General features: G+C 67.1%; 53 protein-coding genes, 1 tRNA gene and 1 pseudogene (1 of these 55 cut by a window edge). 38 read left to right on the top strand and 17 right to left on the bottom strand.

Translation table 11 applies throughout. The annotated features are described in order from the left end of the window. The 3 genes from sdhA to sdhC all read right to left on the bottom strand — a co-directional run. Positions 1–330: the start of a succinate dehydrogenase flavoprotein subunit gene (sdhA, locus tag M2428_RS19405; protein ID WP_277527593.1), read on the bottom strand. It extends 1,470 nt beyond the left edge of the window; 330 of the gene's 1,800 nt are visible here — the first part of the coding sequence; it begins with the start codon at positions 328–330; its stop codon lies beyond the left edge, outside the window. 178 nt (positions 331–508) lie between these two features. Further along, on the bottom strand, positions 509–973 hold the full coding sequence (locus M2428_RS19400) for a succinate dehydrogenase hydrophobic membrane anchor subunit (RefSeq protein WP_277527592.1): 465 nt from the start codon (positions 971–973) through the stop codon (positions 509–511). Positions 974–976: 3 nt separating this feature from the next. Next, complete coding sequence (sdhC, locus tag M2428_RS19395) at positions 977–1,357, bottom strand: succinate dehydrogenase, cytochrome b556 subunit (protein ID WP_091557009.1); 381 nt, start codon at positions 1,355–1,357, stop codon at positions 977–979. A 267-nt stretch (positions 1,358–1,624) separates the two neighbouring features. Between sdhC and M2428_RS19390 the strand changes: the two genes are divergently transcribed. The 24 genes from M2428_RS19390 to M2428_RS19275 all read left to right on the top strand — a co-directional run bounded on the left by M2428_RS19390 (position 1,625) and on the right by M2428_RS19275 (position 27,413). Continuing rightward, positions 1,625–2,758 carry a sugar phosphate nucleotidyltransferase gene (locus tag M2428_RS19390; protein ID WP_277527591.1) on the top strand — a complete coding sequence of 378 codons (1,134 nt, stop codon included), beginning with the start codon at positions 1,625–1,627 and terminating at the stop codon, positions 2,756–2,758. A gap of 97 nt (positions 2,759–2,855) precedes the next feature. Beyond that, positions 2,856–4,055, top strand: coding sequence for an amidohydrolase (locus M2428_RS19385; protein WP_277527590.1), 1,200 nt, complete (start codon positions 2,856–2,858; stop codon positions 4,053–4,055). Positions 4,056–4,277: 222 nt separating this feature from the next. After that, positions 4,278–4,742, top strand: a complete 465-nt coding sequence (locus tag M2428_RS19380) for a MarR family transcriptional regulator (protein WP_277527589.1) — start codon at positions 4,278–4,280, stop codon at positions 4,740–4,742. A gap of 93 nt (positions 4,743–4,835) precedes the next feature. After that, on the top strand, positions 4,836–5,267 hold the full coding sequence (locus M2428_RS19375; RefSeq protein ID WP_277527588.1) for an organic hydroperoxide resistance protein: 432 nt from the start codon (positions 4,836–4,838) through the stop codon (positions 5,265–5,267). Then, complete coding sequence (locus M2428_RS19370; protein WP_277527587.1) at positions 5,264–6,295, top strand: NADP-dependent oxidoreductase; 1,032 nt, start codon at positions 5,264–5,266, stop codon at positions 6,293–6,295. The genes M2428_RS19375 and M2428_RS19370 overlap by 4 nt, the downstream gene beginning before the upstream one ends. Before the next feature lie 353 nt (positions 6,296–6,648). Further along, on the top strand, positions 6,649–7,716 hold the full coding sequence (locus tag M2428_RS19365) for a BMP family ABC transporter substrate-binding protein (protein WP_277527613.1): 1,068 nt from the start codon (positions 6,649–6,651) through the stop codon (positions 7,714–7,716). Positions 7,717–7,879: 163 nt separating this feature from the next. Continuing rightward, positions 7,880–9,583 (top strand): ATP-binding cassette domain-containing protein, encoded by a 1,704-nt coding sequence (locus M2428_RS19360; protein WP_277527586.1) that lies wholly within the window; start codon positions 7,880–7,882, stop codon positions 9,581–9,583. Then, a complete protein-coding gene (locus tag M2428_RS19355) occupies positions 9,576–10,976 on the top strand; it encodes an ABC transporter permease (protein ID WP_277527585.1) in 1,401 nt (466 codons plus the stop codon). Before M2428_RS19360 ends, M2428_RS19355 begins: the two co-directional genes overlap by 8 nt. Beyond that, positions 10,973–12,289 (top strand): ABC transporter permease, encoded by a 1,317-nt coding sequence (locus tag M2428_RS19350; protein ID WP_277527584.1) that lies wholly within the window; start codon positions 10,973–10,975, stop codon positions 12,287–12,289. The genes M2428_RS19355 and M2428_RS19350 overlap by 4 nt, the downstream gene beginning before the upstream one ends. A 2-nt stretch (positions 12,290–12,291) precedes the next feature. After that, positions 12,292–12,696 carry a cytidine deaminase gene (locus tag M2428_RS19345; protein ID WP_277527583.1) on the top strand — a complete coding sequence of 135 codons (405 nt, stop codon included), beginning with the start codon at positions 12,292–12,294 and terminating at the stop codon, positions 12,694–12,696. Next, positions 12,693–14,024: a thymidine phosphorylase gene (locus M2428_RS19340; RefSeq protein ID WP_277527582.1), complete on the top strand. Its 1,332-nt coding sequence runs from the start codon at positions 12,693–12,695 to the stop codon at positions 14,022–14,024. The genes M2428_RS19345 and M2428_RS19340 overlap by 4 nt, the downstream gene beginning before the upstream one ends. 194 nt (positions 14,025–14,218) lie before the next feature. Then, positions 14,219–14,854, top strand: coding sequence for a DedA family protein (locus tag M2428_RS19335; RefSeq protein ID WP_277527581.1), 636 nt, complete (start codon positions 14,219–14,221; stop codon positions 14,852–14,854). A gap of 144 nt (positions 14,855–14,998) precedes the next feature. Beyond that, on the top strand, positions 14,999–15,718 hold the full coding sequence (locus M2428_RS19330) for a DedA family protein (RefSeq protein ID WP_277527580.1): 720 nt from the start codon (positions 14,999–15,001) through the stop codon (positions 15,716–15,718). A 32-nt stretch (positions 15,719–15,750) separates the two neighbouring features. Beyond that, positions 15,751–16,902, top strand: coding sequence for an adenosine deaminase (locus tag M2428_RS19325; protein ID WP_277527579.1), 1,152 nt, complete (start codon positions 15,751–15,753; stop codon positions 16,900–16,902). A gap of 67 nt (positions 16,903–16,969) precedes the next feature. After that, positions 16,970–17,554, top strand: a complete 585-nt coding sequence (locus M2428_RS19320; RefSeq protein ID WP_277527611.1) for a MazG nucleotide pyrophosphohydrolase domain-containing protein — start codon at positions 16,970–16,972, stop codon at positions 17,552–17,554. A gap of 169 nt (positions 17,555–17,723) precedes the next feature. Further along, positions 17,724–19,004: a phosphopyruvate hydratase gene (gene eno / locus M2428_RS19315; protein WP_277527578.1), complete on the top strand. Its 1,281-nt coding sequence runs from the start codon at positions 17,724–17,726 to the stop codon at positions 19,002–19,004. 84 nt (positions 19,005–19,088) lie between these two features. After that, the gene (locus tag M2428_RS19310; RefSeq protein WP_277527577.1) at positions 19,089–19,820 is read left to right on the top strand and encodes a septum formation initiator family protein; all 732 of its coding nucleotides are present in this window, start codon (positions 19,089–19,091) and stop codon (positions 19,818–19,820) included. A 165-nt stretch (positions 19,821–19,985) separates the two neighbouring features. Then, a complete protein-coding gene (locus M2428_RS19305; protein WP_277527610.1) occupies positions 19,986–20,651 on the top strand; it encodes a DUF501 domain-containing protein in 666 nt (221 codons plus the stop codon). Then, positions 20,648–21,649: a Ppx/GppA phosphatase family protein gene (locus M2428_RS19300; protein ID WP_277527576.1), complete on the top strand. Its 1,002-nt coding sequence runs from the start codon at positions 20,648–20,650 to the stop codon at positions 21,647–21,649. The genes M2428_RS19305 and M2428_RS19300 overlap by 4 nt, the downstream gene beginning before the upstream one ends. Before the next feature lie 62 nt (positions 21,650–21,711). Continuing rightward, the gene (locus M2428_RS19295; protein WP_277527575.1) at positions 21,712–23,148 is read left to right on the top strand and encodes a S8 family serine peptidase; all 1,437 of its coding nucleotides are present in this window, start codon (positions 21,712–21,714) and stop codon (positions 23,146–23,148) included. A gap of 38 nt (positions 23,149–23,186) precedes the next feature. Then, entirely contained in the window at positions 23,187–24,674 is a 1,488-nt protein-coding gene (locus tag M2428_RS19290; protein WP_277527574.1) for an FAD-dependent oxidoreductase, read from the top strand. 150 nt (positions 24,675–24,824) lie between these two features. Continuing rightward, positions 24,825–25,769, top strand: a complete 945-nt coding sequence (locus M2428_RS19285; RefSeq protein ID WP_277527573.1) for an N-acetyltransferase — start codon at positions 24,825–24,827, stop codon at positions 25,767–25,769. 32 nt (positions 25,770–25,801) lie between these two features. Next, a tRNA-Leu gene (locus M2428_RS19280) sits at positions 25,802–25,875 on the top strand. Between the two features lie 188 nt (positions 25,876–26,063). Continuing rightward, a complete protein-coding gene (locus M2428_RS19275) occupies positions 26,064–27,413 on the top strand; it encodes an ABC transporter substrate-binding protein (RefSeq protein ID WP_277527572.1) in 1,350 nt (449 codons plus the stop codon). Between the two features lie 375 nt (positions 27,414–27,788). Here the strand turns inward: M2428_RS19275 and M2428_RS19270 are convergent, their stop codons facing one another. The 4 genes from M2428_RS19270 to M2428_RS19255 are packed head-to-tail and all read right to left on the bottom strand — an operon-like array spanning position 27,789 to position 31,893. Next, positions 27,789–28,562, bottom strand: coding sequence for an ABC transporter ATP-binding protein (locus M2428_RS19270; protein WP_277527571.1), 774 nt, complete (start codon positions 28,560–28,562; stop codon positions 27,789–27,791). Continuing rightward, entirely contained in the window at positions 28,559–29,656 is a 1,098-nt protein-coding gene (locus M2428_RS19265; protein WP_277527570.1) for an ABC transporter ATP-binding protein, read from the bottom strand. The genes M2428_RS19270 and M2428_RS19265 overlap by 4 nt, the downstream gene beginning before the upstream one ends. Continuing rightward, a complete protein-coding gene (locus M2428_RS19260) occupies positions 29,653–30,621 on the bottom strand; it encodes a branched-chain amino acid ABC transporter permease (protein WP_277527569.1) in 969 nt (322 codons plus the stop codon). The genes M2428_RS19265 and M2428_RS19260 overlap by 4 nt, the downstream gene beginning before the upstream one ends. Before the next feature lie 9 nt (positions 30,622–30,630). After that, entirely contained in the window at positions 30,631–31,893 is a 1,263-nt protein-coding gene (locus M2428_RS19255; protein WP_277527568.1) for a branched-chain amino acid ABC transporter permease, read from the bottom strand. A 616-nt stretch (positions 31,894–32,509) separates the two neighbouring features. Between M2428_RS19255 and M2428_RS19250 the strand changes: the two genes are divergently transcribed. Then, positions 32,510–33,391 (top strand): hypothetical protein, encoded by an 882-nt coding sequence (locus M2428_RS19250; RefSeq protein ID WP_277527567.1) that lies wholly within the window; start codon positions 32,510–32,512, stop codon positions 33,389–33,391. A 199-nt stretch (positions 33,392–33,590) separates the two neighbouring features. Then, positions 33,591–34,508, top strand: coding sequence for a Bax inhibitor-1/YccA family protein (locus tag M2428_RS19245; protein ID WP_277527566.1), 918 nt, complete (start codon positions 33,591–33,593; stop codon positions 34,506–34,508). A 123-nt stretch (positions 34,509–34,631) separates the two neighbouring features. On the opposite strand, the gene M2428_RS19240 is transcribed toward M2428_RS19245, so the two are convergent. Further along, positions 34,632–35,870 carry an acetyl-CoA C-acetyltransferase gene (locus M2428_RS19240; protein WP_277527565.1) on the bottom strand — a complete coding sequence of 413 codons (1,239 nt, stop codon included), beginning with the start codon at positions 35,868–35,870 and terminating at the stop codon, positions 34,632–34,634. A gap of 20 nt (positions 35,871–35,890) precedes the next feature. Continuing rightward, positions 35,891–37,051, bottom strand: a complete 1,161-nt coding sequence (gene galK, locus M2428_RS19235; RefSeq protein WP_277527564.1) for a galactokinase — start codon at positions 37,049–37,051, stop codon at positions 35,891–35,893. Positions 37,052–37,127: 76 nt separating this feature from the next. On the opposite strand from galK, the gene M2428_RS19230 reads away from it, so the two are divergent. From M2428_RS19230 to M2428_RS19215, 4 genes are all read left to right on the top strand, one after another. Then, positions 37,128–38,093: an aldose 1-epimerase family protein gene (locus tag M2428_RS19230; RefSeq protein ID WP_277527563.1), complete on the top strand. Its 966-nt coding sequence runs from the start codon at positions 37,128–37,130 to the stop codon at positions 38,091–38,093. A gap of 190 nt (positions 38,094–38,283) precedes the next feature. After that, a complete protein-coding gene (locus M2428_RS19225; protein ID WP_277527609.1) occupies positions 38,284–39,540 on the top strand; it encodes an AI-2E family transporter in 1,257 nt (418 codons plus the stop codon). A gap of 21 nt (positions 39,541–39,561) precedes the next feature. Continuing rightward, positions 39,562–40,800 carry a threonine ammonia-lyase gene (ilvA, locus tag M2428_RS19220; protein ID WP_277527562.1) on the top strand — a complete coding sequence of 413 codons (1,239 nt, stop codon included), beginning with the start codon at positions 39,562–39,564 and terminating at the stop codon, positions 40,798–40,800. 5 nt (positions 40,801–40,805) lie between these two features. Continuing rightward, complete coding sequence (locus M2428_RS19215; protein WP_277527561.1) at positions 40,806–41,432, top strand: rhomboid family intramembrane serine protease; 627 nt, start codon at positions 40,806–40,808, stop codon at positions 41,430–41,432. Positions 41,433–41,626: 194 nt separating this feature from the next. Here the strand turns inward: M2428_RS19215 and greA are convergent, their stop codons facing one another. The 3 genes from greA to M2428_RS19200 all read right to left on the bottom strand — a co-directional run bounded on the left by greA (position 41,627) and on the right by M2428_RS19200 (position 44,024). Then, positions 41,627–42,121 (bottom strand): transcription elongation factor GreA, encoded by a 495-nt coding sequence (greA, locus tag M2428_RS19210; RefSeq protein ID WP_229992877.1) that lies wholly within the window; start codon positions 42,119–42,121, stop codon positions 41,627–41,629. Positions 42,122–42,379: 258 nt separating this feature from the next. Continuing rightward, entirely contained in the window at positions 42,380–43,318 is a 939-nt protein-coding gene (locus tag M2428_RS19205) for an alkaline phosphatase family protein (RefSeq protein WP_277527560.1), read from the bottom strand. 253 nt (positions 43,319–43,571) lie between these two features. Beyond that, positions 43,572–44,024, bottom strand: a complete 453-nt coding sequence (locus M2428_RS19200; RefSeq protein WP_277527559.1) for a DUF4307 domain-containing protein — start codon at positions 44,022–44,024, stop codon at positions 43,572–43,574. Between the two features lie 108 nt (positions 44,025–44,132). Between M2428_RS19200 and mca the strand changes: the two genes are divergently transcribed. The 4 genes from mca (at position 44,133) to M2428_RS19180 (ending at position 48,380) form a co-directional block, all read left to right on the top strand. Continuing rightward, positions 44,133–45,038, top strand: a complete 906-nt coding sequence (mca, locus tag M2428_RS19195) for a mycothiol conjugate amidase Mca (RefSeq protein WP_277527558.1) — start codon at positions 44,133–44,135, stop codon at positions 45,036–45,038. A 90-nt stretch (positions 45,039–45,128) separates the two neighbouring features. Continuing rightward, positions 45,129–45,494, top strand: a complete 366-nt coding sequence (locus M2428_RS19190) for a hypothetical protein (RefSeq protein WP_277527557.1) — start codon at positions 45,129–45,131, stop codon at positions 45,492–45,494. Beyond that, entirely contained in the window at positions 45,472–47,718 is a 2,247-nt protein-coding gene (locus M2428_RS19185) for a thioredoxin domain-containing protein (RefSeq protein ID WP_277527556.1), read from the top strand. The genes M2428_RS19190 and M2428_RS19185 overlap by 23 nt, the downstream gene beginning before the upstream one ends. After that, on the top strand, positions 47,715–48,380 hold the full coding sequence (locus tag M2428_RS19180) for an HAD family hydrolase (RefSeq protein WP_277527555.1): 666 nt from the start codon (positions 47,715–47,717) through the stop codon (positions 48,378–48,380). The genes M2428_RS19185 and M2428_RS19180 overlap by 4 nt, the downstream gene beginning before the upstream one ends. Before the next feature lie 249 nt (positions 48,381–48,629). On the opposite strand, the gene M2428_RS19175 is transcribed toward M2428_RS19180, so the two are convergent. After that, entirely contained in the window at positions 48,630–49,346 is a 717-nt protein-coding gene (locus M2428_RS19175) for a hemolysin III family protein (protein ID WP_277527554.1), read from the bottom strand. 154 nt (positions 49,347–49,500) lie between these two features. Between M2428_RS19175 and M2428_RS19170 the strand changes: the two genes are divergently transcribed. After that, entirely contained in the window at positions 49,501–50,262 is a 762-nt protein-coding gene (locus M2428_RS19170) for an isoprenyl transferase (RefSeq protein ID WP_277527608.1), read from the top strand. A gap of 232 nt (positions 50,263–50,494) precedes the next feature. After that, positions 50,495–51,934: a PhoH family protein gene (locus M2428_RS19165; protein ID WP_277527553.1), complete on the top strand. Its 1,440-nt coding sequence runs from the start codon at positions 50,495–50,497 to the stop codon at positions 51,932–51,934. A 498-nt stretch (positions 51,935–52,432) separates the two neighbouring features. Here the strand turns inward: M2428_RS19165 and M2428_RS19160 are convergent, their stop codons facing one another. Both M2428_RS19160 and M2428_RS19155 read right to left on the bottom strand, forming a co-directional pair. Next, on the bottom strand, positions 52,433–53,083 hold the full coding sequence (locus M2428_RS19160; RefSeq protein WP_277527552.1) for a GNAT family protein: 651 nt from the start codon (positions 53,081–53,083) through the stop codon (positions 52,433–52,435). Between the two features lie 47 nt (positions 53,084–53,130). After that, positions 53,131–53,961, bottom strand: coding sequence for a hypothetical protein (locus M2428_RS19155; protein WP_277527551.1), 831 nt, complete (start codon positions 53,959–53,961; stop codon positions 53,131–53,133). Between the two features lie 58 nt (positions 53,962–54,019). On the opposite strand from M2428_RS19155, the gene M2428_RS19150 reads away from it, so the two are divergent. Together M2428_RS19150 and M2428_RS19145 are read left to right on the top strand one after the other, a co-directional pair. Next, the gene (locus tag M2428_RS19150; protein WP_277527550.1) at positions 54,020–54,577 is read left to right on the top strand and encodes an A24 family peptidase; all 558 of its coding nucleotides are present in this window, start codon (positions 54,020–54,022) and stop codon (positions 54,575–54,577) included. 11 nt (positions 54,578–54,588) lie between these two features. After that, positions 54,589–54,777: pseudogene (locus M2428_RS19145) on the top strand (NUDIX domain-containing protein); the annotation flags it as partial. 44 nt (positions 54,778–54,821) lie between these two features. Here M2428_RS19145 and M2428_RS19140 read toward each other — a convergent pair. Both M2428_RS19140 and M2428_RS19135 read right to left on the bottom strand, forming a co-directional pair. Then, the gene (locus M2428_RS19140) at positions 54,822–56,546 is read right to left on the bottom strand and encodes an MDR family MFS transporter (RefSeq protein WP_277527549.1); all 1,725 of its coding nucleotides are present in this window, start codon (positions 56,544–56,546) and stop codon (positions 54,822–54,824) included. Continuing rightward, positions 56,543–57,274: a TetR family transcriptional regulator gene (locus M2428_RS19135; protein WP_277527548.1), complete on the bottom strand. Its 732-nt coding sequence runs from the start codon at positions 57,272–57,274 to the stop codon at positions 56,543–56,545. The genes M2428_RS19140 and M2428_RS19135 overlap by 4 nt, the downstream gene beginning before the upstream one ends. Positions 57,275–57,457: the final 183 nt, after the last annotated feature.

The raw sequence follows: 57,457 nt of genomic DNA, 5'->3' as shown, positions 1-57,457 counted from the left end.
GCGGCCCTCGGGCGTGCGGTTGAACGGCAGGCCCATCTTCTCCAGGTCCAGGACGGCGTCGATCGCTTCCTTCGCCATGACCTCGGCGGCGTCCTGGTCAACCAGGTAGTCGCCACCCTTGATGGTGTCGAAGGTGTGCCACTCCCAGTTGTCTTCCTCGACGTTGGCCAGGGCCGCACACATGCCGCCCTGCGCCGCGCCGGTGTGGGACCGGGTGGGGTAGAGCTTGGTCAGTACTGCTGTTCGGGCGCGCTGACCTGATTCGATCGCCGCGCGCATCCCGGCGCCACCGGCACCGACGATCACGACGTCGTACTTATGGACCTGCATACCAGACGCTCTTTCTCTCAAAATTCGCTATAACCCACCTGCAGGCCGCGCCTGCCCGGTGAATTCTCATGCAATCTGCGCCTGCGCTCGGCAGGCAAGATCAGTTGCCGTGGGGGACCGCAAGTTCTAGCCCGTAGGGGCCGCGGTCCGCGGCGGTTCCGCCGTTACGGCTGAGCCCCTAAGGTGCGGGGCAGAAGCCGCCGGGAAGCTGGACGCCGTTGGCCACGGGGCACGGGTTGAACGTGAAGATGACCAGGGTGCCCAGGACGATGATGACCGTGGTGGCCGCGTAAAGCACAATCTTCAGCCACAGGCGCGTGGCGTCCTTTTCGGCGTAGTCATTGATGATCGTGCGGACGCCGTTGGTGCCGTGCAGCATGGCGAGCCACAGCATGGCCAGGTCCCAGAACTGCCAGAACGGGTCGGCCCACTTGCCGGCCACAAAGCCGAAGTTGATCGCGTGGATGCCCTCGCCGACCAGCAGGTTGACGGTCAGGTGGCCGAAGATCAGCACCACCAGCACGACGCCGGAGAGGCGCATGAAGAGCCAGGCGAGCATCTCAAAGTTGCCCCTGGAACCGCCGGTGCGGCGGTACTTGGGCTGGATTTTTCCACTGCGTGGGCTCTGAATGGTTGCAGTCATGGCTTAGTGACCTCCAAGGGCGAGGGACAGGTGGCGGATGGAGAAGCCGACCATGACGACGACCCAGAGGCCCAGGACCGTCCAGAGCATCTGACGCTGGTACTTGGCACCCTTCTTCCAGAAGTCGACGGCGATGATCCGCAGGCCGTTGAAGGCGTGGAACACGATCGCCGCGACAAGGCCCGTTTCACCCAGGGCCATGAGGGGGTTCTTGTAGGTACCAATCACTGCGGTGTAGGCCTCGGGGGACACACGCACCAATGAGGTGTCCAGCACGTGGACCAACAAGAAGAAGAAAATCACTACACCGGTAATGCGGTGTCCAACCCAGGACCACATGCCTTCACGGCCGCGGTACAAGGTGCCAGCTGGTTTTGTCGGCACTGAATAAACCTCCCTGCAACACAGCGGCGCTGGCATGGGATCCACGCGGGGGGAACGCCTGCTGCGAGAGCACTCGTAAGCTCAAGCCTAAATCTAGGCTTCGCTCACAGCTTATTCAATTTAGGAACCCCTTGTTGACAGGCCCCGGCGCGATTTTGCATCGGTTTTGAGACGAACGCCACATTTGTCCCCGGTTAAAGGGGCTGGAGGGCCTCGATCCCGGCCCAATCGGGGCCGATTCGGCCGCCGTCGGCTAAAGTAGCCGTGATGACTACAGACAAAGTGACAAGCCAGGATTCACCGTTGGACCGTTTTATTGCGGTTATTCCGGCGGGCGGGGTGGGGACCCGTCTTTGGCCCCTGTCACGGGCAGCAGCCCCGAAATTCCTTCACGACCTTACCGGGTCGGGCAGCACTCTGCTGCGCGCAACCTACGACCGCCTCCAGCCCGTCGCCGGCAAGCACGTGCTGGTGGTGACCGGCTCCGCCCACAAGGCCGCCGTCTGCCGGCAACTGCCTGAGGTCCTGGACTCCAACCTTGTCTTGGAAAGCGAACCCAAGGACTCCGGTGCGGCGATCGGCCTTGCCGCGGCCATCCTCCATGAGCGGGACCCGGACACCATCATGGGCTCGTTCGCCGCGGACCAGGTCATCAGCCCGGATGACCTCTTCCAGGACGCAGTCCGTGAGGCCGTCTACACCGCCGCCGCCGGGAAGATCGTCACCATCGGCATCAAGCCGACCCATCCCTCCACCGGATTCGGCTACATCCGCTCCGGCGCGAACCTCAACATCCCCGACGCGCCCAGCGCCCAGGCCGTGGTGGAGTTCGTGGAGAAGCCCAGCGAGGAAGTGGCCCAGCAGTACGTCGACAGCGGGGAATATGTCTGGAACGCGGGCATGTTCGTGGCGCCGGTCTCGCTGATGCTCAAGCACCTCGAGGCCAACCAGCCCGAGCTCTTCGCCGGACTCCAGGAAATCGCCAAGGCCTGGGACACCCCGGAGCGCGACGCCGTCACCGCCCGGGTGTGGCCCACGCTGCCCAAGATCGCCATTGACTACGCCGTCGCCGAGCCCGCCGCCGCCGCCGGCGACGTCGCCGTGGTGCCCGGAACGTTCCTCTGGGACGACGTCGGGGACTTCGCCTCCGTGGGCCGGCTCAACAGCGCCAAGGAAGTCGACGAGGTCACGGTACTGGGCGAGGGCGCCCGCGTTTTCACCGAGAACGCCAGCGGCGTGGTGGTCTCCGATACCAAGCGGGTGATCGCCTTGATCGGCATCAAGGACGTCGTGATCGTGGACACCCCCGACGCCCTGCTGGTCACCACCAAGGAACACTCACAGCGGGTCAAGCAGGCCGTGGACGCCATCAAGGCCAAGGGCGACACCGACGTCCTGTAGGCGGATTGGAGCGAATCAGGGGTTGTGCAGTATTCAGCAATCCGTAACGCGCCGTACCCGATGCCGCTATTTATTGTCCGCTCGCTAGAGTTATTCCGTGCGCAACTACTCGACTGAAGCTGAGCCCACGACTCTCGTGGGGCCGTGGCTGGAGCCCCTCCTGCCGGAGCTAATCGCTTTCCGCCGCGACCTCCATGCGCACCCGGAACTTTCGTTCAAAGAATTCCGCACCACCGACAAGCTGGCGAAACGGCTCGAGGAAGCCGGGCTCAAACCCCGCCGGCTCGAAGGCACGGGCCTGACGGTCGACGTCGGACAGGGTCCCATCGCCACCGCCCTGCGCGGGGACATCGACGCCCTGCCGATCATCGAGGAAACAGGCCTCGAGTTCGCCTCGAAGAACCACGGCGTGACCCACGCCTGCGGCCACGACATCCACACCACCACCATGCTCGGCATCGCGCTGGTCCTGCAGCGGATGCATGAGCAGTCCCCGCTGCGGGGAACGGTCCGGATCATCTTCCAGCCGGCCGAGGAAACCATGCCCGGCGGCGCCAACGCGTGCATCGAGCAGGGCGTCCTGGAAGGCGTGCCGCGCATCCTGGCGCTGCACTGCGATCCCCGGATCGAGATCGGCAAGATCGGCACCCGGATCGGGGCCATCACCTCCGCCTCGGACACCATCAAAATTGAACTCTCCGGCCGCGGCGGCCACACCTCGCGCCCCCACCTGACCGAGGAGCTGGTCTTCGCCCTGGCGCAGATCGCGATCAATGTTCCCGCCGTGCTCTCGCGACGCGTCGATGTCCGCAGCGGCGTGTCCGTGGTCTGGGGCCAGATCTCCGCAGGCTCGGCCCCGAACGCCATCCCCGGAAGCGGCTACATGGCCGGCACCATGCGGTGCCTGGACCGGGAGGCCTGGCACGACGCCGGCGAACTGCTCGACGACATCATCCGGCAGATCGCCGAGCCCTACGGCGTCGACGTCCACCTGGAACACACCCGCGGCGTGCCGCCGGTGGTCAACTCCGAGCACGAAACCGCGCTGATCGAGGCCGCGGCCCGCGCCGAAATCGGCGAGGGCGCCGTGGTCCTGACCCCGCAGTCCATGGGCGGGGAAGACTTCGCCTGGTTCCTGGCCGACACCCCGGGCGCCATGATGCGCCTCGGCACCAAGACCCCCGGCGGGGAAGAATACGACCTCCACCGCGGCGACTACATCGTTGACGAGCGGGCGCTTGGCCTCGGCATCCAGGTGCTCACGGCGGCGGCCCTGCGTACCATCCGCGACCTCTAAATCCCTCCGGCCCGCAGCTCTCCCCGACTCTGACCTCCGCGCCCGACGCGCGGAGTTTCCCCACCTTTGCCAGCACGACGCCGGGACGCACCGGCGGTGCGGGCCGACACGCCGTCGGGCCCCTGCGAAGTTGGGGAAATTCGGCAGATGCCTCATTGCATTCAAAATTGGGTTGTGCACAACTGAATTGTGCACAACCCAATTGTGGCGTACCGTGGAACCATGACCACGCCAGAACAGGCCCGCCCTGCCAGCCCGGAAGCGCTCCGCCTGAACCGGCAGGTGTGTTTCGCGATGTACTCGGCCTCGCGCGCCGCCACGGCCGCCTACCGGCCCATGCTGGAGGAGCTCGGCCTGACCTACCCGCAGTACCTCGCCATGCTGGTGCTTTGGGAAGCGGAGCCGCGCAGCGTTCGGGAACTGGGGGAGGAGCTGGGGCTCGACTCCGGCACCCTGTCGCCGCTGCTCAAGCGGCTCGAAGCACTGGGCCTCGTTCAGCGCCGCCGGTCGGCCGAGGATGAGCGCCGCGTGGAGATCTTCCTTACCGACGCCGGGGCCGCCCTGAGCGCCAGGGCCAGCGGCATCCCGCAGCGCCTGGCCGACGCCGCCGGGCTCACCGCCGCGGAACTGGACCAGCTCCGCGACACCCTGGGCCGGCTGGCCAACGCGCTCCACGCCTCCCACTAAGCCAACCCCTTCCTAAGCCCTACCCCTTACACCCCTCAGCCTTTCCCCGGGCCAATGCCCGCCAAGATTTCCCGACCACAGAACGGAAACCCCATGAAGACCCTTTACACAGCCGAGGCCCTGGCCTCCGGCGAAGGCCGCGACGGCACCGCCATCAGCAAGGACGGCAAGCTCAGCGTCACCCTCGCCAGCCCGGTGGAACTCGGCGGCGACGGCGCCGGAACCAACCCCGAGCAGCTCTTTGCCGCCGGCTATGCCGCGTGCTTCCACTCGGCCCTGCGCCTGGTGGGCCGCCAGCAAAAAGCCGACCTGACGGACTCCGCTGTCGCCGCCAAGATCCACTTCGGCGCCCTCGAGGACGGTGCCGGATACGGCCTGGCCGCAGAACTGGAGATCGCCCTGCCCGCTGTGGACCGGGAAACCGCCGAGTCCCTCGTGGCCAAAGCCCACCAGATCTGCCCCTACTCCAACGCCACCCGCGGCAACATCACTGTCGACATCACCATCCTGGAGGTAGCCGCATGAGCGCCAACACCGAAACCCTCACCCTTCCCGCCACCACCCGCGAGATCCAGCTGGCGTCCCGTCCGCACGGCCGGCCGGTCCCGGAAAACTTCCGCCTCGCCGAGTCGCCGCTGCCCGAACTGCAGGACGGCCAGGTCCTGGTCCGCAACCTCTACATTTCCGTAGACCCGTACATGCGCGGGCGCATGAATGACGTCAAGTCCTACTCCGCACCGTTTGCGCTCGATGCCGCAATGGAGGGCGGCGCCGTCGGCGAAGTCATCGCGTCCCGGGCCGAAGGGCGCGCCGTCGGCGATACGGTCGTGCACAGCCTCGGCTGGCGCGAATACGCCGTCGTCGATGCCGCGGCCACCAGCCCGGCGCGCACCGACCTGGCCCCGGCCTCCGCGTTCCTCGGCGCCCTCGGCATGACCGGCCTGACCGCCTACGCGGGACTGCTGAAGGTCGCCAACTTCAAGCCCGGCGACGCCGTGTTCGTCTCGGGTGCAGCCGGTGCTGTCGGCTCGCTCGTCGGGCAGATCGCCAAGGCCATGGGCGCATCCCGCGTGATCGGCAGCGCCGGATCGGCGGAAAAGGTGGCCCGACTGCTCGAACTCGGCTTCGACGCCGCGTTCAACTACCACGACGGCCCCGTGGCGGAGCAGCTCGCCAAGGCCGCGGGAGACAGCGGCATTGACGTCTACTTCGACAACGTCGGCGGCGAGCACCTGGAAGCGGCGTTGTCCGCGCTCAACGTCGGCGGCCGGGTGGCCATGTGCGGGGCCATTTCGCAGTACAACTCAACCGAGCCCACACCGGCGCCACGGAACCTCATGCTGGCAATCGGCAAGCAGCTGACGCTCAAGGGCTTCCTGGTGGGCGGCTACTGGCAGCACATGGCCGAGTTTGTCGAGACCATGTCCGGCTGGCTCGCCGACGGAACGGTCCGCTACGACGAAACCGTGGTGGACGGCGTGGACAACGCCCCGCAGGCCTTCATGGATCTGCTCGACGGCGCCAACACCGGCAAGATGCTGGTCCGGCTCTAGCCCGGCCGCAGGCCCCACCAGATACACAGACGCCTCCGGCGCCGGTTCCCGCGGAGACCGGCGCCGGAGGCGTCTGTGCGCCGTCGCCGGCAGGAGGGCCCGGCTACCACTAGGTAACAAGTTCTCAACAATCTGGGGATTCGTCGGGATGTGTGTTATCCGGACGTGGCGCAGGCCACTAAAGTAGCTTGCATCAGTGCGCCTCGGCGCAGTGCTGCGAATCCATCAGTGACAACAGAGTTCAGCGGACCACCGCAAGACAGACACTCATTGAACTTCCGTCGTAGCGCCTACTCTTTCTTCCTGGAGGAAAATTGAAGAACTCTCTGCGTGCCACCTTCAAGCGCGGATCAATGGCCGGGGTCGCCACCGCGGGCGCGGCTGCACTCCTGCTGACCGGCTGCGGCGCTGCCCCGGAGGCCAGCACCGCCACCCAGACCGCCAGCGACTTCAAGGGCTGCATCGTGTCCGACTCGGGTGGGTTCGATGACCAGTCGTTCAACCAGTCCTCCTACGAGGGCCTGAAGAAGGCCGAGAAGGATCTTGGCATCAAGACGGCCGAGGCCGAGTCCAAGACCAACAACGACTTCGAACCGAACCTGCGCGCCATGGTCGCCGCCGGCTGCAACCTGACCATCACGGTCGGCTTCCTGCTCGGCGACGCTACGAAGGCCCAGGCCACCGCGAACCCGGACAAGCACTTCGCCATCATCGACTTCGGTTACGAAACCCCGGTGGCCAACGTCAAGCCGATCATCTACGACACGGCACAGGCCGCGTTCCTGGCCGGCTACCTCGCAGCAGGCACCACCAAGACCGGAACGGTTGCCACCTTCGGCGGCATCAAGATCCCCACGGTCACCATCTTCATGGACGGCTACGCCGACGGCGTGAAGTACTACAACGAGAAAAAGGGCAAGAACGTCAAGGTCCTGGGCTGGGACAAGGCCAAGCAGGACGGCTCCTTCACCGGCGACTTCGAAAAGCAGGACAAGGGCAAGCAGTTCACCCAGAACTTCCTGGACCAGGGCGCCGACATCGTCATGCCCGTCGCCGGCCCGGTCGGCAAGGGTGCAGGCGCAGCTCTGCAGGAAGCCAAGGCGGCAGGCAAGGACGTCAAGCTCATCTGGGTTGACTCCGACGGCTTCCTCACGGCACCGGATTACAAGGACATCATGCTCTCCTCCGTCATGAAGCAGATGGGCGAGGCCGTCGAGACGGTGGTCAAGCAGGACAAGGACGGCCAGTTCACCAACAAGCCGTACATTGGCACGCTCGCGAACGACGGCGTCCAGCTGGCTCCGTTCCACGACATGGATGCCCAGGTTCCGGCCGAACTGAAGTCCGAGCTGGACCAGATCAAGAAGGACATCGCCGACGGCAAGCTGAAGGTTGAATCCGCAGCCAGCCCGAAGGCCTAACTTCCTCCGCTAAGCGCCACGGCCCGTCCGGTCACCACCGCACGGGCTGTGGCGCTTTTCGTTGCGGCCCGCTGCGCCTCAGAGCGCAGGCACTAAGCTGGTGCTGCAGCCCCCATACGCGTCCGGACCAAGCCTTCCGGACACCTCGAGATTGGTCAGAGTTTTGAAACTTGAACTCAAGGGCATTACTAAACGCTTCGGCTCCCTGGTAGCCAACGATCACATCGATGTGGTTGTTGAACCCGGGCAGATTCACTGTCTGCTCGGCGAGAACGGCGCTGGCAAGTCCACGCTGATGAACGTCCTCTACGGACTGTACGAGCCCACAGAGGGCGAAATCCTGATCGACGACAAACCGGTCACCTTCCGCGGCCCCGGCGACGCCATGGCGGCCGGCATCGGCATGGTGCACCAGCACTTCATGCTGGTCCCCGTGTTCACCGTCGCGGAGAACGTCGCGCTGGGAGCGGAAACCACCAAGACCGGCGGATTCCTGGACCTCGAGGACACCCGCCGGAAGATCCGCGAGATCTCGGACCGGTACGGCTTCGACGTCGACCCCGACGCGCTGATCGAAGACCTCCCCGTGGGCGTGCAGCAGCGCGTCGAGATCATCAAGGCACTGGTCCGCGACGCCAAGGTGCTCATCCTCGATGAGCCCACGGCCGTGCTGACCCCGCAGGACACCGATGAGCTGCTGGACATCATGCGCCAGCTCAAGAGCCACGGCACCTCCATCGTGTTCATTTCCCATAAGCTGCGCGAAGTGAAGGCCGTTTCTGACACCATCACCGTCATCCGGCGCGGCAAGGTGGTGGGCTCGGCCGATCCCGGCGCCTCTACCACCGAGCTGGCGTCCATGATGGTGGGCCGGGCCGTGAGCCTGACCCTGGACAAGGCTCCGGCCAATCCGCAGGAGACCACCTTCGAGGTCAAGGACCTCACCGTCATCGCGCCCAGCGGCCAGCATGTGGTGGACGGCATCAGCTTCGGAATCGCCCGCGGCGAGATCCTCGCCATCGCCGGCGTCCAGGGCAACGGCCAGACCGAACTGACCGAGGCCATCCTCGGCCTGCACGAGAGGGCCCACGGCTCGATCACCCTCGATGGCGAAGAACTCCTGGGCCGCAGCGTCAAGGACGTCCTCAATGCCGGCGTCGGATTCGTGCCGGAAGACCGTTCACTCGACGGGCTGATTGGCACGTTCTCCATCGCCGAGAACCTGATCCTGGACCGCTACGACCAGGCGCCGTTCGCCAAGGGCATCAGCATGAGCCCGGCCAAGGTCCTGGAGAACGCCAAGACCCGGATCGAAGAATTCGACGTCCGCACCCCGTCCGGCATGCTCGCAGCCGGCACCCTGTCCGGCGGCAACCAGCAGAAGGTCGTCATGGCCCGGGAGTTGTCCCGGCCGCTGCGGCTGTTCATCGCCTCCCAGCCCACCCGCGGCGTGGACGTGGGCTCCATCGAGTTCCTGCACAAGCGGATCGTCGCGGAGCGGGACCATGGCACGCCCGTCATGATCGTCTCCACCGAACTGGACGAGGTGATTGAACTCGCCGACCGGATCGCCGTGCTGTACAAAGGCAGGCTGGTGGGGATCGTCCCGGCCGGCACCGGGCGCGACGTCCTGGGCCTGATGATGGCCGGCGTTTCCCTGGACGAAGCCCAGGCCGACGCCGCAGGCAAGCATTCGGCACAGCGCCCCGCACCGACCACAGCAGAAAACCCCGCCGGGAACACAGCAGAAAACCCGGCCGGCACCCCGGCCGCCAACCCCGCAACGACGCCGGCCACGAGCCAGGCGCCCGCCGCCCCGTCCGTGCAGGAGCCCGGCTCCGGCGCCGTAGGAGACCACCATGAGTGAGAACACCGAGCCGCGGCCCGCGGCCGCACCGGACCCGGACCGGCTTCCGGCAGCCCAAGCCACCGCAGTGGAGCCTGAGCCGCTCGAGGACGATGAAGCCTTCGTCACCTCCCTGGACACCGCGGGCGGTGCCCACCAGCCATCGGCCGTTCCCGTCTCGACCCAGAGCGGATCCCTTCCCGGCGCCCCGGAGGAAGAGTCGCTGCTGCGCAAGATCTTCACCGGCAATGGCATCGTGACCATCCTGGCGGTGCTGCTCGCACTGATCCTGGGCGGCCTGCTCATCGCCATGACGGACAAGGTAGTCGGCACCACGGCCGGCTATCTCTTTGCCCGGCCCACTGATTTCCTCACCGCCGTCTGGTCCGCCGCCACCGGCTCGTACGTCGCCCTCTTCCAGGGCGCGGTCTTCAACCCCCGCGGCGCCGGAGTGGCCGGACAGTTCGCCCCCCTCATGGAGACGCTGACCATCGCCACCCCGCTGATCACCGCAGGCCTCGGCGTCGCCCTGGCCTTCCGTGCGGGTCTGTTCAACATCGGTGCGCAGGGCCAGATCATCATGGCCGGCATCCTCGCCTCGTGGGTCGGCTTCGCGCTGCACCTGCCGGTTGGGCTGCACCTGCTGCTGGTCCTCGTGGCCGGTGTCATCGGCGGCGCCGTTTGGGGCGGCATCGTCGGTGTGCTCAAAGCCAGGACGGGCGCCCACGAGGTCATTGTGACCATTATGTTCAACTACATCGCCCTGTATTTCCTGCGCGACCTGCTGGACACGGACTTGTTCCAGCGCCCGGGGGCGGACACACCGATATCGCCGATCGTGGACCCCAGCGCCGCGTATCCGCTGATCTTCGGCAGCCAGTACCGGCTGCACCTGGGATTCCTGCTGGCCATTGCGGCCACCGTGTTTGTTTGGTGGCTGTTGAACCGCTCCACGCTCGGATTCGAATTCCGCGCCATCGGGGCGAACCCCAAGGCAGCCCTGACTGCCGGCATTAACGTCTCCCGGGCCACCATCCTGGTGATGACCATTGCCGGTGGCCTGGCCGGCCTGGCCGGCGTGGCGCAGGTGGCAGGCACCGAAAAGGTCCTGACCGACGGTGTCGCGGCAACCTACGGCTTTGACGCGATCACTGTGGCGCTGCTGGGACGTTCGTCGCCGTGGGGCACCTTTGCCGCCGGCGTGCTGTTCGGAGCCTTCCGCGCAGGCGCCGTCCAGATGCAGATCCAGACCGGAACTCCGATCGACATCGTCCTCGTGGTCCAGTCGCTCATTGTGCTGTTCATCGCGGCGCCGCCCCTGGTCCGGGCGATCTTCGGACTGAATCCGCGCAAGAAGAAGGCCGCGACCGCCGGCAAAACCAAGCAGGCCGCAACCACCGGAGGTGCCGCATGAGCACAACAGCAACCTCGCCCGTCCAGGGAGAATCACAGCCTGACAAGGGGCGCAGGCCGGCGGTGTCCACCAAACCGGTGACCTGGAAGTTGCCGGTCACCCTGTCGGTGCTGGCCACCATCGCCTTCATCTTCTTCGGACTGCTGGGCCCGCAGGCGAACGCCAAGTTCGGCGTTTCCTCCGGCGGAGACTTCTTCCAGCTCCCCGCGATCGACGTCCCCGCATTCCTCAGCGGCATGGTGCTCTCCTTGATCCTGCTGGGCCTCGCGGGCTACGCCTTGGTCCTGAAGGCGAAAAAGAACGTCCGGCCCCCGAGTTGGCTTCCGGCCGTGTTCACCGTCGTGTTCGTGGTCGCTTTCCTGATCTGGGTGGTGGGCGGCGCCCGGACACCCAGCATTTCGCTGGCCGGCCTCATCGCCGGGTCCGTGACACTCGCCGTGCCGATCGTCTTCGGCTCCCTCTCAGGGGTGCTGTGCGAACGCGCAGGCGTCGTCAACATCGCCATCGAAAGCCAGCTCCTGGGCGGTGCCTTCACGGCCGCACTCGTCGCCAGCCTGACGCACAACCCTTACCTGGGCCTGCTTGCGGCAGCCGTGGCAGGCGCCCTGGTCTCCATGGTTCTGGCGCTGTTCAGCATCAAGTACGTGGTCAACCAGATCATCGTCGGCGTCGTGCTCAACGTCTTGGTCTCCGGGCTCACCGGCTTCCTGTTCACCACAGTGATGCAGTCGGACCCCGAGAAATACAACTCGCCCGCCGAGCTGCCCATCATCGACATCCCGGTCCTGTCCGGCATCCCGGTGATCGGGCCCATCCTGTTCAAGCAGTCCGTGGTGGGCTACCTGATGTATGTGGCCGTGATTGTGATCTGGGTCGCGCTGTTCAAGACGAAGTGGGGCCTGCGCGTCCGTGCCGTGGGCGAGCACCCGCAGGCGGCTGACACCCTGGGTATCAACGTCAACGCGACCCGTTTCTGGAACGTCACGCTCGGCGGCGCCGTCGCCGGAATCGGCGGATCGTTCTTCACCCTCGTGGCGATCGACAGTTTCACCAAGGAAATCTCCGGTGGCCGCGGCTTCATTGCCCTCGCCGCCATGATCCTGGGCCGCTGGAACCCGATCGGGGCGTTCTTCGCCGCGCTGTTGTTCGGCTTCGCCGACAACCTGCAAAGCATCGTGACGATCATCGGGACCCCCGTGCCGAGCCAGTTCATGGCCATGCTGCCGTACGTGGTGACCGTGTTCGCCGTGGCCGGGCTCGTCGGCCGCTCCCGGCCGCCGGCCGCCGACGGCATACCGTACATCAAGGGCTGAGAATGGACAGCATCGACGTCGACTGGGCAGCGCTCGAAGCCGCTGCCCTGTCCGCCATGAAGAACGCCTACGCGCCGTATTCGAAGTTTCCGGTGGGGGCCGCGGCCCTCACCGGGGACGGGCGGATCGTCAGCGGCTGCAACGTCGAAAACGCCAGCTACGGGCTGACCCTGTGCGCCGAGTGCGCCCTGGTGGGCAACCTGCAGATGACCGGCGGGGGACAGCTCCGCGCCTTCTACTGCGTCGACGCCGGCGGGAACGTCCTCATGCCGTGCGGTCGCTGCCGCCAGCTGCTCTACGAATTCCGGGCTCCGGACATGGAGCTCATGACCACGCAGGGAATCAAGACCATGGACCAGGTCCTTCCCGATGCCTTTGGCCCCCAACACCTGGAGGAACCCCGGTGACATTTCCGACACAGACCAACAGCAACACCGAAGCATTCGACGCCGTCGACATCATCCGCATCAAGCGGGACAAGGGCGTGCTCAGCCCGGCCCAGATCGACTGGACGATCGACGCGTACACCCGCGGCGCCATCGCTGACGAACAGATGGCCGCCCTGAACATGGCCATCCTGCTCAACGGCATGGACCGGGCCGAGATCTCCCGCTGGACGGCGGCCATGATCGCCTCCGGCGAGCGGATGGACTTCTCCAGCCTGCGCAGGCCCGACGGCGGCGTCAAGGCGACGTCGGACAAGCACTCCACCGGCGGCGTCGGGGACAAGATCACCCTGCCGCTGGCGCCCCTGGTGGCGGTCTTCGGCGTGGCCGTGCCGCAGCTCTCGGGCCGCGGGCTCGGCCACACCGGCGGCACCCTGGACAAGCTTGAGGCCATCCCGGGCTGGCGTGCGGCCCTGAGCAATGAAGAAATGATGGCCCAGCTCCAGGACGTCGGCGCGGTCATTTGCGCGGCCGGCGCAGGACTGGCCCCGGCGGACAAGAAGCTCTACGCGCTCCGCGACGTCACCGGGACCGTGGAGGCCATCCCGCTGATCGCATCCTCGATCATGAGCAAGAAGATCGCCGAAGGCACCGGCTCTCTGGTGCTCGACGTCAAGGTGGGCAGCGGCGCGTTCATGAAGGACGAGGCCCGCGCCCGCGAACTGGCCGAGACCATGGTGGCCCTGGGCAAGGACGCCGGCGTCAACACGGTGGCCCTGCTCACCAACATGAACACGCCCCTGGGCCTCACCGCGGGCAACGCGATCGAGGTCGAGGAATCCGTGGAGGTTCTCGCCGGAGGAGGCCCGGACGACGTCGTCGAACTCACCGTCCGGCTCGCGGAGGAAATGCTGGCGTGCGCGGGCGTGCGGGACGCGGATCCCCGGGCCGCACTGCGGGACGGCCGGGCCATGGACGTCTGGAACCGGATGATCGAGGCCCAGGGCGGGGACCCGCGCGCCAAGCTCCCGGTCGCCAAGGAATCCGAGGTCATCTACGCCCCGGCCGACGGCGTCCTGGTGGAGCTCGACGCGATGGCCGTCGGCGTCGCGGCCTGGCGGCTCGGCGCCGGACGCGCCCGCAAGGAGGACCAGGTCCAGGCCGGGGCCGGGGTGCGGATGCATGCCAAGCCCGGTGCCATGGTCAGGGCGGGCGAACCGCTCATGACCCTCCTGACGGACACCCCGGAGAAGTTCGAGCGGGCCAAGGAAGCGCTCGAACACGCCGCCGTGATCGCACCAGAGGGCTCCCGGCCGGCCCAGAAGCTCATCATCGACCGCATCGCCTAGGCCCGTTGCCCTATCACCTTTGGTCCCCAAACCTCAGGTTTAGCCGCCATAAGTGATAGGGCAACCGGCTGTCGGGGCCGGCGGTACACTGACTCCACAAGACTGGCTCCACAGCAGTACCCTTGCAAGCGCAGGCCCGGCTCCGGCCGAGCCTGCGCTTGGATCTATCTGGTTCCGCCGCGCGTTAGGAAGCTGTGCAGGCAATCAACGACTTCATCCTCGCCGCCGCAGGGCAACCCTGGGTCCTGGTCCTGGTTTTCGCCTGCTGCTTGATCGACGGCTTCTTTCCACCGATCCCGAGCGAGTCGGTGGTGGTGGGCCTGGCTGCAGTCGCCGCCACGGCGGATGTTCCCAATCCGGCGCTCCTGATCGCCACCGCCGCCGCAGGAGCATTCATCGGCGACAACGTGGCTTACTTGATCGGCCGCCGCGTCGGAACGCGGCGATGGGCATGGCAGCGCGGTCCCCGAATGCAGGCGGCCTTCCGCTGGGCCGGACGGGAACTGCGGAAACGGCCCGCCTCACTGATCCTCGTGGCGCGCTTCGTCCCGATCGGACGGGTAGCCGTCAACCTGACCGCCGGTGCCACGCACTACCCACGGCCCAGATTCGTCAGCCTGACGGTACTTTCGGCGCTGCTGTGGGCCGGCTACTCGGTGGGGATCGGCCTGTTTGTTGGGCCGTGGTTTCAGAAAAACCATGTGCTGGCCGCGGCCATTGCGATCATCTGCGCCGTTGTCCTCGGCATCGTCCTTGACCGCGTGATCAGCAAGGTGCGCGGCCGTACTCCGGAGGAATCGACGCGTTCCGTTCCGCCCGCCGAGTCCTAGGCGGATTGGCCCCGCCCGTGGGACACTAAGGAGCGATTTGGGTCACGTTTGTTGGCCGCACTTCGTCCAACGTTCCACCCACTGTCATCGCTTGTACGGTACGGCTTAGTTGTCCGTTCCCAGTCATCAAGGAGCACCGCCCGCATGGAGTTCATTAACGAGGCCGTGCTCCATGCCGCTGGCCAGTGGTGGATCTACCCCCTCTTGCTGGTCTTCTTCTTCGTGGACGGCTTCGCGATGGTGGTCCCCAGCGAGACCCTCATCGTTGCCCTTGCGGCGTACTCCCTGCACAGCGGCCAGCCCAACCTGTGGATCCTCGGCCTCACGGCGCTCGTTGGAGCCATCGCCGGCGACAACATGGCATACATGCTCGGCCGCAAGATTGGCCTCGAGCGGTTCCGCTGGATGCGCAAACCGAAGGTCCAAAAGGTCTTCGGCTGGGCACACTATGAACTTGAGAAGCGCGGCGCCGTCCTGATCTTCACCGCCCGGTACATCCCGTGGGGCCGCGTCGCCGTCAACTACGTGGCGGGCACGACGGCGTTCCCGCACCGGCGGTTCTTCTTCCTGGACGCCTTCGCCTGCTTCACGTGGGTGGCCTACTCGATCGGCATCGGCGTCCTGGCCAGTTCCTTCCCGTGGCTGCACCATAACCCGCTGCTCAGCGCGGGGATCGCGGTGGTGTTTGCGATCGTGCTCGGCGTCCTCATCGACCACCTCCTGCGCTGGTGGCACAAGCGACTTGGCCGCCACGACGCCGAGGTCGTGGACGAATGGCTCGACGGCGGGCCCACGCACAAACCGGCCGCCGCCTTTCCTGCACCGATGATCGCCTCCGGGGATGCCGAGGCCGGCAGAAAGTAGCTTCCGGCGCCCGGCGACCCTATGGTTGGAACGTGACTGAGACTATCCCTGACGCTGCCCCTGACCTCGACTTCGACCTGAAGGTCCTTCCCAAGGTTTCCCTGCACGACCACCTGGACGGCGGACTCCGCCCGGCCACCATCATTGAACTCGCTGAGGCCGCCGGCCACACGCTGCCCTCCACGGACCCCGTCGCGCTGGGGGAGTGGTTCCGCGAATCCGCCGACTCGGGCTCCCTGGTCCGGTACCTCGAGACCTTCGACCACACCATCGCCGTGATGCAGACCAAGGAAGGCCTGTTCCGCGTCGCGAAGGAATTCGTCGAAGACCTGGCCGACGACGGCGTCGTGTACGGCGAAGTGCGTTGGGCACCCGAACAGCACCTGCAGAAGGGCCTGAGCCTGGACGAAGTGGTCGAGGCCGTGCAGGCAGGCCTCGAAGCGGGCGTAGACGCCGTGGCCGAGACCGGCCGCGACATCCAGGTGGGCCAGCTCATCACCGCCATGCGCCACGCCGACCGCAGCCAGGAGATCGCCGAACTGGCTGTCCGCCACCGTAACAACGGCGCCGTCGGCTTCGACATCGCCGGCGCCGAGGACGGCTTTCTTCCGTCCCGTTTCAAGGACGCCTTCACCTACCTGGCCCAGCACAACTTCCCGGCCACCGTCCATGCCGGCGAAGCCGCCGGCCTGGAAAGCATCCAGTCGGCGCTTGTCGACGGCCGGGCACTGCGCCTGGGCCACGGCGTGCGGATCGCCGAGGACGTCACGATCGAATTCGAAGAGGACGAAGGCGCCGACGCCGACGAAGTCGACGACACCATCGGCATGGTGACCCTGGGCGAGCTCGCCAGCTGGGTCCGCGACCGCGGCATCGCCCTGGAGATCTGCCCCTCCTCGAACCTGCAGACCGGCGCCATCGCCGGCTTCGGCGAAGGCATCGAAAGCCACCCGCTGGACATGCTCTACCAGCTCGGCTTCAACGTCACCATCAACACAGACAACCGGCTCATGAGCGGCGTCACGCTGACCGACGAGTTCGAACTGCTGGTTGAGACGTTCGACTACGACCTCGACGACCTGCTGGAGCTGACGCTCAACGCAGCCGAGGCGGCCTTCCTGCCGCTCGAGGAGAAGGAAGCCCTGGTGGAATACATCAACGAGGCCTACTCCGACCTTGGCTAACGAGGACACTCCACCCGTCCAGGGGCTTGTCGCTTCCATCGCGGCCCTGCGCGAGCACTGCCCCTGGATGGGTGCCCTCACCCACGAATCCCTCGTGGAGTACCTCCTGGAGGAGGCCTACGAGGTTGCGGAGACCATCGAAACGGCCGGCGGTGACGCCGAACTGAAGTCCGAGCTGGGCGACGTGCTGCTTCAGGTGGTCCTGCATGCCCGGCTCGCCGAGGAACGTGGCGCCTTCGACCTGGACGACGTCGCCCGCGCCCTGAGGGCCAAGATGATCCGGCGCAACCCGCACGTGTTCCGGCCCGACGGCTCGCTGCAGGACTCCTTCCCGGCAACGGTGGAGGAGATCGTCCTGAAATGGGATGCCGTCAAGAAGGCCGAGAAGCCCGAACGCGGCCACGTGTTCGACGGCGTTCCCGCCGCGCTGCCGGCCCTGGCCCGGGCCCAAAAGCTCCTGGACCGGGCCGAACGCGCGCACTTGGCGACGGCTATGGGCGACACTGGCGTCGAGATCCCGGCCACCGAGGCGGAACTCGGCGACCTGCTGTTCGGGATCGTGGCGGGTGCCCGGGCCGGTGGGCTCGACGCCGAGCGCGCCCTCCGCGGGGCGCTCCGCCGCTTTCAGGACGGCAACGGCTCCCTGCCCTAGAAAAATAGCGTCGGCATCATGACGTCCGGGGTTTGGATAGGTTTCCGTAACCTCCGCCACTCTCGACTACGCTAGTAGCGACGACGACGTCGGCTTTTCAGCTTCACCTACAGCCAGAGTCCAAGCAGTCAGATTCCCTGCAGATCGCTTCACCCAAAGGAGCATATCCATGGCGCTTATCGATGCCATCCACGCCCGCGAAATCCTCGATTCCCGTGGCAACCCGACCGTAGAAGTTGAAGTCCTGCTCTCGGACGGCCAGATCGGCCGCGCAGCGGTTCCCTCCGGCGCTTCCACCGGCGAGCACGAAGCCGTTGAACTCCGCGACGGCGACAAGGGCCGCTACCTCGGCAAGGGCGTCCAGAAGGCGGTCGACGCGGTCATCGACCAGATCGCCCCCGCCCTGACCGGTTTCGACGCGACCGACCAGCGCAGCATCGACCAGGCCATGATCGACCTGGACGGCACCCCCAACAAGGGCAAGCTCGGCGCCAACGCCATCCTGGGTGTCTCCCTGGCCGTGGCCAACGCTGCCGCCGCCTCCGCAGACCTGCCGCTGTACAAGTACCTCGGTGGCCCCAACGCGCACGTCCTGCCCGTGCCGCTGATGAACATCCTCAACGGCGGCTCGCACGCCGACTCCGACGTGGACATCCAGGAATTCATGATTGTCCCGATCGGCGCCGAGACCTTCTCCGAGGGCCTGCGCTGGGGCGTCGAGGTCTACCACAACCTCAAGTCCGTCCTGCAGGCCAAGGGCCTGTCTACCGGCCTGGGCGACGAGGGCGGCTTCGCGCCGAACCTGCCGTCCAACCGTGCCGCCCTGGACCTGATCCAGGAAGCCATCAAGAACGCCGGCTACACCCCGGGCAAGGACATCGCGCTGGCCCTGGACGTCGCCTCCTCCGAGTTCTTCAAGGACGGCGCCTACCAGTTCGAAGGCAAGGCACTTTCCGCCGCCGAGATGAGCGCCTACTACGCCGAGCTCGTGGCCGACTACCCGCTGGTTTCCATCGAGGACCCGCTGGATGAGAACGACTGGGAAGGCTGGAAGACCCTCACCGACACCATCGGCGACAAGGTCCAGCTCGTTGGCGATGACCTCTTCGTCACCAACCCGGCCATCCTGCAGCGCGGCATCGACACCAAGACCGCGAACTCGCTGCTCGTCAAGGTCAACCAGATCGGTTCCCTGACCGAGACGCTGGACGCCGTGTCACTGGCCCAGCGTGCCGGTTACACCACCATCACCTCGCACCGCTCCGGCGAAACCGAGGACACCACCATTGCTGACATCTCCGTTGCCACCAACGCGGGACAGATCAAGACCGGTGCCCCGGCCCGCTCCGAGCGCGTAGCCAAGTACAACCAGCTGCTGCGCATCGAAGAAGAACTCGACGACGCCGCACGGTACGCCGGACGCAGCGCCTTCCCGCGTTTCAAGGGCTAGTTAGCCGCGAAAACCGGTAACCGGTGGCTATGGTTGAAAGACCATGGCCACCGGTTCTGTTTTGGCCCGCTTTGAAGGAGTGACATGGCTACCCGACGCCCCAATGTTCCCCGGGCTACGCCTGCGCCCACCAAGGCTGCTGCCGCCAAGCCTGCGGCCACGGGCCTGGGAGCAGTAGACGACGGCGGCGAAGTCATCCAGGCGGACTTTGGCGGCTCCCGCAGCGGGGCGCCGACGCCGGCCACGCCCCGCGGCGCCGCGCCTGCCTCTCCACGTGCGGCAGCACCCGCAGCGGGCAAACCAGCCGCCAACGGTGCCGCAGCAGCACCGGCCGCAAAACCCGCAACCCGGCCGGCACCGGGGAAAGCTGGGGGCCAGGCCGTAGGTCGGACCGCGGCAGGCAGTGCCGACGAATCCCTCGACCCTGTGCCCGCCAAGGCGTTCTCGGGCCGGCTGCTTGCCCTCGGCGTCGTCATGATTGCCATCACCATCCTGCTGGCGCCCACGGTAAAGATCTTCCTCGACAAACGCGCCGAAATCGCGGCGCTGCAGGCCGACATCGCGGCCAAGCAGACCAAGCAGGAGGACCTCAAACGCCAGGTTTCGCGGTGGCAGGATCCCAACTTCGTGAAACAGCAGGCCCGCGACCGCATTAACATGGTTATGCCCGGCGAGACGGGCTATTGGGTATTCGGCAGCGATCTTCCTGCCGCGCAGTCCAGTGGCACGGCGGGTGCACCATCAGCACAAGACCCGGCCAACCTGCCGTGGGTGGACTCCCTCTGGGAGTCCATCAGGCGATCGGCAACAGACTAGAAGCGGCGCCCGCCGCCGGGATTGTCCCACGGACAATCCGGAACTGGGCAGGAAGGTGCCACTCCCGTGGACGAGAACCGAGTGGACCAGAACCGAGCGGTCAAGAACGACGGCGCCCCGACCTCGGCGCCACGGCACAGGGCAAACGCCCCGGAGGCCTCCAGCCTGCCGTCGCCGCAGGACCTCGAGGTCCTGAGCCGCCAGTTGGGCCGGCCCGTGCGGGACGTCGTCGAAATCCCGGCCCGCTGCGTCTGCGGAAACCCGCTCGTGGCCGCCACCTCGCCGCGGCTCAGCAACGGTACGCCGTTCCCCACCACGTTTTACCTCACGCATCCGGTGATCACCGCGGCGGTGTCGCGGCTTGAGGCCGCCGGGCTGATGAACGAAATGAACGACCGGCTCGCCGCCGACGCTGCCCTCGCGGCCCGGTACCGTGCCGCCCACGAGGCCTATCTGGCCTCCCGTGCCGAGATCGGCGCGCGCTGCGGCATCGGTGCGGTTCCGGAAATCGACGGCGTCTCGGCCGGCGGCATGCCCACCCGCGTCAAATGCCTGCACGTCCTCGTGGGGCACTCGCTGGCCGCCGGCCCGGGCGTGAACCCGCTCGGCGACGAGTCGATCGCGGCCATCGCCGAATGGTGGACCGTGGACCGGTGCTACTGCGACGGCGCCTGGGACACCGGCGGCGAGGCACCGTCCCGGGACCTCAGCCGTCATGGACCCCAGGGCCTGCCGGAGATCGTGGGCCGGCCCGGCCCGGTCCGTAAATCCCGCGGCACCGCCGGCGCGGGAGACGCCGCCAGCGCGGCCGGCGCGGGGGAGTCCAAGTGACCCGGGTCGCGGCCATTGACTGCGGCACCAACTCCATCCGCCTGCTGATCGCCGATGTGAACGCAGATGTGAACACGGACGCGAACACGGAAGCGAACACAGCTGCAGGCGGGGCAACTGGGCAGCCCACACCGCGGCTTACCGACATCGTGCGGGAAATGCGCGTGGTCCGGCTGGGCCAGGGCGTGGACTCCACGGGCGAACTGGCCCAGGAAGCGCTTGAGCGCACCTTCGCCGCGACCCGAGACTACGCTGCCCTCATCCGCCAGCACGGCGTCGAAAAAGTGCGCTTCGTGGCCACCTCCGCCACCCGCGATGCCCGCAACCGGCAGGTCTTCGTCGACGGCATCCGCGCCATCCTCGGCGTCGAGCCCGAGGTGATCACTGGCGACGAGGAAGCCGCGCTCTCCTTCGCGGGCGCCAGCAGTGTCCTGCCCTCCCGCGGCGAGGACCCCGTCCTGGTGGTGGACCTCGGCGGCGGAAGCACGGAGTTCGTCCTGGGCAACGCCGACGGCGTCATCGCCGCCCGCTCGGTCGACGTCGGCTGCGTCCGGATGACCGAACGGCACCTGCGCAGCGATCCGCCCACCCCGGCGCAGATCGCAGCGGCAGAGGCCGACGTCGACGCCGCCATCAGCGAGGCGGCAGAAACAGTTCCGCTGGAGCGCACCACCGTCGTCGTCGGCGTGGCGGGTTCCGTCACCACCATCACGGCGCATGCGCTGCGCCTGCCGGAGTATTCGCCGGCCGCGATCCATGGCACCGAACTGGACCTGGACGCCGTCCGGAAGGCATGCACCGAGCTGCTCGAAATGACCCGGGAGGAGCGGGCCGCGCTGCCGTACATGCACCCCGGCCGGGTGGACGTGATCGGCGCCGGCGGCCTCGTTTGGCGGAGGGTCCTGCAACGCCTGGCCGATATCACGGGCGGCCGCATCACCACGGCAGTGGCCAGTGAACACGATATTCTTGACGGTATTGCCCTCAGCATCCGATGATCCCGCCCAGCAGCTGCGCCCCCGCGCGCCGTGCCGCTGGTGCAACCGCCGATAGGACCTGAATGACCAGAGCAACAGCCCGGCGCCGCCGGACCGCCTCCGCGTTGATGGCCTTGGCCCTTGCCGGCGGAGCGTCCACCGCGGCGCTGACCCTAGCCGCGCCCGCCTACGCCGACTCCTGGCGGGACAAGGAATACTGGCTCGCCGAATCCGGCATCACCAAAGCCTGGGACGTTTCCAAGGGTGCCGGCGTCAAAGTCGCCGTGATTGACAGCGGCGTGGACGGCAAACATCCGGACCTGGCTGGCGTGCTCGCCGGCGGCTCCGACATTTCCGGCGCCGGCAGTGCCAACGGCCAGGCGAGCATCGGTGCCAAACCCGAACACGGCACCCTCGTGGCCACCATGCTCGCCGGGCGCGGGCATCAGGCGCCCGAACCGAGCGCCAAACCGAGCGCCAGCGCCAAACCCAGCTCTGGCCCCGCCGTCGGCCCTGACGGGATCGTCGGCGTCGCCCCGGAAGCCCAGCTGCTGTCCGTCTCCACCTGGCTGGGTTCCGCCAACCCGGGCGGTAAGAGCGACCAGGATCAGATCCCGGAGGCCGTGCGCTGGGCGGTCGACAACGGCGCACGCGTCATCAACATCTCCCTCGGCAGCACGTCGCCGGAATGGCCGCAGAGCTGGGACGCGGCATTCCTCTATGCCGAGCAGAAGGACGTCGTGATCGTCGCCGCCGCGGGCAACCGCGTGGGCGGCAACATCCAGGTCGGCGCGCCCGCCACGATTCCCGGCGTCCTGACGGTCGCAGGCCTGGACCGCAAGGGCGCGGCCAGCATCGATTCCTCCTCACAGGGCATCAGCATCGGCGTCGCCGCTCCCGCCGAGGACCTGGTCGGCGGCATGCCCGCCGGTGGCTATGCCGAATGGGCGGGCACTTCCGGGGCCACGCCCATCGTTTCCGGCGTCGCTGCCCTGATCCGCTCCAAATGGCCCGAGATGTCCGCGAGCCAGGTCATCAACCGGATCGTCAGCACGGCCAAGGACGCCGGGGCGCCCGGGAAGGATCCGCTCTACGGCTTCGGCGTGCTGAACGCCGAGGCCGCCCTCAAGGCCGATGTCCCGGAAACCAAGGCCAATCCGCTGGGATCGATTTCGGACTGGATCCGGGTCCACCGGCGCGGAAACCTCGCCACGACGGCACCTGCTGCGGCGCCCGCGCCCTCCAGCGCTGTGCCCACCCTGCCCGAAGCGACCGTGCCGGTCGCGGAGAAGCCGTCCCGGCTGGACAGCGCCGTCCCGGCCGCGGTGGTCCTGGGCTTCGGGTGCCTGCTCGTGGGAATCGTGGTGGCCGCTGCGATCCAGTTGCGGGCCGCCATGCGAACGCCGCCCAAGGACGGGCCGGATAGGCCGGTCAAGTCCGAACCCAAGTCCGAACCCAAGTCCGAAACCGGGACCGAACGCGGGGCCGAGAATCCGGTGGACTCCAGCAACCCGTCATAGTTAGTGAAGGTTTTCACAAACTACGGTATTCTTGACGCATGGCATCCTCCCTTCAGCTCCAGGACCGTCCCCGGGTACTCGTCGTCGGCGGCGGGTACGTCGGCCTGTATGTAGCCCTTAAACTTCAGAAAAAGATCGCGAATGCAGGTGGCATCGTCACCCTCGTGGATCCGCTGCCCTACATGACCTACCAGCCCTTCCTGCCGGAAGTTGCCGGCGGCAACATCGAGGCGCGCCACGCAGTCGTCTCGCACCGCCAGCACCTGAAGCAGACGGAGCTCATCCAGGGCCGCGTCACCTCAATCGACCACGCCAACCGCACGGCAGTGGTCGCACCCTCCGACGGTGGCGACACCTTCGAGGTTCCCTACTTCGACGTCGTGCTGGCCGCTGGCGCCATCACCCGCACGTTCCCGATCAAGGGCCTCGCGGAAAAGGGCATCGGCCTGAAGACCATCGAAGAGGCCGTGGCACTGCGCAACAAGGTTCTCGAGCGCATCGAGACCGGCTCGCTCATGACGGACCCCGTTGAGCGCGCCCGCGCCCTGACGTTCGTCGTCGTCGGCGGCGGCTTCGCCGGCATCGAGTGCATCACCGAAATGGAAGACCTCGCCCGCGCCGCGGTCAAGAACAACCCGCGCGTCAAGCAGGAGGAAGTCCGCTTCGTCCTGGTCGAGGCAATGGGCCGCATCATGCCCGAGGTCACGGCGCCGCAGGCCGTTTGGGTCGTCGAGCACCTCCGCAGCCGCGGCATCGAGGTGCTGCTGAACACCTCCCTCGACAACGCCGAGGGTTCCCTGAAGCTCATCAACCTCCCGGACAAGAGCCCGGCCCAGGAATTCGAGACTGACACCCTGGTCTGGACTGCCGGCGTGCAGGCCAACCCGATGGTCCGCTCCACCGACTTCCCGCTCGAGCCGCGCGGCCGCGTCCGCGTCCTGGCCGACCTGCGCATTGCAGGCGACGAGGGCATCATCGACAACGCCTGGGCTGCCGGCGACGTCGCTGCCGTCCCCGACCTCACGGGCAGCGGCCTGCCGGACGGCACCTGCGTGCCGAACGCCCAGCACGCGCTGCGCCAGTCCAAGCGCCTGGCCAAGAACCTGTGGGCCTCCCGCTGGGACAAGCCGCTTAAGGATTACAAGCACAAGAACCTGGGCGCCGTCGCCGGCTTCGGCGAATGGAAGGGTGTTGCGAACATCAACCTGGTTGGCCGCATCGGCCTCAAGGGCCCGCTGGCCTGGCTGGCACACCGTGGCTACCACGGCATGGCCATCCCCACCGTGGAGCGCAAGATCCGCGTCATCTCCGGCTGGCTGTGGGCCTTCTTCCTGGGCCGCGACACCACGCAGCTCATGGACCTGGACAACCCGCGCGGTGCCTTCGTGGCCGCAGCGACGCCGGCCCCGAAGCCGGCCGCTGCCCCGGAAGCCGCCCAAGCCGAAACCAAGCCTGAAGCCAAGCCTGAAGCCAAGGCCGGCACCCCGGCGGCATCGAATGACTCGGTCCCGGCAGACGCCAAATAGCTCCTGGCCGTAACGGCTTCGAGCGCTCTGGCGGTTGCCCTACGACGGCGGCTGTTCCCCTCCGGGGGAGCAGCCGCCGTTTTCGTTGCAGGCAGCCGCAGGGGCGTCCGGAGCGGACGGGTGCGCACCGCCCGCGCCTAGACTGGCTCCATGACAGCTGAAAAGGACCTGCACACGCTCCTGGCCACCATGCGCCCAGAACTGCGCGAGGGCGAGTACGTCTACGCCCTATGGCCGCACGGCAAACCTCTGGCCGGAGCCATCGCGGCCGCCGTCCGCGAGGCGGAGGGACTGACCGTTGTGCTGCCACGGGACGAAGCGGACAGCCTGGGGCTCTCCTACGACTTCGTCGCAGCGTGGATAACGCTCCAGGTGCACTCTTCGCTCGAGGCGATCGGCCTGACGGCAGCCGTCAGCGCCGCCCTGACCGAGGCGAAGATCAGCTGCAACGTCCTGGCCGGCTTCCATCATGACCACCTGCTGGTCCCGGTGGCCGACACCGACCGGGCGCTGGAGGTTCTGCACGAACTCGTCGCAGACCATGGGGAGCACAAGCCAGCACCGGAACTCGTGCTGCGCAGCGAGGAACCGGCGGACCGTCCGGAAATCCTCGCCCTCACAGCCGCCGCGTTTGCCATCTCGCCCGTCACCGGTCACCACGTCGACGGCGAACCCGAAGAGGTGAAGCTGCTGGCCCGGCTGTTCGAGTGCCAGGAATACCTCCCCGAGTTCAGCGTCGTTGCGGAGCTCAACGGAGAAATCGTAGGGCACGTGATCAGCACCCGCGGCTGGGTGGGCGAGCTGGAGTTGCTGGGGCTCGGGCCGATCGGGGTGGTGCCGCGGCTGCAGCGCCACGGCATCGGCACCGCGCTCATGAACGAGACAGTGGCGCGGGCCAACGCCGCGGGGGAGCGGGGGATCGCGCTGCTGGGCAGCCCCGACTACTACTCCCGCTTCGGCTTTGTACCGTCCACGTCGCTCGGCGTGGCACCGCCGGAGGCCGGCTGGGGGGCGCACTTCCAGCTGCTCCCGCTCGCCGTCTGGCCCGGCGGCGTTAGTGGCACCTTCCGCTACGCTGGCCCGTTTTCGGGCTGATCCGGCCAGCGACGGGATACCATTGACCGGGCGCCCCAGTAGCCCAATTGGCAGAGGCAGCGGACTTAAAATCCGCGTGTTGTGGGTTCGAGTCCCACCTGGGGCACTTTGCTACACGCCGCCCTGCAGCGGCCGCTGGAACCCTCCAGATTTCCTCTATGCAACGAGTGTTATAAGGATGTGACCGTAGTCACTTATTTTCACGTCGAAATTGCACTAGCTTGAAGTGGAATCAGGAACACCTGATCTTTCGCGTCAAAGGCCGTTCGCACCTTTAGATCGAGGAGCTTGTACATGACTTCACTCCCCCGGGTTGCGCCCCGCGTCGCTAAGCTCACAGTGCTTAGCCTCGGCGTCGCCCTTCTGGCTACGGCTTGTGGCGGTTCACCTGCCCCGAGTTCGTCGGGATCCAGCTCAGCTGCGGCCGCCGGCATCGCATGCCCGGCGCCCAGCGCTACCGGCGCCGGTACCAGCGCTGCCGGCGAAGCCGGCACCGTGCCGGCTTCGGCCACCACCACCCCCACGCCCCTGAAGATCGGCTCGCTCCTGCCGACGACGGGTTCGCTGGCATTCCTCGGCCCGCCCGAAATTGCAGGTGTTAACCTCGGCATCAAGGAGGTCAACGATGCCGGCGGCGTCCTGGGCAAGCCTGTCGAGGTCATCCACCGTGACTCCGGTGACACCAAGACTGACATCGCCACCCAGTCCACTACGGCACTGCTCGGCCAGGGCGTCAGTGCAATCGTCGGCGCCGCCTCTTCGGGTGTCTCCAAGACCGTGATCAACCAGATCACCGGTGCCGGCGTCGTCCAGTTCTCCCCGGCCAACACCTCGCCGGACTTCACCGCGTGGGATGACAAGGGCCTCTACTGGCGCACCGCCCCCTCGGACGTGCTCCAGGGCAAGGTCCTGGGCAACTACATGGCCACCTGTGGCGCCCAGACGGTCGGCATGATCGTCCTGAACGACGCCTACGGAACCGGCCTTGCAAAGAACGTCCAGTCCGCTTTCGAGGCAGCAGGCGGCAAGGTTGTTGCCCAGGAGCTCTTCAATGAGGGCGATTCCCAGTTCAGCAGCCAGGTGGACAAGGTCCTCGCCGCCAAGCCGGACGCCATTGCCCTGATCACCTTCGACCAGGCCAAGAGCATCGTTCCGCTGATGACGGGCAAGGGCGTCAAGCCGACCCAGATCTTCATGGTGGACGGCAACATGTCCGACTACAGCAAGGACTTCCAGCCGGGAACCCTCAAGGGCGCCCAGGGCACCATCCCGGGCACCTTCGCCAAGGATGACTTCAAGAAGAAGCTCCTGACGATCGACCCGGCGCTGAAGGACTACAGCTACGCGGGCGAGTCCTACGATGCCGTGAACCTAGTCGCCCTGGCTGCCGAGGCCGCCAAGAGCACCAAGGGTACGGACATCGCAGCGCAGCTCAAGGCAGTCTCTGAAGGCGGCGACAAGTGCAACACCTTCCCCACCTGCGTCACCCTGCTCCGCAACGGTAAGGACATCGACTACGACGGCCAGTCCGGCCCCGTATCGTTCTCCGACGCCGGCGACCCCACGGAAGCTTACATCGGCATCTACGAGTACCAGGATGACAACACCTACAAGCCGGCCAAGGAAGAATTCGGCAAGCTGTAAGCCGCTTCCTACCGACAAACAAGAGACCCCCGTCCAGTCCGGACGGGGGTCTTTTGCGTGCGGGGGAGCGGGGCGACCCTGCCGTCGGACAGAGCGTCAGGGTGGGGCGGCCAGGCGTCACGCACAGCAGACTTTTGAGGGGTGCTGGGGCGTCCGACGGCGGCAACCCGCCTCAAGCCGCTGTGCGCCCGCCTAAGACCCTGCGCCGCGTGACGCCGCCTTCGTCCTACCGCACGAGCGCAGGCGCCGAGCAAGTGGCTGCGGAGGCGCCCGGAGCCGCGGCCAGAGGTCCGGGGCCCAGCGAGATGCCGCCCGGCACGCAGAAGGGCCGCCACCGGCTGGTGACGGCCCCTGCAGGGGATACTGCCCAACGCGCTACTCGACAGTGTCTGCGAGCGTCCCCAGGTAGAGCTGGATGACCTTGGGATCCTTCATGAGTTCCCGGCCTGTACCTGTGTAAGCGTCCTTGCCCTGGTCCAGAACGTAGGCGCGGTCGCAGATCTGCAGGCAGCGGCGCGCGTTTTGCTCCACCATAATGACGGAGACGCCGGCCCGATTGATCTCGTGGACCCGGAGGAAGGTCTCATCCTGCTTGACAGGGGAGAGGCCTGCGGAGGGCTCATCGAGCAGCAGCACGGCCGGGTCCATCATGAGGGCCCGTCCCATGGCGACCATCTGGCGTTCGCCGCCGGAGAGCGAGCCCGCCCGCTGGGCGCGCCGTTTGCCGAGCTCCGGGAACAGTTCGGAGACAAAGTCGAACCGTTTAGCGAAGTCCTTGGGCCGCTGGAACATGCCCATCTGCAGGTTTTCCTCGATGGTCAGGGCGGCGAACACGTTGTTGTTCTGCGGAACGAAGCCCACGCCCTTGGTGACCAGCTTGTTGGCCTTGAGTCCGGTGATGTCCTGCCCGCGGACCACTACCGAGCCGGAGTGGACCTTGACCAGGCCGAACATGGCCTTCAGCAGCGTGGACTTGCCGGCGCCGTTGGGGCCAATGATGCCGATCAGCTCACCCTTGCGGGCTTCGATGCTGCAGCCGTTAAGGATGTTGACGCCGGGGAGGTAGCCGGCCACCAGATCGGTGACCTTCACGACCGAGTCGCCATCGAAGGCGGGCTGGGCGGCCGGTGCCGCACTGGTGGCGCTCATTCTGTGTCCTTCTCTGTGCGGTTCGGCTCTTCGGCGCGGGTCGGCTCTCCGGCGCTGCGCCGGCCGCGCGTCGTCCCGTTCGTCGCCGCTTCCTCCGCCTCGGTGGCGAGGACGTCGGCGGAGATGATGCCGGCGTTTTCGGTGCCGACGATCGATTCCTCGTCGGCGACCAGTTCGGCGGCCAGTTCCTTGATGCCCTCGGCGTCGCCGAGATCCACGTCGTGGTGGGCGCCAAGGTATGCGTCGATCACGGCGGGGTTCTTCATGACTTCGGCGGGAGGCCCTTCGGCCACGATCTTGCCCTCGGCCATCACCACCACCCAGTCGGCGATGTGGCGGACCATGTTCATGTCGTGCTCGACGAACAAGACGGTCATGCCCTCGGCCTTGAGGTTCTTGATGTGGTCCAGCAGCGACTGCGTCAACGCCGGGTTGACGCCGGCCATCGGCTCGTCGAGCATGACCAGCTTGGGCCGGACCATGAGGGACCGGGCCATTTCCAGCAGCTTCCGCTGCCCGCCGGACAGCGACGCCGCGTAATCGTCCCTCTTGGCGTCCAGTTTGAACTTCTCCAGCAGCACGTTGGCTTCCTGGGTGATCTTCTTTTCCTGGCCGCCCCAGATGCCCTTGAACAAGGCCTTGGACAGCCGTTCGCCGGACTGGCTGGAGGCGCCGAGGCGCATGTTCTCCAGGACGGTGAGCTTGCCCATGACCTTGGTGAGCTGGAACGTGCGCACCATTCCCATCCGGGCGACCTTGTAGGAGGAGACACCCGCGAGGCTCTGGCCTTCGAACTGCCATGAACCGGAGTTCGGGGTGTCGAATCCCGTGAGGAGGTTGAACAAGGTGGTCTTGCCGGCGCCGTTGGGGCCAATCAATGCGGTGATCTTGTGCCGCGGGATCTCTAGGTACTGGACGTCGACGGCGTTGATGCCGCCGAAGCTGCGGGTGACGTTTTCCGCCACGACGATCGGATCACGCTTCTTGCAGCCGGGCGCGATCTCTCCGGCGGCGATCGGACGGGTGTCCGTCATGTAGTCGATTTCTTCCGACGTGCGGGGTTCCTCGCGCGACTCTTCGCTTGGATTGCTCATGCGAATGCCAGCTCCTTCTTATTGCCGAGAACGCCCTGGGGCCTGAAGATCATCAGCAGCATGAGCGCCACGCCGACCAGGATGTAACGCAGCTGCCCGGCCTGGACCGTATTCAGCCACGTGATGGTGCCGGACTCGATCAGGCCGTAGAGGATGCCCTGGGTGAGTGAGAGCACCACCCAGAAGATCATGGCGCCGACCACCGGGCCGAGCACGGTGCCGAGGCCGCCGAGCAGCAGGCACGTGTAGAGGAAGAACGTCAGTTCCGTGCCGTAGTTGGCAGGCTGCACCGCGCCGCGGGGAATCGTGAAGATCATGCCTGCCAGGGCACCGAGCGCGCCGCCGATGATCAGGGACTGCATCTTGTAGGCGTACACGTTCTTGCCGAGCGAGCGGACGGCGTTCTCGTCCTCGCGGATGCCCTTGAGCACGCGGCCCCAGGGGCTGCGCATCAGCAGCCAGACAATGAGGCAGAACAAGGCCACGACTGCCCAGGCCACTACCCGGATGAAGAAGTCACGGTTGTTCATGCCGACGTAGGTGCCCGGCGGGAAGGGGTTCATGGCGTAGAAATCGCCTTCAAAGGCCGCCAAGCCGTTGGCCGAACCGGTGATGGCGGTCAGCTGGTTGGTCGTGACGATATAGCGCACGATTTCGGCCGCCGCGATGGTCACGATGGCCAGGTAGTCCGCCCGAAGTCGCAGCGTCGGGATGCCCAGCAGAAGAGCGAAGATAGCGGAGCAGACGACGGCGATGAGCAGTCCGATGAAGAACGGCACGTGGAACGTCAGGGTGGAGATGGCGAAGCCGTAGGCCCCCACTGCCATGAAGCCTGCTTGGCCGAAGTTGAGCAGGCCGGTGTAGCCGAAGTGGACCGCCAGGCCGAGGGTGGCCAGGGCGTAGGCGGCTGTCGTCGGGCTGAAGAGTTCGCCGGCGGCGCTGGAAAATATGAATCCGAAATCCATGGCTGTCTCCTAACCCACGCGCTCGCGGCGGCCCAGAATGCCCTGAGGCCGGAACAAGAGGACAACAATCATGATGAACAACGCTCCCACGTATTTAAGGTCGGCTGCGAGGCCGAACACGGTGGTCAGCTCAACGAAGATGCCGACGATGATGGAACCGACCAGGGCGCCCCAGACCGTGCCGAGGCCGCCCAGGGTGACACTGGCGAAGATGAGCAGCAGGATCTGCGAACCCATGTCGAAGGTGACGCCGGGCCGGTAGTAAGCCCAGAGGATGCCGCCGAGGGCGGCGAGCATGCCGCCGACCACCCAGACGATCCGTATGACGGAGTCGACGTCGATGCCGGAGGCCGCGGCCAGCGCCGGGTTGTCGGCCACCGCGCGGGTGGCCTTGCCGAGACGGGTCTTGAGCAGAACGACGCCGAGGGCGGCGATCACGACGGCGCTGATGATGAGGGACCAGAGGTTGTTGGGGGAGATGGAGATCGGGCCGATCAGGATTTCCACGCTCTGGGCGAACGGCAACTGCTGGGTGGCGCCGCCGAAATAGAACTGGATGATGTAGCGCACGGACAGGGCGAGGCCGATGCTGACGATCATCATCGGAACAAGTCCGGTTCCGCGGCGCCGCAGCGGCTTCCACAGGCCCGCGTCCTGGACGTAGCCGAACAATCCGCCGCCGATGACGGCCAGGATGACGGACAGCCAGAACGGCAGGTGCATGGCGTTCAGCATGAACACCAGCACCGCGCCGAGGGTGACCATTTCACCGTGGGCGAAGTTGGTCAGGCCGGTGGTGCCGAAGATCAGGGACAGGCCGACGGCCGCGAGGGCGAGCAACAGGCCGAAGCTCAGGCCGGCCACTAGCCGGTTGAGCAGGTTCTGCCCGAAGTTCTCCTCCGCCACGACGATTCCCTTGCCAAAGGTGAAGATCACCGAGAGGTTTGAGGTCTGGCTGAACGTGACGTTGCGGGGGTTCTCCTGGCCCTCGGCCAGTTTGATGCCCTGCGGAAGCGTGGACTCGTCGAGTTTGACCTCGTAGGTCCCCTGGGTGGGGACGCCAATGGTCCAGGCGCCGTTGGGTCCCGATTTCGTGGTTCCCGTAAAATCGCCGCTTGTGGCGGTGATGGTTACCCCTGGGATCGGTGCGCGGTCGTCGCCGCGCAAGAAGCCGCTGATGCTGTTGGTGAACTGGGTCGCCGACGGGGATGGTGTCGGCGAGGGGGTCGCGGCGCTGGACGCCGGGGCCACGATGAGCAGTAGCGCAGCCATGGCGACAAATACTGCCCCCACAGCCCTCATTAGTCTGCCGCGCCGTCTCTGCGACAGGCCGCTCGTTGTGCTTCTCAAATTGAAAACCTCCACATGGGGGTGCTGTGGGTTGCGCCTTTGCAACCGTTGCGAACGGTCAGGGGGACGAGCGTCTCGCAACACGGTCAAGTATTGTGATGTCCGTCACCCTGTGTGGCCTATGCTACAGCCCGCGCGAGGCAATGAATGCCGCTGCGAGCAGGGCGAACGTCGCGATCGGGTAACAACCGTGTAGTCGCGGCGGCACCTTGCTGTAGCCCCGCTAAAGAAAACTTTTGTTGATTCCGAGTATGCCTAAACAGTGGCCGGTTCGGCCCCCGGTCCGCCGGGCCAACCCGGCGCCGGTGCCGTCTGCCTAGGACATCCGGTCCTGTCTGCGGAACCGGCAAATCCAAGCTTTTTCCAAGTCCTGCCGCGTTATGGTGCGAAGAGCGCCTGAACCGAAGTCCTGAACCGAAGTCCTGAACCGAAGTCCTGAACCGCACTCTTGAACCGCAGTTCTGAACCGAAGTCCGGAATCCGCTGGCCGGATCTTTCGGCCTGGGACACGGGGCGGCGTGGATGACAGGGGCCGATCGTGGAGGGCCGACTGATGAACCGGGTGGTCAAGCTGTGCCTCGCGGGTTCGCTTGTGCTGGCGATCCTGGGTATTCCGGCGCTGAGCCTGGGCCCCGAGACCGCCGGGGCGCAGGCCTGCGTTCCCTCCACGGAGGCGCTCACCGACCCCTATCCGGGGATCCAGGCGGCAGCCTCCAGCTTCGAATCGGGCACCTTGGACGGATTCGGCGTCACCACTGCAGGGACGGGAGATGCCTCTGTGTCCACCGGGCCGTCGCACTCCGGTAGCTGTGCCGCCCGCCTGCACACCACCGCCGGGCTTGGCTCCATCGCCAGGCTGACCGTCGGCTTGACCCCCGGGAACACCGAGGCGTATGCGGACGGATGGTTCAATATCGCCGCTGAGGGAATGGCAGGAAACAATGTTCCTTACTTCCGGTTCTTTTCCGGCGGCGTCCGCGTCCTGGATGTTTTCCGGCAAAACATCTCCCATGAGCTGGTGCTCCGCACCTCGTCACCGGCAGGCTTCGCGTACACGACGTTGCGGCGGGATGTCCCCACTGACTCCTGGCACCGGCTGGTCATGCACGTAGTCCCCAACGGTCCGCAGACCACCGTCCAAATCTGGTGGGACGGGCGTTCCGTCTACGCGGGCACTGTCAGCATTTCGGCGACGACGCTCGACACGGTCCAGCTCGGCTCCGAACACGATCAGCAAATGGCCGACATCTATATTGACGACGTCATAGTCAACAGCGGCACGGGAACGCCGGCGCCGGTCCCCGGCCCACTGCCGGAGCCGAAGGGGAACCCGTCGAAGCGGCTCGACGATTTCCGTGGTGACGGACCCGCCGCCGTGCTGGCAGCCGGCACAGGTGCGAGGCGCACCGGACGTCCCTGACGGCCGGTGCCAACGCGGGAATCCTGGGCCTGAAGATCCCGCCGACTAAGGTCACGGTTCGGTTGCGGCGGCTCCCCGGGGGAACTATCCCTCCCCGTCGGCCGTGGGAATTGGTAGCGTGACTATACAAAATCCCTTTTCGTATTGTCCGCATCGCACCGGAACATCACCCACCCCCTTATTTTGGAGGACACCCGCAATGGCAACTGGCGGAAACCCGATCTTCAGCGGAAAGAATTTCCGCGAAGCCACCCAGGCACCGCCTGCCCCGCAGGCCCCGTATGGCCAGAACCCGTACGGCCAGAACCCCTATGGGCAGAACACCTACGGCCAGGCCCCGGGCCAGGGTGGGTGGAATGCGGCGCAGCAGGGCATGACCCAGGAACAGCTCCAGGACCTGTACAACCGCCCGGCGGCCGGACCGGCTGACATCGGCCGGATGACGTACGACGACGTCATCATCAAGACTGCCGGGTGCCTTGGCATCCTGGTGGTCGGCGCCGCAGTGGCGCTCGCCGTCCCGCAGGGCACGGGATCCATGCTGATGATCCTCGGGGCCCTCGGCGGCTTCGCCCTCGCGATGGTCAACACCTTCAAGAAGCAGCCCTCACCCGGACTGATCCTCGCCTACGCCCTGCTCGAAGGGTTCTTCCTCGGCGGCCTGACCCGCATCCTTGACAACCTCTTCCCGGGGGTCGGCATCCAGGCCGTCGTCGGGACCCTGTCCGTCTTCGCCGTGACGCTCGTGCTGTTCAAGAGCGGCAAGGTCAGGGCGACGCCCAAGCTCATGCGGTTCTTCATGATCGCCCTGATCGGCTATGCGGTGTTCGCGCTGGTCAACGTCGTCATGATGTGGACCGGAGCCGTTAACTCGCCGTTTGGCCTGAGCACCAGCGTGGAGATCATGGGTATCCCGCTCGGCGTCTTCATCGGCATCCTGGCGATCGGCCTGGCCGCCTTCTCCCTGATCATGGACTTCACCAGCATCGAGGCGGCCATCAGCGCCGGAGCCCCGCAGCGCTTCTCCTGGACCGCCGCCTTCGGCCTCACGGTCACGCTGGTCTGGCTCTACGTTGAGATCATCCGACTGCTGGCCATCCTCCGCGGCGACGAGTAACCGCCGTCGTACCTGTTCGAACTGTTTTCAACGAGGAGCCCCGCCCAACGGCGGGGCTCCTCGTGTTTGCGGCCAAGGGAGCCCGCTGCCGCACATCAACTGCCATGCGTCAGCTGCAGCCCGTCAGCTGAGCCGCTCCAGCACAACCGCCATGCCCTGGCCGCCTCCTACGCACAGCGTCGCCAGGCCGAGGGAGGCGTCGCGGGCGCGGAGCCCGTTGATCAGCGTGGTGGTCATGCGGGCGCCGGTCATCCCGAAGGGGTGGCCGAGAGCGAGGGCGCCGCCGTGGACGTTGAGCTTCTCCGGATCGATGGCGAGCTCCCGGGCGCTGGCCACCACCTGGACCGCGAACGCTTCGTTGAGCTCCACGAGGTCGATGTCGCGGATGCTCAGCCCGGCGATCGTGAGCGCCCGGCGGGTCGCTTCCACCGGGCCCATGCCCATCAGCTCCGGGGACAGCGCGCTGACGCCGGTGCAGACGATCCGGGCCAGCGGCTCCAGTCCCAGCTGGCGGGCCCGCGCGTCACTCATGACCACGACGGCGGCGGCCCCGTCATTGAGCGGACAGGCGTTCCCGGCCGTCACGGTGCCGCCGCTGCGAAAGACGGGCTGCAGCGCACCGACGGCCTCCGCTGTGACGCCGGGACGCGGCGAATCGTCGCGGTCCACCACCGTGCCGTCGGCGCGGGTGTACGGCGTGATTTCGCGGGCATAGAACCCGGACGCGATGGCCGCCTCCGCCCGGTTCTGGCTGAGCACCGCCCAGTTGTCCTGCTCCGCGCGCGTGATGCCGTAGCTTGTGGCGACGTTCTCCGCCGTCTGGCCCATGGCGATGTACACGTCCGGCATCCGGCTGCCCAGGCGCGGGTCGGTCCACGGCGTGTTCGACGCCGCGCGGGCCTCGGTGCGTTTCCGGGCCGCTTCGAAGCGCGGGTTGTGCGTGCTCGCGTCGGTCTCGCCGGCGCCGGCCCATTCCCGGTAGCGGGACACCGCCTCCACACCGGCGGCAACGAACGCCTGGCCTTCGCCGGCTTTGATGGCGTGGAAGGCCATCCGGAGCGTCTGCAGGCTGGAGGCACAAAAACGGTTGATGGTGGCGGCCGGAACGTTGTCCAGGCCGGCCAGGATGCTGACCACGCGTGCCATGTTGGAGCCGGCCTCGCCGCTGGGCTCGGCGCACCCCAGATAGATGTCGTCCAGGCCACGTCCCGGCCCGGCGGCGGCATCAAACGCCGGAATCCCGGCAAGGGCCGCCGTGACCATGGCGGCGGCGAGATCGTCCGGCCGCTCGTCTTTCAGGGACCCCTTGAACGCCCGCCCGATCGGGCCCCGGGCGGTGGAAACGATGACAGCTTCTGGCATGCGCCCAGACTACGCCCCGCCTAAGCCAGGCGCATGGCCCCTGCCGCGGGCCTGACGCTGAAGATCTCCGGCGCGGCGTACCCGGCGCGGGCGAAGGCCCGCTCGACGGCGGCACGCACCTGCTGTGCCGATCCCGCCGGGGTCAGCGCGATCGCCGAGCCGCCGAAGCCGCCGCCGGTCATGCGGGCCCCGACCGCGCCCGCGGACCGCGCCGTGTCCACAGCCAGGTCCAGCTCGGCGCAGGAGATCTCGAAGTCATCGCGCATCGAGGCATGGGAGGCGTCCAACAGGGGGCCGATAGCGGACGGGCCCAGGGTGTCCAGCAGCTCCACCGTCTGCAGGACGCGGTCATTCTCGGTGACCACATGCCGGAGGCGGCGGAACGTCTCCTGGTCCAGAAGCCCGCTGGCCTCCTCGAGGTCCTCGAACCCGACGTCGCGCAGCGCCGGCACGCCGAGGACCTCGGCGGCGAGTTCGCACGATTCCCGCCGGGCAGCGTACCCGCCGTCGGCGTGGGAATGGGAAACCCGGGTGTCGATGACCAGCAGCACCAGCCCCGCGGCGTCGGCGTCGAACGGCACCAGCCTGACACTCTGGTCCCGGCAGTCGAGGAAGACGGCATGGCCGGCCGTGGCCCGGAGCGAGGCGGACTGGTCCATGATGCCGGTGGGCGCGCCGACGAAGTCGTTCTCCGCCCGCTGGGTAGCCAGGACCATGTCCTCCGCGGACAGGTTGGCACCCATGAGCTCATTCAGTGCCGAAATCACGGCGCATTCGATCGCATGGGAGGACGACAGGCCGGCGCCGCGGGGGACATCGGAGTCCAGGAGCAAGTCCACGCCGGGAACCGGGAGGCCCTGTTGTTGCAGGGCCCAGATGACCCCCAGCGGGTACTTAGTCCAGCCCTTGGCGCTGGCGTGGGCCAGCGACCCGGTGTCCGCGGTGGTCAGCCCCTGGTTCCCAAACGTGGAGAGCATCCGCACGATGGAATCCGGCCGGACCCTGAGGGCCACCCGGGCCGACCGGTCGATGGCGAAGGGCAGGACGAAGCCCTCGTTGTAATCGGTGTGCTCGCCAATGAGGTTGACGCGCCCCGGTGCCCGCCACACGCCGTCGGGCCGGGCGCCGAAGACCGCCTCAAACCGGGCGGCGAGCCCGCTGCTGCCCAGGGGAGGATTCATGGCCTGGCGCCTGCGCTGCTGGAAGTCATGGAACCAAGGTATACGGGTTGCCGGGCAGGTCTGTACGGTGGTCACCATGGATCTTTCAGCGATGCCTTCGGCAGCCGGCCCCGATGAAACCATGCGGCGGTACGCCACCGGGCGGCAGTACGAGCTCCGCCGCGGCGACGCCCTGGCCGTCGTCACCGAACTCGCCGCCGGCCTGCGGCTATACAGCCGCGGCGGCACTGCGCTGACGGAGAGCTACGGCGATGCCGACATTCCGCCCGGCGCCACCGGCATCACCCTGGCGCCGTGGGCCAACCGGGTGGAGGACGGCGTCTGGTACCTCAACGGCAAGAAGCTGCAGCTCGACATCACCGAGGTCTCCCGTAACAACGCCAGCCACGGGTTGCTGCGGAACTCCTCCTACGAACTCGTGGATGAGGACGAGTTCTCCGTGACCCTGGAATCGGCGGTCTTCCCGCAGCACGGCTATCCGTTCCTGCTCCGGCACCGGGTCCGCTACGAACTGGCGGAGGACCTGGGGCTCGTGGTGCGCCAAACCCTTATCAACGACTCCCAGGGCCCCGCGCCGTTCGTGCTCGGCGCGCACCCGTACCTGCGGCTGGGCGACGTGCCCAGCGAGGACCTCACCGTGAGCGTGGATGCCCGGACCCGGCTGGTGGCCGATGACCGCCTCATCCCGCGCAGCACCGAGCCGGTCAGCGGCGACTTCGACCTGCGCGGCGGGCGGCTGGTGGGGAGCCTGGACCTCGATTCGGCCTATACGGACCTGGCGTTCGACGGCGGCGTTGCCCGGCACACGCTGCGCTCACCCGACGGGCGGACCGTAAGCCTGTGGCAGGACGCGGGCTGCGGCTACGTCCATGTCTTCGTGACGACCGAGTTTCCGGGCCGGTCAAAGGCGGTCGCGATCGAGCCGATGACCGGGCCGGCCAACGCTTTCAACAGCGGCGATGGCCTGGGTTGGCTCGCGCCGGGGGAGCAGTTCTCCATGACCTGGGGTATCTCGGCCTCGCTGACGGCCACTGCAGGCTGACCCACGGGCTGACCCCACGGGCTGACCGAGCGGCCCGGCCGGGCGGTCCGGCCCCACCAAATGGCCCGCGCGCCGGTAGCCGGTTGCTGGCTGCTGGTTTCCTATTCATCGGCTGCTGCGGAATCATGGGGCTATGACGCCAGCTGAGGACGCCGCATCCGCCACAAGCCCTTCTCCTTCCGCGGCCGGGATGGGGGTGCGTGCCGGGGCCCGGTCACGGACGGACCGCGAGATCGACCAGGACATTCCCTATGGTGTGCGGATCGCAGCCGCCTGGGCGTGGCGGGCCGGGCTGATCCTGCTCGTGCTCGCGGGCTTGGTGTGGCTGCTCAGCCATGTCAGCTTCCTCATCATCCCCGTCATGGTCGCCGCCCTCCTCTCAGGACTCCTCAGCCCCGCAGTGCGCTGGATGGCCAAAAACAGCGTGCCCAAGGGGCTCGCCGTCGCCATCACTGTGCTCGGCTTCATCGGCATTATCGTCGGTGCCCTGACCCTGGTGGGGCGCCAGCTCATGCAGGGCTTCGGCGAGCTGTGGTCGGAGGCGCTCATGGGTGTGCAGCAGGTCCAGACCTGGCTGTCGGAAGGCCCGCTCCACCTGACCGCCGCACAGATCGACAAGTACATCGAGGACGCCACCGCCGCGCTGCAGAACAACAGCAGCAGCATCCTCAGCGGGGCCCTGACGTTCGGGAGCACTGCCGGGCACTTCGCCGCCGGCCTTGTCCTGGCGCTGTTCGTGCTGATCTTCTTCCTGCTCGAGGGTGACAGGATCTGGGCCTTCCTCGTCAGGCTCATGCCCCGGAAGGCGCGCCGCGCTACGGACGGTGCGGGCCGCCGCGGCTGGACTTCCATGGTCAGTTACGCGCGCATCCAAATGTTCGTCGCGTTCGTGGACGCCGTGGGAATCGGCGTCGGCGCCGCCATCATTGGCGTGCCGCTCGCGCTGCCGCTGGGCGTGCTGGTCTTCCTCGGTTCCTTCATCCCGGTGGTCGGCGCGCTAGTCACGGGCGCTATCGCCGTGTTGCTGGCGCTGGTGGCCAACGGGCCCGTCAACGCGCTCATCATGCTGGCGATCGTGCTCGGTGTCCAGCAGCTCGAAAGCCACATCCTGCAGCCGCTCGTCATGGGCAAGGCCGTCTCCCTCCACCCCGTGGCCGTCATCCTGTCCGTCGCGGCGGGTTCCTACCTCGCCGGGATCCCCGGCGCACTGTTCTCCGTTCCGATCCTGGCCGTAGCAAACTCGTCAATTCGCTACATTGCGGGCAGAACGTGGGAACATGATGAAGTGCTGGCAACCGCGGGACCAGAGGGCAGCCCTGCCCTCGAACCCGGCGCCGACACCACCTTCACAGACGTCCACCTGCCGGGCCGAACCCCCGGCCGCGAGGGCGCCGCACCCAACAGCGGTGCTCCGGGCAGCGATGCCGGACGGGGCACCGACGCCTGATCCGAAGAAGGAGAACAGTTCGTGAATACCCTTGAGAGCCTGCCCGTCACGCTGGACGATGTCCTGGAGGCGCAGAAGCTGCTCGACGGGATTATTACGCGGACGCCGGTGGAATCATCGCGGGCCCTGGGCGCCACAGTGGGCGGCGAAGTCTTTCTCAAATGCGAAAACCTCCAGCGCGCCGGCTCCTTCAAGGTCCGCGGCGCCTATGTGCGGATGGCCAAGCTCTCCGACGCCGAAAAGAAGCGCGGCGTCGTGGCGGCCTCTGCCGGAAACCACGCCCAGGGCGTGGCTGTGGCAGCCAAGAGCCTCGGCATCAAGGCCCGGATCTACATGCCGCTCGGCGTCGCACTGCCCAAGCTCGCCGCCACCCGCAGCCACGGCGCGGAGGTAGTGCTGCACGGCCACAACGTGGACGAGGCGCTGGCTGAAGCCAAGCGCTACGCCGATGAAAGCGGCGCCGTCTTTGTCCACCCCTTCGACGACGTCGACGTCGTCGCAGGCCAGGGGACGGTGGGGCTGGAAATCCTCGAACAGGTCCCCGACGTCGACACCATCCTCATGGGCGTCGGCGGCGGCGGCCTCCTCGCGGGCGTAGCCGTCGCCGTGAAGGCACGCGCCAAGGAACTCGGCCGTGACATCCGCATCATTGGCGTCCAGGCCGAGAACGCTGCAGCCTACCCTCCCTCGCTCGCCGCTGACGCCCTCGTCCCGCTCAAGAAGGTCTCCACCATGGCGGACGGCATCGCCGTGGGCCGGCCTGGCCAGCTGCCGTTCAGCATCATCCGCGAGCTCGTCGACGACGTCGTCACCGTCAGCGAAGACGCCCTGGCCAGGGCGCTGATCTTCCTGCTGGAACGCGCCAAGATGGTGGTGGAACCTGCCGGGGCCGTCGGCGTCGCGGCGCTCATGGAAGGCAAGATCGAAAATCCCGGAACCGTTGCGGTGGTTCTCTCCGGCGGCAACATCGACCCCATGCTGATGCTCAAGGTCATCCAGCGCGGCCTCTCCGCCGCCGGCCGGTACATGACCGTGCGGATGATGCTGGACGACCGTCCGGGCTCGCTGGCCACCATCGCCCGCATCATCGCCGAAAACGACGCCAACGTCACGGGACTGGACCACACCCGGGTGGGCGGCTCCATCAGCATGGGCGACGTCTCCATCACCGTCAACCTGGAAACCAAGGGGCACGAGCACTGCAGCCAGGTCCTCGCGGCGCTGCGCGCCGAGGGTTTCCAGCCGATCGTGGTGCACTAGGGGCCATGGTGACAGACGTGTCCCCGGGAGGGCCGCCGGGAGTTGGGGACAATGCCGCGGCACGGGCCCGCCGGGGACTGCTGGTAGTCGGCTCCTTCGTGGTGTTGTTCTATCTGATCGAGATCGTCAACACCGCGCTGTTCCATACCCTGAACCGCACTTTCGGGCTGCGGCCGCGGAGCCTGGACGGGGTCCTGGACATCCTGACGTTTCCGCTGCTGCACTCCAGCCTTGCCCACCTGATGTCCAACACGCTCCCGCTGATCATCTTCGGGTTCCTCGTGTTCCTTTCCGGGCACCGGGTGTTCATCACCGCCCTGGCCGCGAGCTGGCTGGCGTCCGGGCTCGTTGTGTGGCTCATCGGCGGCGCCAGCATCACGGTGGGCGCCTCGGGCCTGGTGTTCGGACTCTTCGCGTTCCTGCTGGTCCGCGGCTTCATCAACCGGAACTGGTGGCAGATCGTGCTGTCCGTGGTGCTGTTCATGGCCTACGGCGGCATCCTGTTCGGCGTCCTGCCCACCGTGGCCAGCTTCATCTCGTGGCAGGCCCACCTGGGCGGGGCGATCGGCGGCGTCTCAGCGGCGCTGCTGCTGAGCACCCGGCGCCCGGGGGCGCTGCCCGCCGGGCGCTGAAAATCCAGGGCGCTGAAATCCAGGGCGCTGACTAACACCGAAAGATCCTGCGCCGGGCCTCGCACCAAACTGGCCGCCAGTCGCGCCCAACTGACCCGCCTAACTAGCCAAAAACACGACGCCGGCCTCCCCGCGAAGGGGAGACCGGCGCCGCTGTTTAGTGAAAGTGTTCCGGAACGGAACGTGTTGCGGGGTCAGCCGGCGTACGGCTTGGCGGACATGATTTCCACCGTGATGTCCTTGCCGTTCGGGGCGGTGTAGCTGAGCTTGTCGCCCTCCTTGTGGCCGACTATGGCCGCGCCGAGGGGGGACTTCTCGCTGAAGACATCCAGATCCGAGTCGCCGGCGATCTCGCGGGAGCCAAGGAGGAAGGTTTCCTCGTCGCCTGCAATCTTGGCCACGACGATCATGCCGGGCTCGACGATGCCGTCGTCGGCCGGTGCCTCGCCGACGTGGGCGTCGCGCAGAAGGGCCGTGAGCTGGCGGATGCGGGCCTCGATCTTGCCCTGCTCCTCCTTGGCGGCGTGGTAGCCGCCGTTCTCCTTGAGGTCGCCCTCCTGGCGCGCGGCTTCGATCTTCTGGACGATTTCTGCCCGGCCGGGGCCGGAAAGGTTGTCCAGCTCTGCCTTCAGGCGGTCAAAAGCTTCCTGGGTAAGCCAAGCCGCAGTTGCGCTGTTGGTGGTAGACACGGACTTCTCCTTTGGGTGGTCATACAAGCAAAGACCCCGCCACGGTGGCCACTTTTATGACGCAGTAACCAGCTCAGCGGGGGAAAGGTATTGATCCATTGTAGTCAATGCTGTGGATAAACCAAAGAGCCCTGCGGCGTGCATCACACCGTGTTACAGGTCCGTGTTGCACGTCCGCCGTGGGACCGGTGCAGACCGGTGCAGGCCACGGGGCAATCCGTGCCATCCCTCCGCCGCCACCCGGGGCCGCTGGGCTGGTCATGGCCGCGAGTTGAAGACGTCTGATCCAAAACCGTCGACTCCGGGCGCGCCGGCATATGCGAGGCGTGGCAGCGAGAAAATGTCCTCGATCGTGGCCAGAAGGCTGTAGTGGCTGTACGTCTTGTCCGATATTGTGCCGCCCCGGACGAAGGGGGAGAGCACCAAGGCGCCGACGCGGCCCCCGGCTGTTCCTCCGGGAACGCCCTTTGGGCCTCTGTTGGCACCGTCGGCTTCATCAAAGGTAATGACAAGCACCCCATCCTGCTTATAGGCCGGAGAGTCCAAAATCGCGGGTATCTGTTTCTGCAACCAGACGTCGGAGCTGACCAGGCCTCCCTCCCTGCCGTCCGCGCACGGACTGTCATGCCCGTCATTGCATAAGTTGGGGCTGATGTAGGAAAGGTTGGGGGTGGTCGCTGCGGATTTAAGATCGCCGGCAAGTTCAGTGAAGTCGACCACGTTCTTCTGACAATCCGGAGAGGATGTGATCGCCGCGAAGTAGACAAAGGGATTATGCCGGGTGGCGTATTCATCATCCGGTGAGGCGTCCTGGTTAAGGTCCTCGGCCCCGGTCTCAGGGTGCCGGCATGGACTCTTCATCCCTTCCATGTAGCCCTTCCAAGTCTTACCGGCCGCGCTGAGTTGCCCCGCGACGGTCGGTACCGACGCGGGATAGATGCAACCGGTGCCTTTCACCTGCCCCGGCGGGGCGGTGCCCGCTGGCACGAACGGGACATATGTGCCGCAATCGTTCCGGGTCATGGGGTTGGAGGCCTGCCCCGAAATCTGCGCGATGTAGTTGGGAGTGGAGTGATGGGCGATTGCGTAGTACTTGGAAAGCAACACGCCCTTGGAGCGAAGAGTCTCAGAGAGGTAGGGAGCGTCCGAGTCAGCGCCCCAGGCCGCGTCGAATCCTTGATTCTCGAGATTGATCACAAACACATGCCCCGGGCGGTCCGCGCGGGCGCCCATCGCGGGGGCCTGATCACCCGCGGCTGACCTAGGCTGGCAGCCCGAAACTGCCAGGACCGTTGCCGCTGCCGGCCCCAACAGGCCGACAGCGCCCCGGCCGATGGTTCCCTTAGATTTTCCGGGGTTCATGCGCATCCCGCTTTCGTGTCGACGCGTGCAGCGGGGCGGCCCGATAGGCTTCGGTCACGGAGTCCCGCGTGCCGCGGCTATTGTCCGATTATTGTCCGGAGGCGGGAATCCAGCAGCTGTCCACGACGGCGGAGACCGCCTGGGATTCCGTGCGCAATTGGGTGCGGTGGGCGGTGGTACGGCCGCCGTCCGTGCCGACGTCGGCCGCGTTAGGCCCGATGTCCACGACCTTCCAGCCCACGATCGCGAACTTGGAGTCCATGGCTTTGACGGCGCATTTCGCATCCGCAGCGGGGTCCTTGGTGACCTGGAAGTCGATTTCCGTCAGCGTGGCATCGGGGGTGCTGTAGCCGACGTCCTTGAAGCTGACACTGTTGGTGGCCGCCGACGTCGATACCCAGGCCAGGAAGGCAATGCCCACCGCGAGGGCGGCGATCAGGATGTTGCGTTTGGCCTTGCGGGTCAGCGCGCGCTTTTGGCCGCCGTAACGATTGGCTAGGCTGGTAGGTGCCGGCGCGGCAGGCTGATCCTCGGAAGTCACCAGTCCAGTTTAGTGTGGATCGGACCGGGATGTTTCCGCGGCGGCTGATCGTACAGATCAAGCCGCACCCCAACAGAGCAGAACAGCAGAAAGAGGAGCCGTCCCACGATGACAGCATCCCCCAGCCCGTCAGCACCGCTTCGCCTGCTGGCGGTCCATGCTCATCCCGACGACGAATCCAGCAAGGGTGCCGCCACGATGGCGATGTATGCCGCGTCCGGTGTGGACGTCCTGGTGGCCACGTGCACGGACGGGTCCCGCGGCGACATCCAGAACCCCGCGATGGAGGGACGGCCGCACCCCAAACGCGACATGGCAGGGGCGCGCCGGCTCGAGATGGATACCGCCGCGAAGGTCCTCGGCATCCGGCAGCGCTGGCTCGGCTTCGTCGATTCCGGCCTGCCGGAGGGCGACCCCCTGCCGCCCCTGCCGCCCGGGTGCTTCGCCCTGCAGCCGCTGGAGCGGGCGGCCGCGCCTCTGGTCCGGCTGGTGCGGGACTTCAAGCCCCACGTGATCCTCAGCTATGACGAGAACGGCGGCTACCCGCACCCGGACCACATCATGGCGCACCGCGTGGCCGTCGAGGCCTTCGCAGCCGCCGGCGACCCCGCCCGGTATCCTGGCATCGGGGAACCCTGGGAGCCCAGCAAGCTTTACTACGACCGCGCCTTCAGCCCGGACCGCTTCCGCGCGCTCCACTCTGCGCTGGAAGGGGCCGGCCTGCAGTCGCCGTATGCGGAGCGATTGGCCGCCTGGCTGGAAGCGGACGCCGAGGGGCACACCCCGCCGCCGCCGACGCACCCCACCACCACCCAGATCGAATGCGGGGATTACTTCGAAGCCCGCGACGATGCGCTCCGCTCCCACAGCACCCAGGTGGACCCGGAAGGCTTCTTCTTCGCGGTCTCCGCGGCCATGCAGCGCAAGGCCTGGCCCTGGGAGGACTACTCCCTGATCGAGTCCAGGATCCCGGTGGAACTGCCAGAAACGGACCTCTTCGCCGGGCTAAGATAGAGACGAAAGGCTCTTCTATCCGGCGTAGAAAAATACGTTGCAGAAAAGACGCAGTAGAAAAGACACCAGTTTCCACAGAAGGTATTCACCGTGCATTCCTTGCTCATCGCTCTGGCAACAACCCCGGCGCCGACACCCACGCCGTCGCTGCGCCCGGGCCTGTCCGAGGACCAGGTCACCCCGGGTCTGCTGGGCTTCCTGCTGACAGCCTTCATCGTGGTGTTGACCGCGCTGCTGATCGTGGACATGGTGCGGCGTATCCGCCGGGTCCGCTACCGTGCGCAGGTGGAGGCCGAGCGTGCGGCCGCCGAAGAAGCATCCGAGGAAGCAGGGTCCCCGGGCGGCGTATTCCCCGCCGACGGCGCCGCCTTCAAAGCTGACGGCACGGCGTTGCCGGCCGACAGCGGGGTTGCCCGGCCGGAAGTCAACGGCGATGCGGGACCCGGAAACCGCTGACGGCGGTCCGCCCAACCCGCTGTCCGGGGCCTCGAATGCCCTGGCAGCGGAACCCTCTGCGTACCTGCGCCAGCACGCCGGCAACCCCGTGCACTGGCAGCCGTTCGGTGACGCGGCCTTCGCCGCCGCGACCGCCCGGGACGTGCCGGTGTTCCTCTCAATCGGCTACGCGGCCTGCCACTGGTGCCACGTCATGGCCCACGAATCCTTCGAGGACCAGGACACCGCCGACTACCTAAACGCCCATTTTGTCTCCATCAAGGTGGACCGCGAAGAGCGCCCCGACGTCGACGCCGTCTACATGGCCGCCACGCAGGCGATCAGCGGCGAAGGCGGCTGGCCGATGTCCGTCTTCCTCCTGCCCGACGGCCGGCCCTTCCATGCCGGCACGTACTTCCCGCCCCGGCCCATGCCGGGCCGTCCATCCTTTCGGCAGGTCCTTGAGGCCGTAAGCGAGGCCTGGACGGAACGCCGCGGCGCCGTCGAGGCCACCGCGGCCACCCTGGCGCGCGGCATCGCCGCGTCCCAGCCAGCCGCCGCCCTGCGCCTCGACGGGCCGCCCGAGCCCCTGGACGCAGCGCTCCTTGGCGAAGCCGTTGCGGCTCTGTCCGAGTCAGAGGACGAGGCCCACGGCGGTTTCGGCGGCGCACCGAAGTTCCCGCCGTCGGCCGTGCTCGAATTCCTGATCCGGCACGCCGCCGTACCGCCGGCGGCCGCGGAGGCCGCCGGCTCTGGCACCGCAGGCTCTGACGCCGCCGCCCCGGACACCGCCGCCCCGGACACCGCCGCCGCGGCCCGCGATATGGCCGGGCGGACCCTCGCGGCGATGTCCCGCTCGGCGTTGTTCGACCAGCTCGACGGCGGCTTCGCCCGGTATTCGGTGACCCGTGACTGGTCCGTTCCGCATTTCGAGAAAATGCTCTACGACAACGCACAGTTGCTGCGCGTCTACGCCCACTGGGCCCGGTTGGGCGGCACACCCGAGTATCCGGCGGCGGAGGCCGCAGAGATCGCCGGGCACACCGCCGACTGGCTCCTGTCCCGCCTCGGGCTGGCGCCTGATCAGGCGACAGGCCCGGACACCGGCGTTGTCGCCCTGGCCTCGTCGTTGGACGCCGATACGGTCGTCGACGGCGTACACACCGAGGGCGCCAGCTACCTGTGGACTCCCGGGGAGCTCGAGTCGCTCCTGGGCCCGGCCGACGGTGCCGCCGTGGCGGCCCTCATGAAGGTCCGCACGCCCGGGAGCGTGGGCGCCGACGGTTCGCCGCTGCATCCGGGCCAGGAGATAACCGGCGGGGACGCGGCGCTGTGGCAGCGGGTGCGCCCGCAGCTGGCGCAGGCGCGCAGCGGGCGGCCCCAGCCCGGCCGGGATGACAAGGTGGTGGCCGGCTGGAACGGGCTGGCCGTCGCGGCCCTCGCCGACGCCGGTGCCGTCCTGGCGCGTCCTGAGCTGGTGGACGCCGCGGAACGGATCGCGGCCTACCTTGAGCGCGTGCACTGGCGGCCGGAGGATGGCCCCGGCAGGCTCATGCGCGTCTCCCACGACGGAGCGGCGCGCGGAATCGGCGGCTTGCTGGAGGACTATGCCTTCTGCGCCGAGGGACTGTTCGCGCTCTACGCGGTTACCGGACGCACCCGCTGGTATGAGCTGGCCGAGGCCATCCTGGACGCCGCCTGCGGGCGGTTCGCAGCCGACGGCAGCCTGAAGGACGCGGCGGGGGAGTCGGCGCAGGTCACGGCCGCCCAGGGCGGCCGGGACAGTCTGGAGCTGTTCGACAGTGCCGCCCCCAGCGGCGCCGCCGCGCTGGCCGGTGCCCTGGTGACCCACTCGGCCCTGTCCGGTTCCTCCGAACACCGCACCCTCGCGGCCAACATCCTCGCCCTGCTGCTGCCTCCACTCGCGGTCCGGGCGCCCCGCGCTGCCGGTTGGCTGCTTGCGACCGGCCAGGCCGCCCTCGCCGGTCCGGTCGAGGCCGCCGTCGCCGGGCCGGACACGCCGGAACGGGCCGCGCTGCACCGGGAGCTGCTGCTCTCGGCCAGCCCCGGGCTGGTGGTGGCGGTCCAGGACGCCGCCGCCTCCCGGCCAGTGCCGCTGCTGAGGGGCCGGGGCGCGGGCCCGGACGGCGCCCCGCAGGTGTTCCTGTGCCGCGGCATGGTCTGTGACCTGCCGACGGCTTCCGTCGAAGGGATACGTGCGCGGCTGGCTACGATGTCCTCATGACTGGTCAGGACGGCTTTGGGCTGGTGGTGTTCGATTGCGACGGTGTGCTGGTTGATTCCGAGGTGATTTCCATCCGGGTGGACCAGCGCGTGCTGGCAGATCTCGGCTGGGAACTCGAACTCGACGAAATCGTGGAACGGTTCGTTGGAAAGTCCGAGGCGCACTTTGTCGGTGCCGTTGAACAACAGCTTGGTATCCGGCTTGCCGACGGCTGGGACCGGGACTACGGGCGCTGGTACCAGAAGGCGTTTGAGCGCGACCTCGAAGCTGTCGACGGCATCGAGGAAGCCCTGGACCGGCTGTCCCTGCCGCACTGTGTCGCCTCCAGCGGCAGCCACGAAAAGATGCACCGGACCCTGGGCAAGACCGGGCTGCTGCCCCGCTTCCAAGGCCGCATCTACAGCGCCACGGAGGTCGCCAACGGCAAACCGGCGCCGGACCTGTTCCTCCACGCCGCCGCAAGCCTCAATACCGCGCCCGAGCGGTGCGCCGTCGTCGAGGACAGTGCCTACGGCGTCCAGGCAGCCCGGGCGGCCGGAATGCACGTCTTCGCGTACGCCGGGGGTGTCACCCCGGCCGCGCGCCTGGCCGGTCCCGGGACCACCGTCTTTTCAGACATGCGGCAGCTCCCCGAGCTCATCGCGGCAGGGCGGCCCGGCTGAGGCGCGGGCCCCGACGCCGGAAATTCCCCACCTTTGAGGTAGACGCCCGGCGGGTCGGGCGGAACCGCCGGTGAGTCGCTGCGTCGCTGTCTCAAAGGTGGGGAGAATCTGCGCGGGCAGGCGGGCAGGCGGGCAGGCGGGCAGGCGGGCAGGCGGCGGACCGGGCAGTCCGGGCCGGGGGAGCAGCGGTGGTCGAGGGCCTTGCGGACTTCGGTGAGCGTCGGCCGCTTGCCCGGCTAAGCCGAGGCGTCAGCCCAGCACCGCGATGGCAATGGCGATGTAGTGCGCGGCGAAGGCGAAAACCGTCAGGGCATGGAACAGTTCGTGGAAGCCGAAATGCTGGTAGCTGATGTTCGGCTTCTTCAGCGCATAGAAGACGGCCCCGGTGATGTACAGGACGCCCCCGACGCAGATCAGCACCGCCGAGGCAACATTGGCGGCGAAGAAATCCGGAAGGTAAAACAGCGACCCGCAGCCCAGGGCGATGTAGATCGGAACGTAGAGCCACCGCGGGGCGTCGGTCCACAGCAGACGGAACAGCACGCCGAGGATGGCACCGGACCAGATCACCCACAGCAGCAGTTCGGCCTGCTGACGGTCCAGCAGGGCCAAGGCGAGCGGCGTGTAGCTTCCGGCGATCACTAGCATGATGTTCGTGTGGTCCAGCCGCTTCAGGACGATCTTGACGCGCGGTGACCAGTTCCCGCGGTGGTAGACGGCGCTGACGCCGAACAGCAGGACCCCGGTGACGGCATAGACAGCGCAGGCAATCTTCAGGTCCGGCGGGGCCAGGATCACCAGCACCAGCCCGGCGACCAAAGCCATCGGGGCGGTGACGGTGTGGATCCATCCCCGCCATTTGGGCTTGATCATCAGCAGTTCGGCAAGCCTCACCGCGGCGTCATCCACCGGGGTTCCCCGTTTCGCCGGAGGCTCCGGCAGGGGCTCAAGACTGTTGCTTTCCATCCCGCAATAATAACGTACGCCCTAGTAAGTTACCGGCGGGTAACTAGCGTCCCGGGGCTGTCCGGAGGCGGACCTGCACCCGCCAAGGCCCTCCGGCAGGTAGCCTAGAATGTGCACTGAACAAGTACCTCAAGGAAGCCAGGTGAACCTCCGGATGGAAATGCCCGGGCTCCTCTACGGCTTTTACGAGCGCAAACTGCAGCGCTCCCTTGATCCGGAACGGATCCCCCGGCATGTCGGCGTCATGGTCGACGGGAACCGGCGCTGGGCCCGCCAGTTCAACGCCCCCACAAGTCAGGGACACCAGGCCGGCGCGGACAAGATCCATGAATTCCTCGGCTGGTGCCAGGAACTGGGCATCAAAGTGGTCACCTTGTACATGCTCTCCACTGACAACATGAACCGCTCCGGCGAGGAACTCGACCTCCTGATGGGTATCATCGCCAACACCCTGGACCGGCTGGATGAGGACGCCGACATCTCGGTGCACGCCATGGGCGCCCCCGAACTGCTGCCGGACTACCTCGCCGAGCGGCTGAACAACCTTACGGCGCGCACGCCCGCGCACGAAAGGCTGCACGTCAATGTCGCCGTCGGCTACGGCGGGCGGCGGGAGATTGTCGACGCCGTACGGGAACTGCTGCACGACGCCGTCGCCCGGGACGCGGACATCGGAAAACTGGCCGATGACCTCACCGTGGATGACATCTCGCGGTTCCTCTACACCCGCGGCCAGCCGGACCCTGACCTGGTGATACGGACCTCCGGAGAGCAGCGGCTTTCCGGGTTCCTCATGTGGCAAAGCGCGTACAGTGAGTTCTACTTCTGCGAGGCCTTGTGGCCGGCGTTCCGCAAGGTCGACTTCCTGCGCGCCCTGCGCGATTACGCCGGCAGGCAGCGCCGCTTCGGCGCCTGAGCCGTTCACACGGAGTTCACACGACGGCAACAAGAATCGCCGACAAATAGACAGACAAACCCGCCCCCGGAGACTTACCTTTATCCCATCGGCAGCAACTCGCCGGCCGATCGGGGAGGCCAGTACATGGAGCGGATTTTCGCACCGGGTGTATGGGAGGCCGCGTCCGGCCTCCAGGCCGAGCCGCCTCACCAATAACAAATCCGGGCATAGCCCCGGGGCTGGAGTCGATGTGGCTAATTCTGAGCAACTGCCCGACGTCGTTACCGACCAGGGACAGAAAGCTACCTCTCGCGCCAAGCGAGCCACCTCAAAGACCGGTGCAGCGGATTCCGCTGCGGCCGGTCTTGCTGTTTCCGGGGAAGGAACAGAGAACCTAGGCACGGCCCGCAGTTTCGTGATCGATACCTCCGTGCTGCTCTCCGATCCGCGGGCCCTCCTGCGCTTCGCCGAGCACGAGGTCATCCTGCCGATCGTCGTCATCACCGAACTCGAAGGAAAGCGTCACGACCCGGAGCTGGGCTACTTCGCGCGCAAGGCGCTCCGGCTGCTCGATGACCTGCGGCTTGAGCACGGCGGCCTGGACCGTCCCATCCCGCTCGGCGCCGACGGCGGCACACTCATGGTGGAGCTGAACCACATCTCCGCCGAGGTGCTGCCGGCCGGCTTCCGCGGGGTGGACAACGACAGCCGCATCCTCGCGGTGGCCAAAAACCTGGCCAACGCGGGCCGCGACGTGACAGTGGTGTCCAAGGACCTGCCGATGCGCGTCAAGGCCTCCGCCATGGGGCTGCTGGCCGACGAATACCGCAATGAACTCGTCAAGGACTCCGGCTGGACCGGCGTCGCGGAGCTTGACGCGGGCGAGGACGAGGTGGCGACCCTGTACGGGCACGAGCCGGTCTTCATCCCGGCCGCGGCCGAGATGCCGACCAACACGGGGCTGGTCCTGCTTTCCAGCCGCGGCTCGGCCCTCGGCCGGGTCGGGGCGGACAAGCAGGTCCGGCTCGTGAAGGGCGACCGGGATGTTTTCGGACTCCACGGGCGCTCGGCCGAGCAGCGGCTGGCGATCGACCTCCTGATGGACCCGTCGGTCGGCATCGTGTCCCTCGGCGGCCGCGCCGGCACGGGCAAGTCCGCGCTGGCCCTGTGCGCCGGGCTCGAAGCCGTCCTGGAGCGCCGGGAGCACCGCAAGGTGATCGTCTTCCGGCCCCTGTACGCGGTGGGCGGCCAGGAACTGGGCTACCTGCCCGGCTCCGAAGCGGAAAAAATGAACCCCTGGGCGCAGGCCGTCTTTGACACCCTGGGCGCACTGGTCAGCCAGGAGGTCGTGGAGGAAGTGATGGACCGGGGCATGCTGGAGGTCATGCCGCTGACCCACATCCGCGGACGATCTCTGCACGACGCATTCGTGATCGTCGATGAGGCGCAGTCGCTGGAGAAGAATGTGCTGCTGACGGTGATGAGCCGGATCGGCCAGAACTCCAAGATTGTCCTCACGCACGACGTCGCCCAGCGGGACAACCTGCGGGTCGGACGGCACGACGGCGTGGCGGCCGTCGTCGAGACGCTGAAGGGGCACCCGCTGTTCGGCCACATCACGCTCACCCGCTCGGAGCGCTCGCCGATCGCGGCCTTGGTGACGGAGTTGCTGGAGGGGGCGGAGATCTAGGCTCGTCCCGGTTGGGGGGGCCGTGGTCCGGTTTGCCGGGCCACGGCCCTTCGCTGTTGCTGGCTTCGCCGTTGTTGGGTTCGCCCGGACACGGCCTTTCGTTGTTGTTGGGGTGCCGTGGTTGGGTTCGCCGGGACACGGCCTTTCGCCGTCGCTTAGACACGTCGCATGGGACCCACTGCGGTCGCTGGGCGACCTCCGGGGTCCGATGCGCCGCGATGCGCTCCTTTGCGAAAGACCGTGCCCCGGCTGTTGAGCGTCCCACCATACGAAAGACTGCCTCTTGGTTGGTGAGCGTCTCACCTCCGCGGGGCTGCGGTGTTCCGCAAAGGAGCGCATCGCCGACCAAAGCGAAGCGAAGGTCGCCCAGCGACCGCAGCGTAGCGACGGGAGGTGTCTAAGCGACGGCGGGACGCCGCAGCACCGCAAACCCAACCACGGCAACCCAGCGAAGGGGCGGTTTCTAATGGATGGCGGCACGCCGAAGCACCGCTGTGGCTATTTCTGGATGCCTAGGTACTTCGCTGTGGGTTCGTGGCCCTTTACCTGCAGATTCCAGTCGGGGCGTTTGAAGGTGGCGGGGGTGAGGCGGACGTTTTGGACCTCCTGGGCCTTGCCGCCCCAGACGGCGCGGGTGACGCCGTTGAGCTCGTAGCCGAGGGAGCGTGAGACGCCCAGGGACTGCTGGTTCCAGATGGCGGCCTCTGATTCCGCCACCTCTGCGCCGAGCCAGTCGAAGGCATAGAGTGCGACGGCGGCGCGCATCTCCTTGCCGAGGCCGCGGCCTTGGACGCTCTGGCGGAGCCAGGAGCCCGTGGTGACGGTCTTGAGCGTGGTGAAGTCCTTGGCTGCGATGTCCTGGCAGCCGACGAATTCGTCCTTGTGCCAGATGCCGAGCAGGAGAGTCCAGTCCTGGGGGCTCATGCTGCCGCGGCACCGCCAGTACCACTGCGCCATGTTGGCTCCGAGCTCGTTGGCCGGGATTTCGGTCCAGGGGTTGCTGAACGGGTTCCGGCCCGGCTCATGCACGCCGCTCAGGGCGGCCTCGACCGCGGCGGGAATCTCCTCGTCGCGGATGGGACGCAGCTCAAGATGCGGCGTGGTCAGGGTCAGGCCGAAAGGGGGCCAGTAGCCGGCGGGTTCAGTCATCGGCGAAGCCTAACGGTAGCGGCGAGCGGATGCCAGTCACAGACCGGCTATTCCGCAGGGACGTCCCAGCTGATGTGGCGACGGACGTCTGTGAGGTTCATCGATTCGGCGAGGAACAGGTCATCGAGCATGTATTCGTCGACGCCCAGGATCCTCAGCCAGTGGCCGTAGCCGTTCTGCTCTTTGCCGGCCCCGGGTGCGTCCAGCCAGCGGCTGGCAACGCAGACGCCCGTGCCGGCGTCAATCCTCAGCAGCGTGCGTCCGGGCCGGCAGAGCGGGGCTCCGGGATCGGCGGAACGGTACGAGAGGTTCGGGCTGACCGTGGTTTCGAGGGCCGGCCGGCCCTCGTGGTCAACTTCCGTGATGGGGCCAAGCTCCACGGCGTTGGAGTTGGGGAACTCCAGCGGGACCGGGGCATTCCCGGCGAGCTCCACCGGGTCCAGGACGGCGGCGAACCGGCCGTTTCCGAACGACGGCTCGCCGTAGGCTGCCTCCGGGCGGCGGCGCACCAGCCCGTCGTCGTCGTACACCGGTGTGACCAAGTGCGGCGGCAGGAGCCAGGTCTTCCTCGTGGAACTGATATACAAGTCGCCGCGTGAATCATTGATGCCGGTGGTGCTCCCGATCACCAGTCCGCCGGCGGTTTCCAGCCGCAACGCCCCCGGCCTTCGCAGCCACCCTCGAACGAGGTCGTCGGGGGAGTCGGCCGCCGTCGGGGAACCCGCGGACGCCGTGAGCGGCCGGTCCAGGTACTCAAACCTCAGCGACTGCCACTTCCACGGCGAGGACCGGCACAGATTGCGGAAGGCCGCAGCCTGATCCGCCGGACCGCGTGGCGCGACCGGCCCACGCCGGTTCGTGCTGTCCCATGCGGCCATATCCACAGTTTACGCGCGGGGACCGCCGGGCCGGACGAATATCCAGTAGCATCCGAGAGTGATCGAACGACTCGGCACCCTGGGCACCGCCAACCCGCTGGCCTTCTGGCTTGCCTTGGCCGCGTGCGCCTATTTCTTCGTGATGGCGGTCCGGCTCACGGTCATCGACGTCCGGCACCACCTGCTCCCGGACAGGATCGTGTTTCCTTCCTATGCCATCGCCGGATTCCTCCTGCTGGGCGCTACCGCCAGCCAGCTCCTTCCCGGCGGCCAGGACCTTGCCGGCACGGCGGACGCAGGGGTGTTCGGCGTACCGGGGCTGCGTGTCCTCGCGGGCGGGGCGGCCCTCTGGCTCTTCTACTTCCTCCTGCATGCGGTGTATCCGCCGGGAATGGGGTTCGGCGACGTGAAGCTCGCGGGCGTCCTGGGGATGTACCTGGGATTCCTGGGCTGGGGGCACGTCATGGCCGGGACCTTTGCCGCGTTCGTCCTTGGCGGACTGTGGAGCCTCGGATTGCTCGCCGCACGGCGCGGCAATCTGCAGTCGGCCATTCCCTTCGGGCCGTTCATGCTGGCCGGAACGACGGCCGCCATGCTGCTGATTCCGGCCGGTTAGGCGGCCACGGCATGGCCACGCCGGACTTTATCCTGAGACTGCGCGAGAAGATCGGACACGAGGCCCTCTGGCTGCCCGGCGTCACGGGAGTGGTGTTCGACGACGCCGGCAGAGTCCTGCTCGGCCAGCGCGCCGATAACCGGCAATGGGGCCTGATCACCGGGATACTGGAACCCGGCGAGGACCCCGCGCCGGGCCTGCACTCGCTGGCGGCGGCGCAGGCGGCTGGGCCGAGTCCGGGCCGTCAGCGGCGCGGGCGGGTGAGCTCGTCGTCGTGAATGGGCTCGCCGGCATTGCTGTGCGCGGCAGGCACTTCCGGCTCGTCACGGTTCGGGTGGTCCGAGCTGTCGGCGGCGTGGCGGGCTGCCGCCCGTTCCGCCTCGAGCCGTTCGGCTTCCTCGCCGCCCACAGCTTCTCCACGGGCCACCATGCCGGCGGTGTCCGAGAGCGGGATCTGCTTGAGGGTCAGAGCCAGGATCAGGGCGATGCCCAGGAACGGCAGCAGGTACCAGAAGACGGGGGCCAGCGAATCCGCGTAGGCGTTGACGATCGCGTCCTTGAGCTGCGCCGGGAGCTGGCTGAGCATCTGCGGGTCCATCGTCCGGGTAGACTGCGACGCCTGCTCGGCGGACGCGCCGGCGCCGGTGAAGGCGTTGGTCAGGGATTCGGAGAGCCGGGTGGTGAAGATGGAACCGAAGACCGCGACGCCGAGCGACGCGCCGACCTCACGGAAGTAGTTGTTGGTGCTGGTCGCCGTGCCGATTTGGTCCGCCGGCACGGAGTTCTGCACCACCAGGACGATCACCTGCATGATCGAACCCAGGCCGGCGCCGAAGATGAACAGCTGCACGCAGACGACCCAGATGGGGGTGGCGGCCGTCAGTGTGGTCAGCCACAGCATTGCCGCGATGGTCAGGGTGGCCCCGAGGACCGGGAACAGCTTGTACTTGCCGGTCTTGGAGATGCGGATGCCGGAGAAGATGGCCATGCCCATGAGCCCCACCATCATGGGCAGCATCAGCAGGCCGGATTCCGCGGCCGAGGTTCCGGAGGACATCTGCAGGAAGGTCGGGACGAAGGCGATTGCCGCGAACATGCCCAGGCCCAGGGTGAAGCCGATGGCGGTGGAGTTCACGAAGATGCGGTTCTTGAACAGGCTCAGCGGAATGATGGGGTCCTCGGCCCGGCGCTCCACCAGGACGAAGGCGGTGGCGGCGAGCACCAGCCCGGCGCCGAAGGCCCACGTCAGCGGCGAATCCCAGCCTTCGTCTTTCTTGCCGCCGAAGTCGGTGAAGAAAATCAGGCAGGTGGTGGCCGCGGAGAGCAGCAGCACGCCCAGGATGTCGATTCGCTTCTCGGCCTTCTTGTTCGGCAGCGTCAGGGTGAACCAGGCAATGGTGAACGCGGCGATGCCGATCGGGATGTTGATGTAGAAGGCCCATTCCCAGGTCAGGTGGTCCACGAAGAAACCGCCCAGCAGGGGCCCGGCGACGGCGGAGAGGCCGAAGATGGCACCCAGCGGGCCCATGTACTTGCCGCGTTCCTTGGCCGGAACGATGTCGGCGATGATGGCCTGGGACAGGATCATCAGGCCGCCGCCGCCCAGGCCCTGGACGGCGCGGAAGATCACGAAGCCCCAGAAGTCGGTGGCGAGGGCGCAGCCGACGGAGGCGAGGGTGAAGAGCCCGATGGCGATGAGGAACAGGTTCCGGCGCCCCAGGATGTCGCCGAACTTTCCGTAGATCGGCATGACGATGGTGGTAGCCAGGAGGTAGGCCGTGGTGATCCAGGCCTGGTGCTCCACGCCGCCGAGCTTGCCGACGATTGTGGGCATGGCGGTGGACACGATGGTCTGGTCAAGACTGGAGAGCAGCATGCCCGCGATGAGGGCGGAGAAGATGATCCAGATGCGTTTCTGGGTCAGCAGCAGCGGCTCGGCTGCTGGCTTGGTGCTGACGGCGGCGCTCATTGCGCTCCTTCGGAAGGGCTGGACGGGGCAGTGCCGGAGTGGGCTGTGCCGGACTGGGCAGTGCCGGGGTGGGCTGTGTCGAAGTGGGACGTGGTGAACGGCAGGGAGAAGAGCGTGCGGGCGGCCGCAATGTTTTCCAGCAACATGTCCTTGTACGGGCGGGTGTTGCCTTCCGAGAAGTAGTCGGCGCTGGTTTTCCTGGCGACGTTTCCCAAGAGGACCACGGCCATGCGGACCACTGGATGGTCGGCAGCGACGCCTTCCCTGGCCGCGAGCAGCCGGGCGAACTCCCCCTCGCGTTCCTCGGTGGCGCCGATGATCCGGAGCATTAGCTGGGGCTCCTTCTTGATCACCCCGATCAACTGGCGGGTCTCTTCCTCGGAGGCGCTCATCCGCTCGGAGAGATCGAGGGACAGCCGCACGAGGTCGGACAGGAGTGAGGCCGATATTTCCCCGGAGGGCGCGTCCGCGCCGCCTGCCATGAACCGTGCCACCACCTCTTCCGGGAAGTCGTCGTCGACGTGGCCGAGGATCGCGTCTTCCTTGGCGGGGAAGTAGTTGAAGAAGGTCCGGCGGGAGATGCCCGCCCGCTCGCAGACTTCCTCCACGGTGTAGCCGCTGAGGCCGCGTTCGGCGGTCAGGGAACGCGCGACGGCGGTGATGGTCGCCCGTGTTGCGGCCCGCTTGCGCTCGCGGAGTCCAACCGCATTAATTGCACTGTTTCCCATGAAGTGTATTTTTGCACTTAATACCAAATAGTGCAAAAGGTGGCTCTGATGACGTTTGCGGACAATCCTGTGCCGTTGCAGACAATATTGATGCTCCTATAGGCGTCAATGTTCGTTGAGCCAGTTTTCGTAGCGTTGGTGGAAGACATCGTCCCGGCTGAGCCCGCGTTCAAGCCGGGACAG

The sequence above is a fragment of the Arthrobacter sp. ES3-54 genome, from assembly GCF_029504395.1.
Taxonomy (GTDB): domain Bacteria; phylum Actinomycetota; class Actinomycetes; order Actinomycetales; family Micrococcaceae; genus Arthrobacter.
This window is presented reverse-complemented; position numbering and strand designations above follow the sequence as displayed.

Bases quoted from the DNA above. Each gene is read 5' to 3' on its own strand.
- M2428_RS19310 (WP_277527577.1), top strand. From the start codon at position 19,089: ATGGCTACCCGACGCCCCAATGTTCCCCGGGCTACGCCTGCGCCCACC.
- M2428_RS19135 (WP_277527548.1), bottom strand. From the start codon at position 57,274: ATGGGAAACAGTGCAATTAATGCGGTTGGACTCCGCGAGCGCAAGCGG.
- M2428_RS19230 (WP_277527563.1), top strand. From the start codon at position 37,128: ATGGATCTTTCAGCGATGCCTTCGGCAGCCGGCCCCGATGAAACCATG.
- M2428_RS19330 (WP_277527580.1), top strand. From the start codon at position 14,999: ATGGAGTTCATTAACGAGGCCGTGCTCCATGCCGCTGGCCAGTGGTGG.
- M2428_RS19290 (WP_277527574.1), top strand. From the start codon at position 23,187: ATGGCATCCTCCCTTCAGCTCCAGGACCGTCCCCGGGTACTCGTCGTC.
- M2428_RS19240 (WP_277527565.1), bottom strand. From the start codon at position 35,870: ATGCCAGAAGCTGTCATCGTTTCCACCGCCCGGGGCCCGATCGGGCGG.
- M2428_RS19390 (WP_277527591.1), top strand. From the start codon at position 1,625: ATGACTACAGACAAAGTGACAAGCCAGGATTCACCGTTGGACCGTTTT.
- M2428_RS19255 (WP_277527568.1), bottom strand. From the start codon at position 31,893: ATGGCTGCGCTACTGCTCATCGTGGCCCCGGCGTCCAGCGCCGCGACC.
- M2428_RS19380 (WP_277527589.1), top strand. From the start codon at position 4,278: ATGACCACGCCAGAACAGGCCCGCCCTGCCAGCCCGGAAGCGCTCCGC.
- M2428_RS19355 (WP_277527585.1), top strand. From the start codon at position 9,576: ATGAGTGAGAACACCGAGCCGCGGCCCGCGGCCGCACCGGACCCGGAC.
- M2428_RS19365 (WP_277527613.1), top strand. From the start codon at position 6,649: ATGGCCGGGGTCGCCACCGCGGGCGCGGCTGCACTCCTGCTGACCGGC.
- M2428_RS19180 (WP_277527555.1), top strand. From the start codon at position 47,715: ATGACTGGTCAGGACGGCTTTGGGCTGGTGGTGTTCGATTGCGACGGT.
- M2428_RS19260 (WP_277527569.1), bottom strand. From the start codon at position 30,621: ATGGATTTCGGATTCATATTTTCCAGCGCCGCCGGCGAACTCTTCAGC.
- M2428_RS19265 (WP_277527570.1), bottom strand. From the start codon at position 29,656: ATGAGCAATCCAAGCGAAGAGTCGCGCGAGGAACCCCGCACGTCGGAA.
- M2428_RS19285 (WP_277527573.1), top strand. From the start codon at position 24,825: ATGACAGCTGAAAAGGACCTGCACACGCTCCTGGCCACCATGCGCCCA.
- M2428_RS19225 (WP_277527609.1), top strand. From the start codon at position 38,284: ATGGGGGTGCGTGCCGGGGCCCGGTCACGGACGGACCGCGAGATCGAC.
- M2428_RS19370 (WP_277527587.1), top strand. From the start codon at position 5,264: ATGAGCGCCAACACCGAAACCCTCACCCTTCCCGCCACCACCCGCGAG.
- M2428_RS19245 (WP_277527566.1), top strand. From the start codon at position 33,591: ATGGCAACTGGCGGAAACCCGATCTTCAGCGGAAAGAATTTCCGCGAA.
- galK (WP_277527564.1), bottom strand. From the start codon at position 37,051: ATGAATCCTCCCCTGGGCAGCAGCGGGCTCGCCGCCCGGTTTGAGGCG.
- M2428_RS19140 (WP_277527549.1), bottom strand. From the start codon at position 56,546: ATGAGCGCCGCCGTCAGCACCAAGCCAGCAGCCGAGCCGCTGCTGCTG.
- mca (WP_277527558.1), top strand. From the start codon at position 44,133: ATGACAGCATCCCCCAGCCCGTCAGCACCGCTTCGCCTGCTGGCGGTC.
- M2428_RS19185 (WP_277527556.1), top strand. From the start codon at position 45,472: ATGCGGGACCCGGAAACCGCTGACGGCGGTCCGCCCAACCCGCTGTCC.
- M2428_RS19295 (WP_277527575.1), top strand. From the start codon at position 21,712: ATGACCAGAGCAACAGCCCGGCGCCGCCGGACCGCCTCCGCGTTGATG.
- M2428_RS19400 (WP_277527592.1), bottom strand. From the start codon at position 973: ATGACTGCAACCATTCAGAGCCCACGCAGTGGAAAAATCCAGCCCAAG.
- M2428_RS19270 (WP_277527571.1), bottom strand. From the start codon at position 28,562: ATGAGCGCCACCAGTGCGGCACCGGCCGCCCAGCCCGCCTTCGATGGC.
- eno (WP_277527578.1), top strand. From the start codon at position 17,724: ATGGCGCTTATCGATGCCATCCACGCCCGCGAAATCCTCGATTCCCGT.
- M2428_RS19320 (WP_277527611.1), top strand. From the start codon at position 16,970: ATGGGTGCCCTCACCCACGAATCCCTCGTGGAGTACCTCCTGGAGGAG.
- M2428_RS19375 (WP_277527588.1), top strand. From the start codon at position 4,836: ATGAAGACCCTTTACACAGCCGAGGCCCTGGCCTCCGGCGAAGGCCGC.
- M2428_RS19215 (WP_277527561.1), top strand. From the start codon at position 40,806: ATGGTGACAGACGTGTCCCCGGGAGGGCCGCCGGGAGTTGGGGACAAT.
- M2428_RS19350 (WP_277527584.1), top strand. From the start codon at position 10,973: ATGAGCACAACAGCAACCTCGCCCGTCCAGGGAGAATCACAGCCTGAC.
- M2428_RS19345 (WP_277527583.1), top strand. From the start codon at position 12,292: ATGGACAGCATCGACGTCGACTGGGCAGCGCTCGAAGCCGCTGCCCTG.
- M2428_RS19160 (WP_277527552.1), bottom strand. From the start codon at position 53,083: ATGACTGAACCCGCCGGCTACTGGCCCCCTTTCGGCCTGACCCTGACC.
- M2428_RS19175 (WP_277527554.1), bottom strand. From the start codon at position 49,346: ATGGAAAGCAACAGTCTTGAGCCCCTGCCGGAGCCTCCGGCGAAACGG.
- M2428_RS19170 (WP_277527608.1), top strand. From the start codon at position 49,501: ATGGAAATGCCCGGGCTCCTCTACGGCTTTTACGAGCGCAAACTGCAG.
- M2428_RS19155 (WP_277527551.1), bottom strand. From the start codon at position 53,961: ATGGCCGCATGGGACAGCACGAACCGGCGTGGGCCGGTCGCGCCACGC.
- M2428_RS19275 (WP_277527572.1), top strand. From the start codon at position 26,064: ATGACTTCACTCCCCCGGGTTGCGCCCCGCGTCGCTAAGCTCACAGTG.